Raw genomic sequence first — 57,671 nt, 5'->3', positions numbered from 1 at the left:
CCTGTCGAGCACTTCCTTGACCAGACGGCGCCCGCCGGTGAAACTCGGCGCGCTGACCCGCAGGAGCGGCATGCCGAGCACACCGGAGACGTTCAGCCGGGGGCCCGCCACCTCCATCAGCATCGGGGCGACCACCATCTCGGCGGAAGTCCCTTCGAGGTCCCAGGCGAGCCGCTGCAGGCGTTTGGGGTTCCAGTGCTGATCCGCGGTCACGGCGACCACGCGGTAGCCGCCGCGGCGGACGTGACCCGCCAGTTCGTCGAGCTTCCCGACGACCGGGACCCCCTCCACCTCGCCGCTTCCCCGCTCCGCGCCGCCACCGGAGTAGGTGCAGACGGCTTCGACCCGCCAGCCGACATGAGGATCGGCCTTGGTGCGGGCGATGAGGTCGGCGACCGTGTCGGGACTTCCGGCCGCGAGCACCGGCAGCAGGCATTCACCGAGCCGTCTGCGCCGGTGCAGCACCTGTCTCAGCGCGTACCGCTGCAGGAACATGACGACCGAGATCATCGGGACGACGATGAAGACCCAAGGCTGAACGGCGAGCGCGCCGAAGAGCAGGCCGCCCAGCGCGACGAGCACCGCGGTGGTCATCAGGCCGCGTCCCAGCGTCCGGTACTCCTCCGCGCCTTCGCCGAGCACACGCGGACTCCAGGCACGGCAAACCGACAGTCCGAACAGGAAGGCGGCGGCGGTACCGAGCGCGTGCATGTCGTGCGGATCGGAGCGATCGATCAAGAAGGCGCTCATCACGATGAGCACGAAGGCGGTGAAAACGTCACTACCGATGACCCACGCGCGATAGCGCGATTCCCAGGCCGCGTACGGCGGCCGCGCCGAAGTGTTGTCGACCTCGGCGGCACTGCCCGCACCCCGTTGCGGGGGAAGCGGGATCGACTGGAGGTCGATGTGCTGCGGCGTCCCGTTGACGGTGGACGACGACCGCACCGACTCTTCCATCAGACCTCCCGGAGTGGGAATTCCCGAACGCCGGATCAACACGCTGAGTCAATGAGAGCGATTTCGAAGAGTGATCGATTCTCAAGATCCTTCAGCGGCCGATGGGGCGACACACGCCAAGGTATCGGCCACTCTCCGGCCATCGTTACAAGGATTTCCAGCCACATCCTGTGCGGGCTTCCGGCAAATGAATGCCGTGATGATAACAAGGTGATGACAATGCGTAATAGACCGTATCCGCCGAACAACTACGCAAAGTAGTCACGAATTCCCGGCTCACGCGACCACTTGGAGCACCGCGCGCCCGAACGGCCGAACAGCCCGGAAAACTCCATAGTGGACGGTTCGAGGGAATCGATCATCGACCGGTCCACTGTGGATCTCGCGGCCGCCGAGGATCGCCGCCCCCACGGCGTACCCACGGGATGACGACCTACCTTGTCAATCGGTCACCGGAGTGGGGTTTCGTCACATCACGTCAACATCACGGGGACGACGGCACTGGAGCCGTGCGGGTGAGTCGCTCCTCCGTGCCCCGCATCACTTCCACGGTGGTCTGAACCTGTCGGAGGGGTCCACAGTGCCGAGGATCACAATATCGTCTCGGCGACGAACTCATGTCACCCATTCACCGCGCAACGCAAGCCTCATGTCAAATGTCCACACCGGCCGGACCGGACCCGCGGCCGATCTTCGAACGCGACGGTCTTCGGCCATCGCCGCCGCGCCAGGTGAATCCGTCCGTGCTACCGGACCGCCCCGCCACGGCAGAAGTACCGTCCCCGGATAACCCGCGTCCGACCTGGGGATCGAATGCGTCCGGACGGCTCTGCGCCGACACTGTCCGAGAATGAACAAGGCCCCGGACCGAGTGGTCCAGGGCCTTCATCCGGTGGGCGATACTGGGATCGAACCAGTGACCTCTTCGGTGTGAACGAAGCGCTCTCCCGCTGAGCTAATCGCCCGCTCGCGGTGTCCGGCAGACTCTACCCCACAACTTTAGGGGGCCTGCAAACGGGTGGTTCGCCCCGACCACACTCCGCTCACCAGCAAATACGGAGCGAACAACCGCGAGCTAGCCGGGGTTGTAGGGACAGGGGGTCGCCCGCGACGCGTTTCGACATTCGTGCGACGGTGCTATCGCGTGACGACTAAACCGCGCAGTATGTACATGTGGACTGCCTGCAGGGCGCATGTAGGGCTGCGCGTCGCGCGGGTGATGATGGGGTGACGGAGCATGGACCCGGGGTCCGATGACCCCGTCCGGGTGATCTGCGGCAAAACCGCGTTCCGATCAGTCGGCCGATGCGTCACATCATCGCCACTCGGTTCGACCGAGCCGGGAAGGAGACGAAGGGTAGGACGATGCGCAACGATCACGTGACGCTCCGCTCGACGGCGGTGTTCGACCTCCTGGCGCCGCGGACCCCCGCGGTCCCGGTGAAGGTGGAGCTGCGATACGACACACGCGACCCCTATGCGGTAGTCGCCGCCTTCCGCACCGGCCGGGCCGGTTGGGTCGAGTGGGTCTACGCGCGGGATCTCCTCGCGGACGGCCTCCTGGCCGACGCGGGCGACGGCGACGTACGCATCCGCCCCTCCGTCGAAGACCCCGAGTCCGTCCTCATCGAACTGAACTCGCCGTCCGGGCACGCCATGTTCGAGGCGTCCGCTCAGGAGCTGGCCGACTTCCTCGACCGGACCTACGACGTCGTACTGCCCGGCAACGAGCACCTGTGGGTCGACGTCGACGACGCCCTCACTCACCTCATCCCCAACGATATGGCCTGATGACGGGCTTGCGAACAGCAAGTGCCACCCCGGTTGCAGGGCCGTTTTCGGGGTCGGATAGTGTTTACACACACCACGGCGACGGGGTGAGGAGCAGAACCGCGAGGATCTGACCTCCCAGCCCGACCGAGGATGTGAGGATGTGCGGATGTAGCGCAGCTGGTAGCGCATCACCTTGCCAAGGTGAGGGTCGCGGGTTCGAATCCCGTCATCCGCTCGGAAGGCCCTCTCGGGCCTGACACGGTGGAGTGGCCGAGAGGCGAGGCAACGGCCTGCAAAGCCGTGTACACGGGTTCGAATCCCGTCTCCACCTCGCGCGATTAGCTCAGCGGGAGAGCGCTTCCCTGACACGGAAGAGGTCACTGGTTCAATCCCAGTATCGCGCACCATCTTTTTTTCGCAGGACTGAAGCCCTGCTCCTCTTCGGAGGAGCAGGGCTTCAGTCGTTCAATGCGATGAAATGGCGATGGCCCTCGGAGCGGTCTCCAAGTGCCCGTCACGGAAAGTGGCGTGCAGGTGCGGGAACCACTCCCCCAGCTTCGGCCAAACTCGAGGTGTCGACCGACCAACTCGCCCCAGCGTGAACCGGTGTAGACGTCGAGCAGCCGGAGCACGAACCCTGTGGGCCCGAGCCCGCTCTCATACAGCCGCATCGGCGCGCTCAGTGCCTGCACCGGTGTCGCGACAAGGTTCTCGACCTCGAACTTACCTGAGGTGACACGGATCCCGGCGCCACTGTGGACCAATCGGGCCGCGGTTGCAAAACCGCGGTCGGACGGAACCCCGCCGCGCGCAGACTCGCGCCGCTCTCACCGTCCTTCGTGTAGGTGATCAGACGCTGGAACCCGAGCGTCCGAGCGACGCGCCACGAGACTCCGTACAGCTTGGAATTGGCGTTACGGGTCCGGTCGTAGAGGTACGCGTTACCCCGGGGAACGATCGTCAAGCTCAAACTCGACACCGCCAGACAGCCCACAGTGGAGACAGCCGCCGGTCCGTCAGACCTGCCTCCGGTCTCGGTCCGAGTCCGGGCTCGGACCATAATGCCGACGGCTCGCTGGTTCACATCGCCACCCCGCCGACGTCAGCGAGCGCACCGATCTCGGCATCCCGACCCGGCACGACCCGACAGGATCGCCGAGCCGGCCGATCCCGAAGCGGCAGTGTGGACGGAGGCGAGATCAGCTGGGTCGAGGTTGAACCGGCGCCGTCGGGATCGGCCGGGAAGACGAGGACCGTATGGTGCGCTTGCAGAGCAACGGAATGCTCGAGAGCACGCTCAGCCCGGATCGCAGTGCGTCGTTGCGCCAGAGTCGCGTGGGTATAGGTACGACCACGTTTCATCGTCGCAGTAAGGGCGAGACAGCGCCCGACTGGCGCCAGGCCTGCGGTACCGCCGATCGCGGTGATCTGGCTGGGAACGTCGAGCAGGTCGTGCCGGACGGAGCGCGGGTAACGATCACGTGGCTGCCGGCAAGGCCGTCCTGGGGTGCGCGATGGCGTTGAGGCTTGTCGATGCCAGTCAGTACTGAATGTGACCGAACGCGAAGCAACCCCGGGACAGCTGCCGCGTTGTCCCGGGCTTGCTTCGTTCCGTCGATTCAGGCCATCGCAGGGTGGAATCACATCAGTTCCAGGCAGCCTCAGGGCTCTAATACCTTACGACCGCATACAGGATCGGCTAATCGGTCGGGGTGCCGCGTGGTAACGGTGTAACGGGTGAGTACTTCACTCCGCCCGTCCACTGGAGCCAACTGTTGTCGTCCTTCGGGTTGATCATCATGACTGCGAGGCCGCTGTCGACCGCATACTTGACTGCGTCGATGAGCGGCGTGTAGTCGCAGCAGGCCTGCGGGCCTTCGCCCAGAGTTTTTTCGAACATGATGAGGTCGAATCCCTTGCCGATTTCCCGGCCTAGCCAGTTGTTGTACAGGTCCATCGTCTGACGCTTATTAGCGTTACCCTCGAACGCCTCATGGGCGTCAGTTAGCTCCTGCGCCGTCTCCGCATCGAAGTACACCGTCAGCAAAGCGCTTAAGTATATGTGCTGAAAGGCGTTGCCAACGTCCCCATCCTCTGTCGCGTCCTCCCCGCTTCCTCCACCACCGCCGAAAAGCTTACGCGTGGTACTGAGGGTTTCGCTCCTGATTTGGTCTATCAGTAGCAATTTGCCGGGGTTCGCCTTGAAAAAGGTTTTTTCCTTTTCGGTCACTACCTGCCTGAGGAAGGTTGTATGCGCAGGCCCTGTCTGCAACTGGAAGTTGCTCTCGATCCTCGCCATGGTGGCGTCGTCGAGCGGCCCCACTCCTCGAGTGTGCTCGGTAGGGCTTTTACCGGTGGGGTCGGTGAGTTTGACGGGGTTGTTGTGGGCATAGGTGTGAGTGGCAAGGTTGCGGGGATTGGTGATACCACCTGCGGCCTTGGAGCCGGACATGAAGTCGGATAGGGCAGGGTCCGCGCTCGCCCAGAGTTGTGTTCTCGGGTTGTAGTAGCGGGCACCGTGATAGTAGAGGCCGGTCTCTTCGTCGAGTTCCTTGCCCGTGAACTTGTACGGCGTAGCGCTTTGGCCGGCCTGTTCCTCCACCCAGGTTTCTCCGAACGGCATGTATTCGAGGTGTTCGGCGACGTTGCCTTGCCTGTCGGTGACGTAACCGGATGAGCCGAGGTGGTCAGCGTGGAAGTAGGACTGGTCGTTTTCGAGGTCGCCGGCAGCGACGGTCTTCGTGGTGAGGCGGCTGTCGCCGACGAAGATGTGCTTGAAGCCGGTGCCGTTACGTTCGCTGTAGCCACGATTGGGGTAGAGCGACAAGCCGTCACCTCGTTTGATGACGCGCTCACCGGCCACGTCGTAGGTGTAGCCGACGGTGGCGTCCTGACAACCCGCCGGGGTTTGAGGGACTGTCGCCGTGGTGGTGTCTTGGTTGCAGGCGAGCCTGTTCTCCTCGTCCCACACGTACTGCCGCCGTTTGGTCTCGCCCGCCGCGGTGTTCACGGTGTCGGTGAGGTTGCCGCTTGCGTCGTAGGTCTGGGTGATCGGGCCGACCTTGCTCGGCGCGTGGGGTTTTCCGCTGCCGTAGTCGTACTTGTAGTCGTAGCTCCCGGCTGCCTCGATCGGCCCGGTGTACAACGGGCCCAGCGACGCCGGGCTCCCTCCGCCGCCCTGGACCGGTGACGCGGTGCTCGGCCCGCCGCGGTTCAGCGACACCGCTTGGGTGGAGTTGCCGGTGATCTCGTGGTGCTGGGTTTTGGTGGTGGTGTTGTGGATGGAGTCGTAACCCAGCGCCAAGGTGTATTTGTCCTGCTGGTTGCTCTTGTTCGTGTACTGGCCACTGGCGGACGTGAGCTGATAGAGGTCGTCGTAGCCGAAGGTCTGGCTGCTCGGACCACCGATCGTCGGGTTCTGTGCCGTGGTGTTGGTCAGGGCGGCGATGTTGCCGACATTGTCGTAGGCGTAGCCGAGGTTCTGGAACTCGGCGCCGCCCGGTGTTTTCGATTTCAGGGTGGCGAGCCTGCGGTCGGCCTGGTCGTAGGTGTAGGTCGTGCGCACCCCGTTACCGGCCTGCTGCAGCACCTTCTGGCCGAACTTGTCGTAGTCCAGGCGACCGAGGTAGAGGTAGTCGGCTCCGTTCTTGGTCCCGGTGGCGCGGGTGACCTGGCCACCGGTGTCGTAGTCGTAGCGGAGGACCTCGCCGTCCGGGTACGTCATCTGCAGGACACGGTTGAACGCGTCGAAGCGCCACCCGGTGGTGTAGCTGCGATCCGCCTGCCCGGCGATCTTGATGGTGCGGGTTTCCCGGGTGGTCTCGCCCAACGGGCCGTAACCACGGGTGAGGGTCCCGGCAGCGTCGCGGATCTCGGTGATCCGCCCGGCGGCATTGTCCGGCGCACCGGGCCCACCATGAATGTACGTGACGTTGTTGGCCGGAAAGGCCGGATAACGAACCGCGGTGAGACGACTGTGGTCGTAGTCGTACTCGACCTGCTTACCGCCCGCGATGATCTTCGTCGTCGGGTTACCCGCCAGGTCGAAGTGGGTCTCGGTGTGCCCCGCGTCGGGACTGTCGAGCACCGTGCGGCGACCGAGGGCGTCGTACTCGGAGCGGGTGGTGTTGTTCTTGTCGTCCACGACGGTGGTGAACTGCCCGAGCGCGTCGTAGGCGTAGCTGGTCCAGATCACCGGCTGTCCACCGGCCGGGTTGAACTCCTTGACCGCGGTGGTCTTCTCCCGCAAGTCGGCGTAGCCGCGCTTCTGCTTGCCGTTGCCGTCGGTCGCGACGGTTTCGAACCGGGTGACACCGGCGCGGTCCGGTCCGAATCCATAGGCCATGGCGGTCGTGACGTCGTCCGGTGCGATCGTCTTGACCGGCCGGTCGAGCACGTCGAACGAGGTCCGGGTTGGCGCCACGGTGTCGAAGGCGGCATTGAACGTGGTGTTGCCGTCATCCTTGGGCTCGGTCACGGGGTGATACTGCTCCACCGCCCGGCCGACGAAATCGAACTTGGTCCGGCCGGAGACGGTCATGACCTGGTCGGGAGTGTCACCGGGATTGTTCGCGACCGTGGCATCCTTTTTCGTCTGCAGGACTCGCTTCAGACCGTCGGTGAACGTGACGGTGTCGATGGTGTCTTCGCGGACCCCGGTGGCGTCGCGGTCGAGGTGCCGGGTGGTGGCGTACGGGACGGTGGCTTCGGGGTGATAGTCGAAGTCGATCGTGACCTTGCCCGACCCGATCTCGTACGGCCCGGTGACGGTGTCCAATCGGCCCACGCTGTCGTAGCCGCGTAGCACCTGTCGGCCGTTCTGGTCGGTGGTGCGGTCGGGTTGTCCGTACTTGAGGTTGTGCGTCGCACCGGAGCGCAGTCCGAAGCTGTCCACAATAGACTCGATGTGGACGCCGACAACGGTGTCGTAGCCGTAGTCCAGCCGATACCGCTGACCGGTCCGGTTGGCCGGTTCGGTGACCGACTTCAGGTTCCCGTCAGGGAAGTATTCCAGGTCGGTGTCGGCCGAGGTGGTGTCGGTGAGGTATTGACGGACCTGCCGTACCGCACCGGTCACGCAGTCCACTGTGGATTCGCTATGCCTCGACACCGCGCTGCCGGTGGTGCCGCGCTGCTTGAGCAGGTTGGCGGTACCGACCAGGTTGCGCGCCCGGCAAGCCGGGTCGGACGCGGTGTAACCGTAGGTGGTCTCGAGGTCGTCGGCGGTGCCCTCGTCGGCGGCGTCGAACGAGCGGATCAGGTTGCCGAAGTCGTCATACGACATTTCGGTGTAGGTGGATTTTCCGGGCTCCTCGGCGCCTTCGTAGAAGTGTTTGTCCACTCGGGACAGTCCAACGAACACGCTGCCCGGCGCGACGTCGCGTGTCTGATAGGTGTTGACGGATTCGGTGAAGGGCCGTCCCGCACCGTCGGCGGAGAGGGCGCGGGCGACCAAACCGGTCGTGTACGGGCTGTCGGTGCGGTACTCGTCGGTGGTCGAGCGGTAGAGCGCGTCGGCCGCGCCGGGGTCGCGCTGTTCGGTGACGACCTTGCCGAAGCCGCGGAACTCGCGTTCGAGCCGGTCGTATTTGCCCTGTTCGTAGCGGTAGGTGCTGAGCTGGGTGTCGGCGCCGTCGCCGGGGTGGCCGTCGGAGACGGTGGTACGGGACAGGACCCAGCGGGACTCGGGCATCGCCTGGGAGTTGCCGGTACGGGCATAGTCCAGCTCGACCCGTCCGCCCATCGGCCGCGTCACCGTACGGAGCAGATTGGTACGGCCGGTCTGGTTGGCCGCGACCGTCAACTCGTTGTCCCGGGTGGATTTCACGTGATCGGCCAGCCCGTCACCGTTGACGTCGCGCAGGCCGATCTCGGCACGGCCGATACCGGTGGAGGCGTTGACGCCGGGGTTGAACACGAACGTGCCGATGGGGGTGGGGACAGGGAACGTGAAGTAGACGCCCGCGCCGAGGGTGGCGTTCTTGTCGACGGCGATGTCGGTGAAGCTGCCGCGGAAGGGAGTGTGCGCGGTGAAGCCGGTGCCGGTGTTGATGGCGACCTTGATCGGGTTGGCGCCGTCGGTGAAGACGCGGTCGGTGAGGCCGTCGCCGTTGATGTCGACCATGCTCGCGTTGGTGAACGAGGTGCCGAGTTCGGCGGAGAGACCACCGGCGAAGCCGTAGTTGTCGACGTTGAAACCGAGGTTGACGCCGAGGTTGCGAGTGGAGGCGTCGTTGATCGGGCCCGCCGGCCAGGGTTCCTTGGCAGCGAAGCTGTAGCCGAGGTTGAGTTGGACGTCGCCGTTGGCGAAGACCTTGTCCGGTAGACCGTCGCCGTTGATGTCGACGAGATCGACCCGGGTGTCGGACTCACCGCCGCCGAGACTGCCACCGATCCCGAGTGCCGGTTGGACCGGGCCGGAAGTGGCGGTGTTGTTGCTGCTCCCGGCTTCGGGCGCGGCCAGGCCCAGAGCGCTGGCCAGTGTCGCGGCCTCGCTGCCCGCGGAGTACGACACGTTGCCGGACAAGTTGTCGGTTTCGCGGACGTTGCCGCCGAGCGTCCCCCGTCGGGAGCCGAGCGCGCCGTTCATGTCCGTGAACTGGATCTCCTTGGCGCCGACCACATCCGGGAACCGGTCACCGTTGAGGTCGACGTAGTCCACCGACCCGGCGGTGATGCCACCGACGACGGTGCCCCCGAACGGACCGGCGGACAGGGTGCCGGACACCTGGCCGGTGACCCCACGGCGCATCACCGTGCGGTCGCCTGCGACGTCGGCGTCGGTGACGATGTCGATGGTGTCCGCGCCGAGGCGGGAACTGGTCGCCATGGTGCCGGTGAACCAGGAGGATTCGTCTTGCGCGGCCCAGCCGCCTTTGGCGGGGTTGGCGGCGAAGATCGCGAGCCGGGGCATGGCGATCCGGGGGTTCGCGGTGAACCCGGGGATGTCGGCTTCCTTGGGTTCCTTGGGAAGGGCGTCCTTGAAGCTTTGGTCGATCGCGAGTTCGGCCTGCTTGATCGGTTGGGTGGCGCGGTCGCGGTTGGCCTGGTAGCCGATCACACCCCAGCCGCGGTAGGGCTGCGGGAAAGCACCCTGCTGAGCGGAGCCGTGCATCGCGCTCGGCGCCGGGCTGAACGTCGGCCATGGGGAAGTGAGGTCGTAGGTGACCTTCGCGGACTGTTCGGCGACCAAACCGAACAGGTTGGGATCCGTTGTGGAGTGGTCGAGATACAGCTCGTCGCCTTCGGTGACCGGGACGACCACGTCCAGATCCTGGCCGGGCGAGCCGTACTGTCCGTTGACGATGTCGACGACCCGCTTGCCCAGTAGCTGCCCGCCGCGTTTCTTGACCGTGAACGCGATCTTGGTCGGCCCGGGAAAGCCGAAGTTGAGCTTCACGCCCGGCCGGATCCGCAGCTTCCCGGTCTTGGTCACCTTGTAGGTCTGCTGCGGCGCCGCGAGGGTGTCGGCGGGGTACATGTCGACGTCGAACGGCGGGCTGATCACCAGCGTCGGCTGCCCCTTGTCGTCGACCAGGGACTCCACCCCCAGCGCCTCCGTGTAGTGCGCCTTCGGCACCCACGACACCGCGGAAACGTCGATCGGGGAGTCGGTCTTGATGTGCCATGACATCTTCTCGAACTGGCTGACCGGGAGACTCATGTCGATCGTGGTGGTCCCGGTCGATCCGGCGGGCAGGACCTTGCGGAGCACCTCCGCCGGAGCGTGCACCCCGTTGCCCTTCGTGATCACCACGGTCACGTCATCCGAGGTCACCTTGCTCTTGACCACGTCGCCGGTCAGCCGCAGCGTGCCGGTCACCGGCACCATCACCTGCGACGAACGGCCGCCGAGCGTGAAGTCCGCCGACGCGCGGAACACCGTGTTCGCCAGTCCGTTCACGTCCGTGCCTGCCGCCAGGTCGGTGTAGCTGATCGTCGGATCCCACGCCACCGTGTCGTACTTTCCGTCCAGAATGGACTGTGTACGGAAGTAGAGCGCGTCGCCCTTCTTCACCGCGATCGCCGACACGTTGGCCGGGGTGAACTCGGTGTGGTCGTCCGGGCCGATTCGCTGCGCCCAGAGTTCGGCGTCCTTGGCCTGGATGGTGACCCGCACACCGTCGGCTTTGGTGTACGCGGCGCGCGCGGGCGACGGGTCCACGGTCAGTTGCACCCGGCCGTCGACGCGCACGGTGCCGTCGAACGGCGCGACCCACCGGCGCACCGAGTCCAGCAGCGGCGAGTTGTCGACCTGCTGATTGAACTGCGCGGTCTGGTCACCGACGATCTCGCCGGTCACCGCGCCACCCCCGACCGGCACCGGGGTGCGGGTGGAATCCGCGCTGTAGGCGGGCTGCCCGTTGGCGTCCAGGTAGCCGAACAACACGCCGCCGTTGTTGACCAGATCGGTGATGCCGTCACCGTTGACGTCGCTGAAGAACCGATCCGACGTGGTCGTGGTCCCCACGAAGTCCAGCTGCGCGGCGACAGCGAGGACGAACGCCTCGACACCGATCGTGCCCGACAACGTCCGCTCGGTCGAAATACCCGGCAGGTCACGCAACTTCAGCGGTGTGTCACCGAACTTCGGCTCACCCCCCGGAGTGCTCAGATTGGGGCGGTAATACACGTCGTTGTTCTTGCGGAAAACCTTGTCCGGCAGGTTGTCACCGTTCACGTCCACCAGCGCCGACAGGCCATCGGACTGGCCGGCGTTGAACCCGACCTTCAGCCCGACGCCCCCCTGCTTGACCGGCCACCCCTGCACGTTGTAACCGGCGAACAAGTGCGCACCGAACCCGACGGAGGTGCTCGCCGAGATCGCACTCGCTTCACCTTCACGGATGTTCACGCCCAGGTCGTCATCCGGGACCGACCAACCTGCCGCCTTCGCGAATCCGGTGTAGTTGCCGTCCTTGTCCCGGACATCGTCGAAGTAATCGAACGAATGGGTGTTGAACAGCTTGTTGTCCTCACCGAATTGAGACACCGACGCCAGCAGCGTTTTCGCGAACGCGCCGGTCCGGTAGTTCAGCTCGTAAGCGCGCACCAGCTGGTCGTCCAGCTTGACCTCGACCCGGCGCAGCAGATCGGCGGTCACCTTCTTGAACCCGCCCCGGGCATCGATCTGCACATCACCGCGGCGAGGCTCACCCCGGTCCCGGTCACGCAGGAACGTCACCGAGTACTTGCCCTCGACGTCACCGTGGCCGGTATAGGTGATCCGCCGCGGATACAAATTGCTGCCCGGCACCGTCGACTTCTCGGTACCGCCGTCGTCCACCCTCGCATACCGGTAACGCATGACATTGTCGTTGGTGTCACGGACCTCGCGGACCGCCCAGGTGGCGATGCTGCCCGCCTTGTCGGCGAGCGTCGTATCGGGTGCCCCGCCGAACACCATGCGGGTGCCCGCCTTGTCGGTGACCTCCCACCAGTAGTTCGCCGGTCCGTCCCCGTGGCGGACGATCCGGTCGAACCGGCTCTCCGCCCGGGCGTGGAACACCTTCTCCGCCGTCCGCGCCTGCAACGCACCCCGATGGGCCACCGGCGTCAGCTGCTCACCGTTCAGCAGATAGGTCTCGGTCTCCAACCCCGCGTCATACCGCGGTACTCCCCAACGGGTGTCGACCGTGATCGTCGGCATGGTGACGTCCCACCCGACACCCAGCCAGCCGTTCGCTCCCCCGGAGCTGTACGCCACCGCCAGCTTCGGGTCCAGACCCGCCCGCCCCTTGGGCACCTCGAGCGGATACGACATCCGCGCGTCGCCGGAGTTGTTCGCCGACGGTGGCGCGATCAGGTTCACCCCGGCACCCGGATCGGCCGCTTTGATGTCCTTGATCAGATTCGGATCGAACGAGGTCCCCTCCGGATGCTCCGGAGCGGCCACCGCCCCCTCCGCACCCGATGCCTGCCCTGCCCCGCGCACCGAGGCGGGCGGAGCCGCGCCCGGGAGCACCATCGCCACCAACGCCAAGATCAACGCCACCATCACTGCCTTGTGGTGCTGACGAACCGGACGAGCCCACGCGAAGGCAGACATGCCCCCGACCCCCTCTGGATCAATGAATGTGGCTATCAGGCCCGGCAAAGAGCGACATTCCCTGTCGCGCGCGGGATCGAGCGGTGACGTGTGTGACGAAGACATTCGATCGAATAGCCGAAACGAATTAGTGCGTTCGGTCGAGCCTCCTGCCGGGATCAGCGCATAATCCCTGCAACAGACGAGACTTCGATCTCCGGTGACGCTATCGGCGGCTCATTAAATTTCGATGAAACGCCCGTTCTCGGCACAAGAATGACCTGACACCCAACGAGACGACCACGCTCGTCCGAGCGACCTGCGGCAAGCCGCCTCGACTCGTCAAACCGGTCAGGACCGGTCAAGACCCGTTCCGCAGCGGGCCCGACCGGCCCAGCATCCTTCAGGTTCTGCGTAGCCACTCACCGAGGGCGGTGTAGTCGGCGTCGGTGAGGCCCTGCCGGGCGTCGACGCGGTGCAGCAGGGCGGGTGCGTTCGATTGCCCAGCTGACGAGGGCTCGGGTCTTCCAGTGCAGTCCGTCGTGCTCGTCCTGCTCATCAAGGTCGGCTGGCTCCGGCCAGTCCATCACCGACAATTGTGGAAGGCCAAGTCGCGGCGAGAGGCACTCGTTGGCGTCGGAGGTCCATGTCGTGGCCCAGACCAGCTCGCAGGGCAACGCGGCCAATCGGGACCCGTGACCAGGATCGACCCTGGCCAGGAGCGGGTTCGAGGTGGCTGCGGGTGAGTCGACGTCGAGCCGGTAGGTCGGGTACTGCTCAGGCGGGGCGCCGAACGGGATGAGCGGCCCGTCGACGTCGAGGAAAAGCAGAGGCCGTTCTCCAGTGCCTGTCACAACCGCACGATAGCTGCCGATCAGCCCGCGTGAGACTCGTTGGGGTGGCTACGAATTCGACTCGTCACCGCGATCAAGAGATTCGGTGGTTCCGCTTCGCGGATCCCCGAAGCGGCTTCGCAACCCGGTATCTCTCACATCCTGGTCAAGGGGTGTGGGCGTGCGCCTCGGGGCTCCGCCTCCGACGCTCCACAGCTAGTTCTTCTTGTTGTACGCCTCGACGACCTCGGACGGTCATCTACACGGGCCCATGATCGACGAGTCGCTCCTGCAACCGGGCGTGCCGGAACTGGTACACCGCACCTACCTGCCGCAGCACGCCGCGACGGTGCGCGTCGTCGAGGAAAGTCATGAATCCCCATGGAATATGGCCTTGAGCGGCCAGCCACAACCGTGTGCAGCCGAACGCACCCCAGGCCCGGGACAGGCAGACGCTGAGCCCGACGGCCAGACCGAACAGGCCGCCGGCCGCTATCGCTTGGGCCACACCGGCCATCTCATGGATCACCTGGCCGCTGATCAGCGCCCCGGCGACGCCGTACGCGACGGTGCCCGGCTTCGGCGCGAAGTACCGGCCGAGCAGGGCGGCGGCGATGCCGCCGGCCACGCTCAGCACCACGTCGAAGCTGCCCTCCAAGATCTGGACGGTCGGCTCATCCTGGGTGAGGCGCAGCGCGAGGCTGTAGAACAGGCCCATCGACACGATGAACGCCAACGTGAACGACAAGGCGGCGGCGCGGTCCTGACGCAACACGGTGCCGGGGCTGGACACCCGGGTGGCGTCCAGCGGAGTGCCGAGCCAGACGTGCACGCCGACGGCCAGACCGAACACCACCGCGACGAGGACGGTCACCCCGATCGGCAGTGACCAGCCGAAGCCGAGACAGGCCCCGGTCGCCGCGCCCACCGCGAACCGGCGCGCGAATCGGCAGGCGATTCCGGTGAAAGTCGCCTCGACCCGCTGCGGGCCTGGCCGGCGGCCGATGCTGTGCGTGACGATGCCGGCGGCGGCGCCGGAGGCCCCGTAGATCGCCGCAGTGACGGGGTCCGCGGCGAGCAAACCGGTGAGTGCGAACAGCAACGCGGGTGGCAGGCCGAGGTAGAGGCCGACGACGAAACGCGGCACCGCCTGATCCAGCCGCCACCAGGCGAGGTCGCGGGTGCGTTCGCGGTCGAGCCGCCGGGCGAGGAAGGACAACCAGCGCTCGACGTGTTTCGGGTCGTAGTCGCGCGGAAGGCCGAGGCGGGCGGGCGGGGATGGGCGGCGCGCGTACACGGATGGCAGGTACGCATCGAGCAGGTGCAGTTCGATCGCCGCACGATCCGGAAATCGTGCGGTGTCACAGAGTTCGCTGGGGTCGGTGGCCGGGTTGGCGTAGACGCTCCGGGCCAGGTCGACCATCAACGGCGTGCGCAGCGCCTGGGCCGGTACGCCGGTCGGCTCCCGTCTCAGCCGTTCGACCAACGGCTGCCACCGCGTCTCGCCGGGCCGTCGACGCGCGGTCAGGAACTCCACGGCGTCCTCGATCTCCACCGGCTCGATCTCCACCACGGCGGCCCTGGCCAGGAACGAGCCCGCCGCCCGCACCGCGAGTTCGTACTCGGTCCCGCGACAGGTCACCACCAGCGGCCGGCCCGCGCCGACGGCTTGGTCGAGGGCGTCGATCGCGGCCGTGTGCAGACCCGGCGGAGTCTCGTCGAGCCCGTCCAGCACCGGGATGACCCGGCCTTCGAGCACCAGGCGCAGCCCAGCGTCCGGACCGTAAACGGCGGTGTTGGCCAGCCCCGGATACTCCTCGACCAGCCGCCGGGCCAGCCAGGCATCCAAGTGCTCGTGACGCGGATTCCACGACGCGAGCGTCAGCAACACCGGCACCGGCTCGCCCGGCGGTGGGTCTGTGAGTAAGCCGAGAGTGAGAAGGATGGCCAGCACAGACTTGCCGGCGCCGGGCTCGCCCAGCACCACCAGTTGCCGTGACGGGACCTGCCGGAACTTGGCCACCACGTCGGTCAGGTCACCGCTGAGCACCAGCCGCTCCAGGCCGTCACCGGCACGGTCACCGAGTACCGCCGACGCCACGGCCGCCACGTCACGTTCGGTGCTGGACCAGCGCAGCGGCACCGGCTTCGGTCGATGCAGCGACCGCGTTTCGGCCTCGGCCGTCCACTGCCGGGCGATCGCCGCCGCGAGCTCCTCGGCCGCGCGGTCCAGACCATCGGCAGAGGCCGGTTTCGCGCGCTGCGGCCGGTTCTCGCCGCGGAGGATACGTTCGTGCAGTTCACGAACATCCGGGCCGGGGTCGATGCCCAGCTCCTCGGCCAGTCCGACGCGCAGCTGCCGGAACACCTTGAGCGCGTCGGCCTGCCGTCCGGCGCGGTCGAGGGCGAGCATGAGCTGGGCGTGCGGCCGTTCTCGCAACGGGTTCTCGGCTACGACCTCGGCCAGTTCGTCGATGACCTCGCGATGCTTTCCCAAGGCGAGCTGCCAGTCCACGCACAACTCGAACGCATCCAGACGCTGCTCTTCCAGCCGCGCCGCGCGCCCGGCCAGCACACCGGTGCCGAGCCCGTCGAGCGCCGGGCCGCGCCATAACTTCAGCGCTGCCCGGATCTCGCGCACTCCGTCACGCAGCGCGCCCTTCTCGGCCTGCCGTCGCGCCTCGGTGACGTGGTTCGCGAACCGCAGCAGGTCGAGTTGCTCGTCGGTGACGACGAGCCGGTAGCCCGGGCCGTCGGTGACGATCAGCCGCTGCTCGGTGTCGCCCAGCCGGTCTCGCAACGCCGACACGCAGTTCTGCACCTGTTTGGTCGCGGTCGCCGGTGGCTCGTCGTCCCACGTCGACTCGATCAACCGCGCCATCGGCACGACCACGCCCGGAGTCAACAGCAGCGTTGCCAGCACTCGTTGTTGCCGGGTGCCCGGCAGCGCCAACCGCCCCTGCGCCGTCCAGATCTCCAATGGCCCCAGCACGTGAAAGTCCATCGGCTCCCTTCCCCAGAATCACGATCTTAGCTCGTTGACCTGCGGGGAGGACAGCGTGAGGACGAGGAGAGGACGGCTCTCCGTAGCGTGGTGCTCGTTCGGTCACCCGCCCCGGCCGGTGATCAAATCGAGAGGGAACTTCACGTGTCCAAGACCCACTCCGGGGTCGCTCTCGCGGCCACCGTCGCCGGGCCGCTCGCCCATGAGACGACAAAAATCCTGGGACCACGAAGATCATCAAGTCGCGAAATTCGGGCCTGGCTCAACCTGCGTGATCTCCGCGCGGGACATACGGCAGGGGCAGTGATCCCCCGGGGTCGTCCGGCACTGCGTCCGGACCTCCTTTCACACCGAAGATGTGCGCCGATCGGCGCGCGACCGTCCTCTGAGAAAGGGAATACCCGTCATGCTCAAACTCCGCACCCGCCCGAACACGGGGCACCGTGCCAAGGTCGCCGCGGCAGTCGCCGCCGCGGCGATCGCCACGGTCGTCTCCGCGGCACCGCCCGCGCTCGCGGCGGATCCCAGCACCAAATTCGGTCCCCTCACCTACGGCGCGAGCTACGCACTTGGCCACATCCGCTGGCACCAGCGGTCCGTCGACATCGACTATTCGATCAAAGCCTACGGCTGCCGCGTGCTCTGGGCGTTCGGCTACGACAACAGCGGCACCTTGCGAGATGCGAACTACAGGACAGTGTGCAGCACCACCGCCACCGACACCATGCGCGTGCTGGTGGACGTCCCAGGCGGCGCGGCCCGCGTCTGGCTGCATTTCGACGACGAAAACGGGATCACTCGCGACCAGGAGACCCACAGGCGCCCGTGATCACCGCATCGCACCCGCCTTACGGCCAGCACCTCTGACGGAACCGGCCCAGCCCGCCGGGAACTCGAGCTGAATGCCGGACCGACACGACAAGAGCCTGTATCAGCCGCGGCGTCCGCGGCTGATACAGGCCACAACGCGACCAAAACTTCGCAGTATTCCGTGTGCACGAAGGTCGAATGCCAGGCGAGCCGTTGCCGATCGGGTCGGTGAAGGCCAACCTCGGACACCTCGAACCGGCCTCGGGCATGGCGGGCCTGTGCAAGGCGATCCTGGTGTTGCGGCACCGGATGATCCCGCCGACACCGAACGCGAGCCCGCGCAACCCCGAGATCGACTTCGACCGGCTGGCGCTGACCCCTGTGCCGCAAGCGCGACCGGCAGGCGAAGGCAGCATGGTCGGCGTCAACTCCTTCGGGTTCGGCGGCACGAACGTGCACGTCGTGCTCGGCACGCCACCCACCGTGCCGCGGATTCCCCAGCAGGACACCAGGATGGTGTCGCTCGTGGTGTCCGGTCACACCGAGGCCGCACTGGCCGACGCACTGCCCCTTATGGACGAACGGCTCCGTGACCGCGCGGATTTTCCCGACCTCGCCTATACGGCCTGGCGTCGGCGTGGCAGGCACGCCTACCGGCGCGTGGTCCTCGTCGGCACAGCGGACCAAGCACGGCGCCGGTTGTCCCAGCCGGGCACCGCGCAGCGCGCGACCGAGCGGGGCAAGGTGGCGTTCGCCTTCTCCGGGCACGGCGCGACCTGGCCGGGCATGGCCGTCGACCTGCTCGACGCCGACCCCGTGTTCGCCAGGACCGTCGCCGAAGCAGATGGGAGTGGTGCTCCATTCTGGTGGTGACGATCTCATCGTCGGCGGCGCCCCTGAGCGGTGGTTCTGCCCACGCCAGGGTGTTGGCGACGAGATTGAGAGCCTCGGTGGCGTTGCGAGTGAAGACGAGAACTTACAACTGCGTTTAGTCCTCTGAACGCGTTCCCCGCTACCGCGGACCGACGCGGCGCCGCATGTGTACGGTCACAGGCGTTTCTCCAGGCGGTCGCGCAGGTCGGAGTAATCATGACTGGGGAAGAGTTCCGGGAAAACGTCCACCATGGTCCGCAGGTCGTCCGCGACACGCTTGAGGCCGCTCTCCCTCAGATCGACGTCCGCGTCCAGGTACTGGGCATAGTCGACGTCCAGCCGCACGGCCCCATCGGAACTGTCGTAGTACCAGACCTCGGGTGAGATGGTCTCGGACGCCACGGACGGGATCCGCGGTGCGGCGAGGGTGCCCCCTCCGGTCCTCGGCTGCTCGTCGAACACCCGGAACTCCTCGTAGAGGGCGGGCAGGTCGTCGTGAACGAGTGTCTCGCCGGTGGCGAAGAGGGCCGCGGGAAGGTGACGCAACGAGAACTCACCGCTGAGGCCCGATGTTCCCTTCGTGAGCGTCCAGTGGGCGGAGACCCCGTCGAACCGCAGGAACGCGCGCTGGAGTTCGGGGGCGAGGCGCACACCTTGCCATTCTTCGATGAGCGCGAAGGCCTCCGGTGCCTCCCCCGTGACTTCCTCGATTTCTCCCCTCTCTTCGTAACGGACGTCCACTCCGTCGGTCTTCTGCAGTTCGTCCAGGAGCCGGAGAACTCAGTGTCCGCGGGCGATCCATTCGGCCAGGTGCGGAGCTTCGGTGCCGATGGTGGTGGGGTCGCCGTGGCCGGTGTGGACCTTGGTGTCCTCGGGCAACGCGAAGAGCCGTTGCCTGATCGAGGAAATGATCGTCGGGAAGTCGGAAAACGAGCGTCCCGTCGCGCCGGGACCGCCTGAAAAGAGCGTGTCGCCGGAAAAGAGCGCCTTGGCCTCGGGCAGGTGCAGGCAGATCGAGCCTGGCGAGTGGCCCGGGGTGTGGATGACCTCGAGCTCCGTGCCCGCGACGGCGATCCGCTCCTTGTCCTCGATATGCCGGAACCGGTGGCCGGGGTGGGTCATCTCCCACAGCTCCTGGTCACCGGGATGCAGAGCGACCGGGGCGTGCAGGTGTTCGCTGAGCCGGGGTGCGACGGTGACGTGGTCGTTGTGCCCGTGGGTGCAGACGATGGCGACCACGTCACGGCCGCCTACGGCCTCGATGATGGTCTTCTCGTCGTGTGCGGCGTCGACGATCACGACCTCGTCGTCGTTCCCGACGAGCCAGACGTTGTTGTCGACGTCCCAGCTCCCGCCGTCGAGTTCGAAGACCCCGGCGGTGACGACGCGCTCGATCCGCGGTTCCCCGCTCACAGGATCACCACCGAACGCAAAACCTCACCGGCGTGCATGGCGTGGAAGGCCTTCTCGACATCGTCCAAAGAGATCCGCTCGGTCACGAACCGCTCCAACGGCAACCGGCCCTGCAGATAGAGGTCGATCAGCATCGGGAAGTCCCGCTCCGGCAGGCAATCCCCGTACCAGGACGACTTCAGCGCGCCACCGCGGGAGAAGAAGTCGATCAGCGGCATCTCCAGGCGCATGTCCGGGGTCGGAACGCCGACCAGGACCACCGTGCCCGCCAGGTCACGCGCGTAGAAGGCCGCCTTCCACGTCTCCGGGCGGCCAACCGCGTCGATGACGACGTCCGCGCCGAAACCGCCGGTCAGTTCCTGGATCGCGGCGACCGTATCGGTGTCCGAGGCGTTGACGGTGTGGGTCGCGCCGAGCTCACGCGCCCATACCAGTTTCCGCTCGTCCCGGTCGACCGCGATGATCGTGCCCGCACCCGCCAGCCGGGCCCCGGCGATGGCGGCGTCGCCCACTCCCCCGCAGCCGATCACCGCGACCGAATCCCCGCGGCCGACAGCGCCGGTGTTGACCGCCGCGCCGAGGCCGGCCATCACGCCACAGCCGAGCAGGCCCGCGACAGCAGGGTCCGCAGCGCTGTCGACCTTCGTGCACTGTCCGGCGTGGACGAGCGTCTTGTCCGCGAACGCCCCGATGCCCAAGGCCGGAGTCAGCTCGGTGCCGTCGGTCAACGTCATCTTCTGTGTCGCGTTGAAGGTGTCGAAGCAGTACTGCGGACGACCCCGTTTACAGGCCCGGCATCGCCCGCACACCGCACGCCAGTTGAGGACGACGAAATCGCCTGGCCGCACCGAATCCACACCGTCTCCGACGCTTTCCACCGTCCCCGCGGCCTCGTGGCCGAGCAGGAACGGGAACTCGTCGTTGATACCGCCGTCGCGATAGGTCAGATCGGTGTGGCAGACCCCGCAGGCCGCGATCGACACGACGACCTCACCGGGACCCGGATCCGGGATCACGATGTCCACCAGCTCCACCGGAGCGTTCCGGGACCGGGCGATCACTCCGCGCACCTGCTGTGGCATGCCCTGCTTCCTCCACCACTCGACAACAAAGGCATGCGCATCAACGCATGCTTCACGTGAGGCTAGGCCGGGAAGCCGCGACAGCGACCTGGTCATCAGTCCAGTGGATCCTGTCCTTTCGACCAGGTGAGGCGACGGCTAGGCTCACCCGATGCCCGACTCCGCCGACCTGACCGCACTGCGCGAAGTCATCGAGGGCCCGCTGCGTGAAATCGCCGACCGGTTCTCGCGCTTCCTCGCCGACGGCCGACCACACCAGGCCCTGGTCATCTTCACCCGGGAGTGCACCGGGCGGCCGCGCAAGGTCACCGGAACCCGGGAGATCACCGACAAGATCACCATCGCCGAACTCGAAACGCTCAAAGCGAGCGTGCCACCCGGCCATCAGCTGACCACGACGGCGACTCTCGGTGGCACAACCCGGACGGTCTGGGCCGTGCAGGACCCGATCGGCACCCTGCTCGTACTCGTCCCCCGCTCGAGCCGAGCCCGATTCCCGCGCCCAGCCGCGCTGGCCGAAGTCTTCGGCATCGTCGCGACCTCGATCCGCCAACAGGTGACCCAGGCCAGCCCCGACTACCTGGCCGAATCCCGCGCGGCCTCCAGCGAACGCGCCCGGACGATCGCCGAAATGGCCGCGGCACACGAAACCGCCCTCGTCACGATCCTGACCACACTGCGGTCCACCCGCCTGGACGACCACCGCGCCCGCCTCGCCGCGACCGACTCCGCCTCGGCCGCGCTCGTGGCCCTTCGGTCGGCCCAGAAGACCGACCTCGCTCAATCCGAAGAACCCGTCCACACCGCGTTCGGCAGGCTGCGCCGGGAAATCCGGCAAATGCTGCGTCACCACAACGCGGAGCTCGAATTCGTCGCCCCGCCGAAGAACGGCCGGGCGATACCGGGCGAAATAGCCCACGCCGCCCGAGCGATGACCTGCACGGCTGTGCTGACCTTCACCAGCCAGCCCGACCTGACCCGGCTCCGGATCGCCTGGTCCAGCGACAGCACCGCGCTGTACCTCGACGTCCGCGATCAGGAATCGGGCGCCCTCGACGTCACCGGTCTGCGCCTGCAACTCGACGGGCGCGCGAAAACCCTCGGCGCCGCCGTCGAGATCGACGCCGTCCCCGGCTGGGGCAGCCACGTGACGATCAGCCTCCCCTTCCGCCCGTCGACAGGCCGGACCGACGAGGCACTGCCGTCGAATCTCAACCGCCGCGAGCTCGAAGTGCTGCGCCTGGTCGCTCAAGGGCAACGCAACAAGACCATCGCCGACGCGCTCGGCATCAGCGAAAGCACGGTGAAGTTCCATGTCACCGGCCTCCTGAAGAAGCTGGACGTCTCCTCACGCGGTGAAGCCGCGGCCTTGGCTCTGAGCGCCGGAATCACCGACTTCTGAGTCGCGAGAACATGAACGTCAGCGCTCGTGGCGTTGACCCCAGGGTCCCGGCAAAATCGGGATCGTGCAGGTCGGGGACCTCTTGATCATGGCGCAGGCCGACGTCTATGAAGGAATTGGGACGTTGAGTGCCCCAATTCCTTCATGGACACGGGGCCGCACCCGGTTGCGAAGTTTGATCAACAGAGGTTTAAGGGCATGCCCGTAAACCTGGTGTACCTCGAGTGTGGAGGATTTGGGACGTTCACCGTCCCGAATCCTCCACACTCGGACCCCGCAGGCATCAGCGATGCCACATCCGGACCACCAAGAACAGCGCCAACCAGCAACTCTGCGACTTTGCCGGAACCCTGGCGTTGACCCCAGGGCCCGGCAAAGTCGCATAACTGCTGGTCGGCTCCGCCGCTAGAGCGGGACAGGGCGAACGTGTCATGGTGGCCCCGGCGGGAGCGGGCTCACACAAAAGGCCTCACCCGGCTTCTGACCGTCCATAAGGGACACTTCTCGAGTCAAACGTGCCCGATTTGGGAGACTTGCACGCTTTCACGAGGAGGTCGTGAGTGATGCGGGTCGTTCTATAAATAACCCTCGTTATCACTCACGACCCCGCGTCGAAACGTGCATAGCGGCATCAATCGGACATCTAATCGTCCGATGGTGTCCCTTGTGGACAGTGAAACCTCTCCGGCGTCCAGAATCAGGCCTGCCTACCTCGGCTCACCCTTGATCAACCTCCACCACCGATGCGTGCGGCCCCGCGACAGTGCAGGAATAGTCGACCGACCTGCAAGATTTCGACTTTGCCGGGACCCTGGCGTTGACCCTCAGCGGCGAACATGCCCTCGCCCGACTTTCGGGCCTACACGCCGGCGCACCGGGACACCTACCGTGATTTGGTCTAGACCTCTCATGGGAGGAAGTCCGCGATGAAATTTTCCCGCTCCACCGTCAAAGTCGCGATACTGACCGCCGCGTTCGGCACGGTTTCGGTGTTCACCGCCGTCCCCGCCCTCGCGCACGGTTCGATGGGCGACCCGATCAGCCGGATCATGCAATGTTTCCAGGAGGATCCGGAGAATCCGCAGTCCGCCGCGTGCAAGGCCGCCATCGCGGTGGGCGACAGCTGGCCGATCTACGACTGGGACGAGGTCAACATCGGCGATGCCGGCGGCCGAAGCCGCGAGATCATCCCGGACGGCAAGCTGTGCAGCGCCGGCCGGGACAAGTACAAGGGCCTCGACCTGGCCCGCGACGACTGGCCGGCGACCAGACTGCCGGCCAGCGGCCCGTACACGTTCCAGTATCAGCTGACCGCCGCGCACGAGGGCACCTTCGAGCTGTACGTCACCAAGCCGGGTTACGACCCGGCGAAACCGCTCAAGTGGTCCGACCTGGAAGACATCCCGTTCTACAAGCAGGACAACCCGCCGATCGCAGGCAACGCGTACCAGCTCCACGCGAACCTGCCCGGTGGACGCACCGGCAGGCACCTGATCTACTCGATCTGGCAACGCCACTGGCCCGACTCCGGCGAGGCCTTCTACTCCTGCTCGGACGTGATCTTCAACTGACTCCATGGACCGGCCGGGCACCGCTTGGGCCATCGTGCCTTGGCGCTCGGCCGGGTCGTCAGCGGTGGGTTTCGATCTTCAGGTCACCTGCGGTCACCGCGCGGCTGTGGTCACTTGCGAGCAGGTCGTGCGGGTAGCCAAGGTCGATCGCACTGACCTTGTCGAGCCGGGCAAGCTGATCGCCGGTGAAGTCGACCTCGAGGGCGCCCAGATTGTCCTCCAGCTGCTCGGGGGTGCGAGCGCCGATGACGGGTGCCGTCACACCTGGCGTCCGCAGGGTCCAGGCCAGTGCGATCTGGGCTGGCGTGTGTCCCATTTCCGCGGCGATCTCCCGCACGACGTCGGCGATGGCGATGGTGCGTTCGGTGACCATACCCAAGGCGGCGTTGAAGCTCTTGCGGTTGCTTCCACGGGAGTCAGTGCTCGTCACGGTCAGGTCGGCGCGGTCGTACTTGCCGGAAAGGACGCCGCCACCCAGCGGTGAGTACGGGGTCACTCCCAGCCCCATCGCCCGTGCCATCGGGATCAGGTCACGTTCTCCGGCCCGGTTGATGAGGCTGTATTCGATCTGCAGCGCGACCAGCGGCGACCAGCCACGCAGGTCGGCGATCGCCTGCATGCGCGAGATCTCCCAGGCCGGGACGTTGGACATCGCCACGTACAGGACCTTGCCGTGGCGGACCAGATCGTCCATGCCGCGCAGGATCTCCTCGACCGGCGTCGTGAAGTCCCACACGTGCAGGAAGAGCAGATCGAGGTAGTCCGTGTTCAGCTGCCGCAGGCTGGCTTCCACCGACGCGAACAGGCTCTTGCGGTGCGCGCCCCCGGAGTTCGGGTCGCCGGGCCGGCGCAACGTCGTGTACTTCGTCGCCAGCACCAGGCTCTCCCGGTTGTCGCGGGTGAATTCGCCCAAGAGACGCTCGGAACTGCCATTGGTGTAGGTGGCGGCGGTGTCGATGAAGTTGCCGCCGCGCTCGACGTAGGTATCGAACAGCTTGCGCGCCTCGTCCCGCTCTGCGCCCCAGCCCCACTCGGTCCCGAAGGTCGCCGTGCCCAACGCCAGCGGTGAGACCCGCAGCCCGGAGCGGCCCAGCAGCCGGTAGGTGTCCAGGGTGAGCGACATGGTGTCCTCCTGCGCTTGTGATCCGTTGTCGAGAACAAGCCTGCGACCACCGCGAGCCGGGGGTAAGGGAACGAAGTTCCTGGGAACACCAGTCCTACCCTGACTGTTAAACCGGGCATGACGACCCGCACCGCGGACACGACCCAGGAGCTGGCCGCGTTCCTGCGGACCCGGCGCGAACGCCTCGACCCGCAAGATTTCGGCCTGCCGACGCGTCGGCAGGCGCGGCGAACCCCGGGATTGCGCCGCGAAGAGGTCGCCGAACTGGCCGGGATCAGCGTCGACTACATAGTGCGGCTGGAACAGGCCCGAGGGCTGCGGCCCTCATCGGACGTGGTGGAGGCACTGTCCCGGGCATTGCGCCTGACCCCGGACGAACGCGCCTATTTCTTCGACCTGGCCCAGCAGCGCCCCCGCAACGCCGCCAAGCCCGCCACCACTGCGGCACAGCCACTGACCCGGCTGATCGCCGACCTGTCGCCGCTGCCGGCCATGCTGATGAACCACCGCTACGACATCCTGGCGTGGAACGGCGAAATGGCGAGACTACTCCTGGATTTCGACACCTTGCCGCCATCGCGGCGCAATGCGATCTGGCTGTGCCTGCTGTATCCGGAGATGCGTGAGTTCTACGTCGACCGCGAACGGGTCGTGCGGGAGGGGGTCGTTCACCTGCGCGCCGCATGGGCCGCATATCCGGAGGACCAGGCGTTGACCGACCTCATCGCCGAATGCATCACCAGTGACGAGGAATTCGCGCGATTGTGGGCCGAGCGAGACGTCAAGGTCAACGGCCGCGGCCGCAAGGTGATGCGGCACCCGGAAGCCGGTGAGATCGCAGTGCATTTCGAAACGCTTACGCCACTTCAAGATCCGGACCAGCTGGTGGTGATCTACCGCGCCGCCGACGAGGAGAGCAAGTCGGCGTTGGACCGGTTGTCCGCCCGATGATGTCGCCTCGTCCAGCTGCTGCTTCTCGCCACGATCGTCGGCACCCGGCAGACCGCGATGCTCATCGAGGCAACCGGGGCGAGCCGGGAATAAACCCGCGGTGACCCCAGGTTGAGACGGCCGTTGGACGTTCCTACCCTGGAAGAGGCAAGTTCATGATGTCCTCGCCGAGCACCATGCGCGCCGTCCGGCTCTCCGCCCCCGGCCCCGTGGACAACCTGCGGCTGACCACTCTCCCGCTCCCGCCCGAGCGGGACGGCTGGGTGCGCATCCGCGTCGAGGCGTTCGGTGTCAACCGCTCGGAGCTGAAGCTCCGGCTGGGGCTGGGCGAGGGCGTCAGCTTTCCCAGGGTGCCGGGTATCGAGGCCGCCGGTACCGTCGACGCGGCCTTCGACGGCAGCGGGCTGGCTCTCGGCCAGCGGGTCGTGGCGATGATGGGGAACATGGGGCGCACCTACGACGGCGGCTATGCCGAGTACACCTCGGTGCCGCTGTCGCAGGTCATTCCCGTCGACACCGATCTGCCATGGGAGATACTGGGCGCCCTGCCGGAGATGGTCCAGACCGCCTACGGCTCGCTCACCGTCGGTCTGGACCTCAAGCCCGGTCAGACCGTCCTCATCCGCGGCGGAACCTCCTCGGTAGGCCTGGCCGCCGCCGCGCTCGCCGCATGGCGCGGCGCTACGGTGCTGTCCACCACCCGGCGGCCCGAACGTCTCGCACTGCTGAAGGAGCACGGCGTCCACCACCCCCTGCTCGACGCAGGAGAGGTCGCGCCGGCCGTGCGCGAGCTGTACCCAGAGGGCGTCGACGCCGCCCTTGATCTCGTCGGCACGCCGACCCTGCCCGACACTCTGCGCGCGGTGCGTGTGCACGGCACGGGTTGCTTCGGCGGCAGCCTGTCCAACCAGTGGACGGTGCGGGAGTTCTCCCCGAACGAGTACCTGCCGAAGGGTGTGCGCCTGGCGGGCTACTTCGGCGACGCCACCGACCTGCCTCGAGAGGCCTTCCAGGAGATCCTCGACGCGATCGCGGCCGGTGACCTGGCGTTCCCCGTGGACCGCGTCTACGACGGCCTCGAGCAAGTGTCGCAAGCCCACGACGACATGGAGCACGACCGCGCCACCGGCAAGCTCGTCGTCCGCGTCCGGCACTGAGGCAACCGCCCTTCAGCCCACGAACCTCACCACTCGGGCCGTAGTCGAATGTCGGCCAAGGTGACGAACCACCACCGGAGCACTAGGCCAGTTCGTTGACCGTTTTGCCGTCCCCGTCCAGGATCTTGATGGTCGGCCGGTCGTTCTCGTCGACCTGGAGCACGATTCGCGGCCGCCCTTGGGAATCGCACAACGCCAGCTGCGCGCCGAAGTTGGTGTGGCAGCCGAAGGCCGCGCGCGGCGTGGCACGGACGCCAGGCCCCGCATCGGGATCCGGAATGCCGTTGATGGTCAGGCCCGCGCCACCCACGCCGTCCCTCGCGGCGAGGCTGAGACTGATCCCGTCCACCGCGTGCGGATAGTCGAAGGCGATGTGGCCGCCGTTGGGATGGACGAGCAGACCGCCCTTTTCGTCACCGGTCTCGTCGTTGAAGATCAGGTAGGAGCCGTTCTCCGGTCCGGAGCGCCGCTCGGGCGGGTAGGTCTGGCCGTCGATGATCAGCGGCGGCTTACGACTGTCGAGCAGGAACCGCTGCCGTCCTCGTTTGTCCACCACGGTGAACGACGGGCTCACCTGATGCTTGGCGTCCACCGCGGAGTCCACAGTGGACTCCGTCGCGGCCGCGGTGCCGCCTGCCAGTAACGCGCCGCCGGCGGTCGCGGCCAGCCCGAAGGCCGCCCGTCGCCCGAGATCCCCTGTCATCGCCCAGTCCCCTCTAGTCGGTTCCCGGACGCTAGCAAAGATCATCGCGCGATGTGACAGATAGCCAACATCTGTCACTCGCATGGCCTAGCCTGGGTCGCACGATGCCGGAGGCAGGCTCGCTCGGCCGCGGCGGATCTGTCCGGTCCACCGCGGCCGAGAGTGGACACGGCCTAGTCGGGCCTGCCGACCTGGGTGTTCGACAGGTCGAGACCGATTGCGAAGTCCGCCGTGTAGCCGTTCCCGGCCTGCAGCGGACGCAGCAGCATTTGGGAGCCGCCGTTGCGATAGATCGAGTCCCGGTTGTTGGTCGTGTCGGCCGGACCTTTCCTCCGGTACGGTTCGGTCCGCAGATAGGCCGCGCCGAACTCGGGCGTGAAGTAAAGCTGCGAGGTGAACTCGTACGGCCTGCCGTTCGTTCCGACGGTGCGTATCTTGACGTGGATATGCAGCGTGCGTCCCGAATACCAGCCCGGCAGAATGGTGGTGAACCGGGCTGCCCCGGATTGGTCGGTGTTCTGGTAACCGCGCAGGAAACGGCGGCCGGAACTTCCCTGAGACGGAATGTCGGAGTACAGCCCGAACGCGTCGCACTGCCAGAGGTCGATCATCGCTCCCGGCAGTGGCGTGCACTGCTGCTGCCGGATTTGCTGAACAGTGAAATTGATGCCCAGCGCGGTACCGGGAACCAGTTGCCCGGTGGCGGGCTCACTGCGGATATCGGAGCGGTTGAGCCGCTCGTCGACGAAGTACGGGCCCTCCATTTGCTCTGGCTTGACCACACAATCCAGCGCGCACACCTCGGGCGCGCCTGCGGTGGAGGGGGTCGCGCTCGCCGTGGCGGAGCCGGCGACGGCGAGTGTCGCACCGGCGGCGCCGAGCAGAATCAACGCCTGCCGCCTGCCGAGCACCCGGCCTACCGGCTCATCATCGTCATGCATGGGTTTCCTTTTCGCCAATTGACGGGAACAGGGAACTGAGCGCAACAAGGGCTTTTCCCACAGGTGCCGCGCGCATCCGATCGTCCGCCACGACTCGTCCCGCTGTCGAGACGGTTCACTCTCGCGCATCATACTTCGAAGTGAGCACCATCCATTGATGGACCAAATTCTCGAACCCCGTTACGGCATTTCGCCTACGACTACCGGGCGTACCCAGCCCAGACAGGTAGCCGCTGTGGACCTCGGGGCACCCCAGTTGCGGCCTGAAAGTTTCACGGGATCGCGCTCTTCTTTCACCACAAGCCATAGACATGTTTGACACCACGAGTCGGCCCTGCTTATCGTCCGTTCGAACCGGTTCGACAGGATTGCTTACCGACCGATGTCCTGCTCCGCGGGCATGGAGCCGGCAGATGAGTCCATAGTGGATTTCTCCACCATGGCGTCCCCAGCAGGTGTATCCCCGTAGACGCGACACCCGCGAAAGGGGTTTCTTGATGCGTCAGAACAGCCCTCGCACGCTATCCCAGCGCTTCGCCCGTTTGGCGCTGGCCGTCGCCACACTCCTCGCGATCATCGACACGGTACAACCCGCCGCCGCAGGACAGCCGGCCGTCGCAACACAGCCGGCACCCGCGGCCGCAGCTGCCGGCGCCGCCGCGATCGCCTCGGTCGACCTGGCCGGGACGTGGAGTTTCACACCGACGGGGCGGGCGCCGACCTCGATCACCGTGCCCGGCGGCGGCTGGTACAAGCAGGGCTTCACCGACGTGAACGAGGCGGTGTACTCGCGCACCATCACCGTGCCCGACTCGGGTCAGCCGCAGTCGGCGTGGATCGAGTTCGGGGCGGTCAATCACCAGGCGACGCTGTCGGTCGACGGCCGGGTGGTGGCGACGCAGACCACGGCGTTCACGCCGTCGAATTTCGACATCACCGCCTACGCGGCCCCCGGTAGCACCCACACGATCAGCGTCAATGTGAAGGGCCGCGGCGCGTTGAAGGCATCCAACGGCCGGTACCTGGTGCCCGACGCCGCCGACTGGTCCGAGGCGGTCCCCCAGGGGATCTTCCGGTCCGCGTTCCTGCGGACGTACCCGGCGGTGTACGTCAGCGACACATTCGTGCGTACGTCGGTGGCGAACAAGACGTTGAGCTACGACGTGTCGGTGCGTAACACGTCGGGTAGTTCCCGGTCGGTGACGTTGACCGGGTCTCTGTCGTCCAACAACGGAACGGCTTTCAGCTACCCGGAACTGCCCAGCCGTACGGTCACCGTGGCGGCCCACTCGACCGTGACCGTGACCGTCGGGCCGGTCGCGTGGAACCTCGACAGCACCTCGTACTGGTGGCCCAACGTGCCGTACCGGTCGGGGTACCGGGCACAGCTGCACCGGCTGGCGGTGCGTGCCGTCGCCGATGACGGGCACACCAGCGACGCCACGTACCGGTTCGGGTTCCGGGAGGCCACCCAGAACGGTGACTACTACTACCTCAACGGCGTGCGCGTGAACTTCCGCGGCGACAACCTCCAGGGTGCCGACTACGACCGGATCAACAACGGCGGCAAGGGCGACGCTTATGACACCCTGCCCGGCTTCCTGCCCCCGTCGCCCGGCAACGGCGGCTGGCCGCAGGCGGTCGACAACTACCAGCGGCTCAACTACAACGTGGTCCGCATCCACCAGGAGCCCGCGAGCCCGTACATGTTGGATGTCGCCGACGAGATGGGCCTGATGATCATCGGCGAGACCGCGATTCGCGGCTCCTCCGGCAAGCAGGACTGGATCGCCGGGCACGACAACATGGTCGGCCACGCCCGTGCGCTGGTCCTGCGCGACCGCAACCACCCCGCGGTCATCCGCTGGAGTCAGGTCAACGAGCCGAACCAGAGCGGCCAGGATTCCGAACAGTTCGAGAAGGACCTGTACGCGGCGATCAACGGCAACGATGGCACCCGGCCGGTCATCGCCGAGGTGGGCGTCGACGGGAATCTCAACGGGTATCCCGGGATGACGTACGCCAACTTCGCGGTGATCCCGCACTACGTCGACGGCTTCGGCAGGTACGGGGATGGCCTGAAAACCGTGAATGGGCGGCCCGACGGCGAGGGCGAGTACATCTGGCCGGCATGCAACAACAAGCAGGGCTTCGAGTGGTTCGCCACGGCGACCCTGGCCAAGCGCGGCAAGAACGCCACCGACCTGCGTCCGTACACGCTGCTGTCCGCCTGGGCCAGCGTCGTGCCCGGAGTGCGCACCGGCGACTTCACCCCGGAGGAGGGCGGTCGCCCTGTCTACGGCGCGGACAATCTCCCGGACCCCTGGAGCAACCCGCAGATCCAGCGCGTGCAGGCGGCGTTCAACCCGGTGGCCGCGGTCGACCTCCCCTATTGGTCGGCCTCCGGCGTCTCGGACGCGAACGGCACCTTCCCGCTGCCGCAGGCCGTGCCCACCTACGCCCGGAACGCCACGGTCACCCGCAACATCACCGTCTTCAACGACGACTTCGCCGACACTTCGGTGGGCTTCACCTGGACGGCGCGGCTCGACGCGCCGGACGGCGCGGTCGTCGCGTCCGGAAGCACGACCCTGACCGTCCCGCTCGGCTCGCGGGTCACCCAGCCGGTGTCCTTCACCACCCCGGCCACCGGCAACCGCGTGTACCTGCAACTGTCGACCACGAAGTCCGGTAGCCCCGTCTTCACCGACGCGGTGGAGTACTTCAACCTCGCCGGAAGCGGCGGAGACGGACCCGCGCCGGGCAACTACCGCATCGTCAACCGCAACAGCGGCAAGCCGCTCGCCGTCGCGGGCAACTCCACCGCGGACGGTGCCAAGGTGGTCCAGCAGAGCGGCACCGCCACCTGGACCATCGCCACGACCTCCGACGGCTCCTACACCCTCCGGTACGTCGCGAGCGGAAAGGTGCTCGACGTCAACGCCAACAGCAGCACGGCCGGGCTGCAACTGCAGCAATGGACGGCCAACGGCGGCACCAACCAGATGTGGTACCTGCGGCCCACCGGCAACGGCTACTACACCATCGTCGGCCACGACAGCGGATTAGTGGCGGACGTCAGCGGTGCGGCGACGAGCGACGGGGCGCAGGTCGTGCAGTGGGCCGCCAATGGCGGGGCCAACCAGCAGTGGCAACTGAACCGGGTCTGACCGAGCACTTTGTCTCCGCTCCCATCGGTACGGGCCGTCAGACCACCGCGGTGCCCGGCTCGTCACCGGTTGGCCGGTATCCGGGCGGCGGTCTTTGCTGACAGGCTGGGATCACTGCCATCCCCGCCGAAAGGATGACCTCCGGTGACGCGTCCGCTGGTGCTGGACCCGAACGGCCACGACATCCACGCAGAGAACGAACGGCTGCGCGAGCGCGGCCCGCTCACCCAGGCGGAACTGCCAGGCGGTGTCGTGGCCTGGTCGGTGACGAGCTACGAAGTGCTGCGCGGTCTGCTCAACGATCCGCGGGTGTCGAAGGACGCCCGGCGACATTGGCCGGCGTTCGCCGACATCAGCGCGGATTGGCCGTTACTGGTATGGGTTTCCGTGCGGAACATGTTCACCGCTTACGGCGCCGACCACCGACGGCTGCGCTCGCTGGTCGCGCAGGCGTTCACCGCGCGCCGGATCGCGATGCTGCGGCCCTGGATCACCGCGATCGTCTCCGACCTGCTGGAGAAGCTCGCGGCCGAACCCGCGGGGAAACCCGTCGACCTGCGGGAAAGTTTCGCCTATCCGGTGCCCATCGAGGTGATCTGCCAGCTGTTCGGCGTTCCGGACTCGGCCCGCGGCAGGCTGCGCGAGTCCGTCGACGTCTTCTTCCAGACCTCGGCGAGCCAGGCGGCGATGCTGGCCGCGTACCAGGACATCCACTCGATCTTCACCGACCTCGTCGCCGCCAAGCGCGCGAACCCCGGCGAAGACCTCACCACCGCGCTCATCGCCGCGCAGACCCAGGACGACGGCGCCCGGCTGGACGAGACCGAACTGATCGACACCCTGATCCTGTTCATCTCGGCCGGTCACGAAACCACCGTGAACCTTCTCGACCAGGCCATCACCGCACTGCTCACCCATCCGGAGCAACTCGCCGAGCTCCGCGCCGGCCGGGCGTCCTGGCCGGACGCGATCGAGGAGACGCTGCGCTGGCAGGCACCGGTGGCGCACCTGCCGCTGCGCTACGCCGTCGACGACATCCACGTCGCCGATGTGGTCATCCGGAAAGGTGAGGCGATCCTGGCGGGCTACGCCGCCGCAGGCCGGGACCCGGCGCTGCACGGGAAGGACGCCGACGCGTTCGACATCACTCGCGGCGACAAATCGCATGTCGCGTTCGGCCACGGAGTACACCACTGTCTCGGCGCCCCGCTGGCGCGGATGGAGGCGGCGATCGCGCTGCCTGCCCTGTTCGAACGCTTCCCGGACCTGACACTCGCGACCTCCCCCGCGGAACTGCGGCATCTGGAGTCCTTTATTTCCAACGGACACCGGGTGCTGCCGGTCTTGCTGCACGGCCGGCGCGAAGACACCTCCCCGAAGCCCTGATTCTCCGGAGACAGACCGGCCGTCAGCTCCCCGTGTAGAACCCCTGAGGGCGGAATCGGTTCGGTCGCTCGCGGTACTCCTCCAGCGCGTGCGCCAGCCACCCCGCGGTCCGCCCGATCGCGCCGATCGTCTCGCCCGCACCCGGCACCATGTCGTAGGCCTCGGCGAGCACCGCGAGCGCGAGGTCGACGTTCGGCCGCATGCCCGGCCGCGCGACCATCAGGTCCTCCACTATGGACCGGATCGGGCCTGGGACGTGGACCAGTTCGAGCAGCTTCGCCGCGCGCGGGTCACCCTCGGGATAGCGAGGTTCCCCGAACCCCGGCACGCGCCCTGTGTCGTGGACGCGGTCGGCGACGGCGACCATCGGATCGGCCAAGTCGGCCGCCGAACGCAGAAAGCGGCGCACCGCTTCCGCGGCCGCGCCGTGCGCCGGGCCATCCATGGCACCCAGCCCGGTGGCGACCACCGCATAGGGATGCGCCCGGGTGGACGCGGCCGTGCGGACAGCCATCGTCGATGCCGCGAGATCGTGGTCGGCCAGCAGGACCAGAGCGGCGCCGAGCGCACGGATCCCGTCCTCGTCCGGCTCTTTCGTGGTCAGCGCCGACCACAGGCGCACTCCGAGCGGGTCGGTCGGGCCGGCGTTCCCGGACGAGGGCAGGGCGTCCACCATCACCGCGAGCAGGGCACGTCCGGTGGCCACCACGATCGCCGGATCCACGTCGTAGCGCAGCGGATCCGCCGTGGCGGCCGCTCCGACGATCACCGGCAGCAGGTCCACCGGTCGCGCTCGCCCCACGAGAGGCCGGATCACCGCGCACGCGAGTTCGCGCACGGACGCGGACGCCACGAATGCCGCTTCTTCGTCCAGCACGCCTGTCCACAGCAGATTCGCGACGGCCTCGAACGTGTTCGTACCCGCGAGTTCCGTGGCATTCCAACCCCGGTAGTACAGCGCGCCGTCGCGGATGGCGGTGAGCGACGTCTCGATCCGAGCGGATTCCGGTGTCCCCCGGCGGTTCCTCGCCGCCAGGCGCCGGACTTCCTCGGCGTCGAACCGGCTCGTCCGCCCGTCGGCGGCCCGTGTCCTGCTCAGCAGCCCGCGGCTCACGTAGGCGTACACCGTGTTCGCCTTCACCCCGAGCAGACGGGCGGCCTGGGCCGTGGTGAACGTCCGATCGGTCATGTCGCCAGCATCTCACATTGATTCAATCAAGATTGACGATCTTGATCGTAGCGGCGATGCTCGGCGGGCCGAACCGAGTCGACTGGGGGCGTGGTGTCCGAGAGCCGTATCGCCTGGCGCGGGCTGCCGCCGCTGGCCGTGCCCGCATACCGGAAGCTGTGGATCATCTCGGCGATGTCCAACTTCGGCACGTGGATGCACAACACCGCGGCGGCCGCGCAGCTCGCGCTCCTTTCACCGTCGCCGCTGGTCAACGCGCTCCTCCTGGCGGCGGCCACCCTCCCGGCCGTGATCCTTCGTTCCCGGCGGGTGTGCTGGCCGACCGGATCGGCCGCGGCACGGTCCTGTTCTGGGCCAACGTGACCAGTGCCCTCGTGGCGGCCCTCTTCGCCGCGCTCGGGTTGTGCGGCGGCCTCACTCCGATCGTGATCCTCGTGTTGACCTTCGCGCTCAACGCGGGCTGGGCGGCCGCCTACCCGGCGTGGAACGCGGAAGTCTCCTCGGTACTACCGGCGGATCTGGTGAAGGACGGCTCGGCGCTGAACAGCCTGTCGTTCAACCTCGCCCGGACGCTCGGCCCGGCGGCGGGCGGGTTCGCCTTCGGCGCGGTCGGCGGATTCCCGGTCTACCTCGCCAACGCGCTGTCCTTCGCCGGTTTCGTACTGTGCTTCCGGAAGACCCGGACGATCGCGGCGTCGAACGTCACGGGCTCATGGCGGGATTCACTGCGGGAAACCACGGCATTCCTCCGGACCACGCCGCGATACCGCGAACTGCTTGTCCGCGCGGCGGCATTCTTCTCGCTGGCTCAAGCGATGTCGGCGCTCGTCCCCGTGTACGTCCTGACAGTCCGGCACCTTTCCGTCGCCGACCTCGGGTTCGTGTTGGCCGCGTTCGGGATCGGCGCGGTCTGCTCGGCCGTGGCCTACCCGAACCTGCGCCCTTACGTCCCCGAGCAGATGCTGCGGTCCGCATGCGCACTGTTCGCCGCGCTCGCGCTCGCCGCACTCCCCTTGCTCGGCTCGGTGACGGCGTTGTTCGCGACCGGCCTGGTGTTCGGCGCGGCGCAGGCGTCGATGGTCACGGTCAACAACGGCTTCCTGCAGGCGACGGTGGCCCTTTCCCTGCGGTCGCGGGCAGTGGCGCTGTACATCGTCGTGCTCTATGGCTCCCAGACGATCGGTGCGGTCACCGCGGGCGCTCTTTCCACGTGGTGGGGCGTCGGGCCGACCGCATGGACGATCGCGGCGCTGCTCGCCGCTTGCGCACTGCCGAGCGGGTCGAACGGTGGATCTCGGCGCAAGTGGAGGAAAACGCTCAATGAGGAGGGTAGCTGCCATGGAGAGTGAACTTCGGGTCAGTGTCGAGAATGTCGAGCCAGAGCTGGGCGGGGTGGTCGTATGCGTTGTCCGATGCCTGGGCGGGCCGGTGTCCGTGGGGGATGTTTTCGAGCTGGCGACCATGGAACATGACGCGGAAGCGTCGGTCGATCTTCGAGTCACGAGCATCCGGCGCTACGACCGCGCGGTCGACTCGCTTGAGCCCCCGCACACCGCGAAACTCGAGTTGAAGGGCCAAGGGGTGTTTCTGCTTGCCCGGGCTCTGGAGCTTCGTGGAGCGGTGAAGGGCTATTATAGAACCCGCCCTGGTGATCCACCGCAAAGGCGACCCGGCTGACCGTGCCGGCGGCCACCTCAGGCGCGGCTCCAGCGCTGCTGGGTGCTGCCGTCACAGCCCCAGAGGATCACTATGGTGCCATTGGCCGTCCCGCCGCCGGAGGCGGCCACGCACAGTCCTGAGTGGACATTGACGATCGTTCCGTCCGCGCCGAGCGTCCACTGCTGGGAATCCGCGCCGGTGCAGTCACCGATGACGGCTTTCGTACCGGGCATGGTCCCTCCGGCCTCGGCGCCGAGGCATTTGGTCCCGTACACCCGCAGTTGTTTGCCGGAAGTGACCGTCCACTGCTGGTTGGCCCCGCCATTGCAGTCCCACAACGCCACCTGCGTGCCGTTCGCCTGTGAGAGGTTCGGCACGTCCAGGCATCGGCCGGCGGCCACCGCGCGCACGGGGCCGGTCGTCTCACCGCCACCCGCGCCGTCGAGGCCGAGGAAGGAGATCGCGTACGCGAGCATTCCGGCCTGTGGCAACGTGTGACCGGTGCCCGCGATGCTGACTCCCTCGACCGTCGCACGGGTACCGGTGTCGCCGTAGCGGGTCCGTGTCCAAGTCTGTTGTGGATGGTCGGTGAACGACGGGGTCTGGCTCAGCCCGCGAAGAGCCGTCCACTGTTTGATCTCTTCGCCGTAATTGGGATACGCCAGGGTGGTGTCCTGGTTCCCGTGCCACAGCTGCATTCTCGGGTAGCTGCCGGTGTAGCCGGGGTACATGGCACGCGCCAGATCACCCCACTGCTGCGCGGTCTTGATGACGTTCCCGCCGGCGCACTGGCTGTTCCACAGCGAACCGTTGGTCGTCGCGAAGCAGCCGGCGGGCACGCCGGAGAACGCCGCTCCGGCGGAGAACACGTCCGGGTATTCGGCGGCCAGCACGTTCGTCATCATGGCACCGGACGAGAAGCCGCTGACCACGATGCGGCCGGGGTCGACCGGATAGCGCTGCCGCGCCCAGGCCACCATCGACATGATGCCCGTGGAGTCACTGCCGCCGTTGCGGGTGAGCCCCGCTTTCGTGGAGACGTCGAAGCAGTGCCCGTCGCGGGTGGCCTCCGGCACGACCACGACGAAGCCGTACCGGTCGGCCGCGGTCGCGTAGTCGTGGCCGTTACCGTTGAAGATCGCCCCCGCCGAACCACCGCAGTAGTGGACCAGCACCAGCAACGCCGGCCGGGGGGCCATCGTGGCCGGCGCGTACAGGTACATGTTCAGGTTGGTGGGGTTGGCGCCGAAGGCACCGATCTTCGTCAACCCCGCGGCGACGGCCGGACGGGCCGTCAGCAGCGCCGTGCCCGCGACGAGTGGCAGCAGCATCACCAGCGCCAGCAGGAGCTTTACCAATGAGCAGGACTTGATCAACCGGGACAGTCTCATACATCACCTCGAAATCCGACGGTAAGCACGGCCGATCCCCGGTCAGCTCCGGGTCCATTTCTGTCGGTTCGCGCCGGTACAGGCCGCGAGTACCACCTGCGTTCCGTTCTCGGTGCCGCCCGCGTCGAGACACAGTTTCGAGCGGACCCCGGTGATCGTGCCGTCCGCGTTGACGGTCCACTGCTGGCCGTCCCCGCCGCCGCAGTCCCAGATCTGCACACGGGTGCCGGGGGCGGTGCCGCCCCCTTCCGTGTCGAGACATTTGGTGCCGTACACCTGCAACTGCTTGCCGGCGGTGAGCGTCCACCACTGGTTCGCTCCCCCGTTGCAGTCCCACACCACCGTGCGGGTGCCGTTCGCCTGCGACTGGCCGAAGACGTCCAGGCAGCGGCCGGAGCCGGTGTTGCGCAACGCCGACGACTGACCGCCCGAGGCCGAGGCGACACTGAAGTTGTCGAACTGCGCGGTCTCGCCCTGACTGGTCCCGAGCCCAGCCTGACCGGCCGTCCACGTCGTGTCGTTCACCGTGCCGACGACGGTGCCGTCGATGCTCGCGGTGATGGTGCCGCCGGAGAAGCCGAGCGCGAGGGTATGCCAGCGGTTGGTGCCCAGCGCGGTGGTCGTGCCGCTGCGCAACGTCGTGACCTGGCGGTTGGTGTTGTTCCGCAGGATCGACCACGCGCCGTTGTCACCTGCTCTGAAGTAGTAGGCGGCCAGCGCGCCCTGGTCGGTCGTCTTCTGCCCACCGGCGCGGCCGATCAGTTCGGCGTGCCCCGGTTTTTCCAGCAGTACGTCGGCCGAAACGGTGTAGTTGTTCCAGTTCACGTTGCCCAGCAACGCGTACGGAGCCGTCTCGGTCTTCCAGGGGATGGCCTTCTGCGGCGAGGCCTGGCGGACGCACCGGCCCGTGCGGCCGGCACCGCAGTCGACGACCTCGAACGCGCCTTCCATGTCCATCAGGTACTTGGCCTCTTTGCCGAGCGCGTAGCCGTCGAAGTCGTCGCTGTAGGGCAGGCCGAGCGAGCCGGGTGGCGGGCTGACGGCGGTGCCCTTTCCCTGGCCGGTCGTGGTCGTGAGGGTGTACAGGTGTCCCGGCTGGACGGTGAGCGAGTACCGGCCGCCCGACGGGGTGAGGTCCGCGCTGTGCACGAAGTGGTCGGCGGTGTTGTTGGAGTTCAGGTTGGTCGACCACACCCGCACCGGACCGGTGGACAGGCCGCCCGCGACGGTGAAGTCCAGCGTCTGGGCCGAGGTGGCGTCCATCGTCTCGATGATGGTGCTGTAGTCGGTGTTGTTCGGCGACTTCATCGAGACGAAGCTGCCGTTGGCCCGGTTCCCGCCGAGATAGCCGCTGGAGGTGTCGAGGTACTTCCAGCCGGGTGCGGTGAACTGCGCCGTATGCGCCAGCGCCCAGGTGTCCTTGCCGACCGAGTAGTTGCCGGACCACGGCTGGTTGGCCAGGATCAGGCCGACCGTCGGCCAGGGAATGTTCGGCGTGGTCGCGGCGATCAGGTCCCAGTTGAGGTAGGCGGTCATCTTCCCGTCGATGTAGACCCGGTTGATGCCGCGGGCCAGCGGTTTGGCGCCGTCGTTGTAGTCCTGCGAGCCGTTCTCGCTCGACCAGAGCACCTTGCCGGAGTTCGCGGCGTTCGCCGGTACCGGGCAGGAGGTCTGGGCGCTGAGGTAGCCGCACGTGTAGTGGGCGCTCAGCACGTCGGTCGTGTCGCGGTAGGCGGGGTTCGTCGCGAGCGGGCCAGCCGGTCCCCAGTCACCGGGCCACGAGTCGCCCACGATCACCTTGACACCGCTGTAGCCGTTGGCGTTCAACCCGTTGCGCAGGTCGACAGTCCACTGAGGACTCCACTGGTGCTCGTTCTGAGCCGCGGTGAGGTAGTCGATGGTCAGGTTGTGTTTCTTCGCGCAGCCCAGCCAGGTCAGCAGGTAGTCGATCATGTCCTTGGAGAGGAAGGTCCCGTTGCCGATCCAGCCTGGCGCTCCCCAGGGCAGGCCGACCAGCTTGATGCCGGGGTTGCGGGCCTTCGCCTGCTCGGCGATCCACCATTCGTAGCCGCGGTCGCAGTCGAGATCGCCGCGGAAGTGGGCGTGGCTCGGTTCGGCTCCGCTGGTGGAGTTGGTGTCGCCACCGATCTCCACCTTGAGGATCTGCAAAGCCGCGCCGTAGGAGGGTTTGAACAGGTAGTCCAGGATCTGACCGCGTTGCGGCTCGGGATAGTCGACCAGCAGGCGGCTGTTCCCACCGCCGCCGCTGACCGCCCCGACGCCGTCGAACGTGCGGCCACCCGACGCTCCGTTGATCGTGATCGAGGTGGCGGCCAGCGCCGGCGACGGGGCCGGGCTCATGACGCTCCCCGCGCACAGGGCCACGACGACGGCGGCCACCGCCGAGCCACGCCACCGGCGCGATCTCCTGATCCGGAACATGGTGATCTCCTTCGGCGGAAACCCGGCTACGGTGTGGTCAGATCGAAGCGCTGCAGGGTGACGGCGCCCCCGAGCGACTGGGTGGCGTGGTTGAACACCGCGAACCGGTAACCCATGAAGAACGGCCAGTCGCTGTTGAGCGTGAAGCCGGGCCCGAACGAGGTGAAGTTGACGCCGTCGGCGCTGTAGGAGAACCGGGCCTGCCGCCCGGCACCCGGCCGGATGTCGGCGTTGGCGCGCAACCAGATCCGGCTGCCGGTGAAGCCGGCTCCGGCGACCTCCGTCCCGGTCGTCTTGGTGTTCCAGTTGCCGTCCATGGTGAGGTTGTTCACCATCACCACCCGGTTGCGGCCGCCGTCCCGTTTGACCCCGATCCAGGCGGACGAATCACGCAGCATGGCCAGTCCCGTCCGGTCACCGTCCCTCATCGCGCTCAGCTCGAGCGAGATCGTCGCGGTGGACGTCGGCCCCGGTATCCGGTGGGTCAAGGTGTTCTTCGCGGCGTAGAGATCGCCGGTGACGGACGCTGTCTGCAGGCGCAGACCATTGCCGACCGAGAACTTGGTGGTGTCCGGGTTGTGGTTCCACTCCCACTCCGGCCCGAGCGCGGTGCCGGTGAACGTGTCGGTGCCGAGCATCGGCTTGACCGGCCGTGGCGGCGGTGGCAGGTTCGGCGCCGGATAGTTCGTACCCCAGCGGTTGTCGACGGTCTGCAGCCGTGGCCAGCCGTCGGCGGTCCAGGTGACCGGCGCGAGCACCGGGATCCGGCCGCCGGGATAGGCGTCGACGAACGCCATGTAGTACCAGTCGCCGTTCTGCGTCTGCACCATGCCGCCCTGATGCGGCACCCCGCCACCGGCCACCGGCCCCGGCAGGTTCAGCAATACCTGCTGCACGGTGTAGGGCCCGAACGGACCCGAGGTCGATTTCAGGATGTACTGGCCGTTGGCGGGGCGTGTCACGAAGATGTAGTAGCTGCCGTTGCGCTTGTAGAACCGCGAACCCTCGAGCGTGCCGATGTTCGACGGTGTCTGGAACACCTGCTGCGAGCGCACCTCGGTTTTGCCGTCCTTCGACAGCTGGGCCACGCTGAGGGTGGTGTTGCCGTACGCGACGTACATCGTGTCATCGTCATCGACCAGCATCCCCGCGTCGTAGTAGCACTTGTCGATCGTCGTGTGCTTGTTCCACTGCCCGTCGACGGAAGTCGCCGTGTAGATGTGGGTCTTGGCGAAATCGACGCATCCGCCCCAGTAGAAGGTGTTGTTGCTCTTGCGGTGGTTCAAGAACGACGCCCAGATCCCCCGGACGTACCCGCGTCCGCCGTTCAGGTCGTACTTGGCCCCGAAGTCGAGCCGTGGCACGGAATGTCCGGCGAACTCCCAGTTCACCAGGTCGTACGACCGCAGGATCGGCGCACCGGGCGAGTAATGCATGGTCGAGGCCGAGTAGTAGTAGGCGTCGCCGACCCTGATGATGTCGACGTCCGCGAAGTCCTGCCAGAGGATCGGATTCGTGATCGCCGCGCCGCGCGGAGCCTGCTGCGCGGCGGCATCCGGGCGTGGGCTCGCGGTGAGCCCGCCGAACAGCAGACCGACGGCGGCGGCCAACGCCAGTACCGCTTTCCCTAGTCGATGACGTGCCATCACGGTCCTTTCGCCTCCCGGCGATCTCTTCGCCGAATGGGAAATGCCTTTCGCGGACACCCCGGTTCACCACTTCTGTCCACTGAGGACAGTTGAACGATTTCGTTCCAGCAGGGGCTTTCGAGCTATGGAACCAGTACGCGACACCGGAGTCAACGTTTCGAAACAAAAGAACGCTTTTGAACTTCTCCCACTTCAGTCGCGCTTCGATGTAACTTTCACCGAAAATGCTCCATTCAGGGCACCGCAGTCGGCGCAATTCCCATAACGCTCTTGTGAGCGTGAACATCGCGATGCGACACTGCGAAAAACTCCCAGCGCGCGAGCCCGGAGTTCCCGGACATCCCCCTTCCAGAAGGTGTCACCATATGAAGCTGACAACGAAGTCGGTGTCACGAGCCGCACTCGTGGCCACCTTGTTCACGACGACCGCGCTCCTGGCGGCCACCCCGGCGGGCGCCGCCTCGACGCTCGGCGCGTCCGCCGCGCAGAGTGGCCGCTACTTCGGCACCGCCGTCGCCGCGGGCAGGCTCGGCGACGGGACCTATGTCGGGATTCTCAACCGGGAATTCTCCATGGTCACCGCCGAGAACGAGATGAAGATGGACGCCACCGAGCCGAATCCGAACCAGTTCACCTTCGGCAACGGTGACCGGATTCTGAACCAGGCACGAAGCCAGGGCAAACGCGTACGGGGACACACCCTCGCCTGGCATGGCCAGCAACCCGGCTGGATGCAGCGGATGGAGGGCCCCTCGCTGCGGTCCGCACTCGTCAACCACATCACCAAGGTCGCCGCCCACTACCGGGGCCAGCTCTACGCCTGGGACGTGGTGAACGAGGCGTTCGCCGACGGCGGCTCGGGTGGCCGCCGTGACTCGAACCTCCAGCGCACCGGCAACGACTGGATCGAGGTCGCCTTCCGCACCGCGCGTGCCGCCGACCCCGGCGCCAAGCTCTGCTACAACGACTACAACATCGACAGCTGGTCCGCCGCGAAGACGCAAGGCGTGTACCGGATGGTGAAGGACTTCAAGGCGCGCGGCGTCCCGATCGACTGCGTCGGGCTCCAGTCGCATTTCGGCACCGGCATTCCCGGCGACTACCAGACCACCATCCAGCGCTTCGGTGAACTCGGTGTCGACGTCCAGATCACCGAGCTCGACATCGCCGGATCGGGCGCGCAGCAGGCCGAGAACTACCGCCGGGTCACGCAGGCCTGCCTCAGCGTCGCGCGCTGCGGCGGCATCACCGTATGGGGCATCCGCGACACGGATTCCTGGCGCGCACGGGAAACCCCGCTGCTGTTCGACGGCGCCGGCAACAAGAAGGCGGCGTACAACACCGTGTTGAACGCGCTCAACGGTGGCTCGGTCGTCCCGCATCCGACAGCCGCGACGCGCTGACCGCGGAGGTAGCGATGCGATCGTCTCCACCGACCCGGTTCAGGCGCGGACTCGCCTGGCTGGTCACGACGCTCTGCGCCGTCACGTTGTTTCCGGCGACGGCGGCGGCCGACAACCCGATCGTCCAGCACATCCACACGGCAGATCCCGCCCCGCTGGTGCACAACGGCCGGGTCTACCTGTACACCGGGCACGACGAGGACAACTCCACCTGGTTCACCATGAAGGAATGGCGGGTGTGGTCGTCCGCGGACATGGTGAACTGGACCGACCACGGTTCCCCGATGAACCTGGGCACCTTCAAGTGGGCGAGCGCCGACGCGTGGGCGGGCCAGGCCATCGAGCGCAACGGCAAGTTCTACTGGTACGTCCCGGTGACCAGCAGGGCCACCGGACGCTACGCCATCGGGGTCGCGGTCTCCGACAGTCCCACCGGCCCGTTCAGGGACGCGCTCGGCCACCCGCTGGCGGAGAACGGCGAGATCGACCCGACCGTCTTCATCGACGACAACGGCCAAGCGTATCTCTACTGGGGCAACCCTAACCTGTGGTACGTCAAGCTGAACCCCGACATGATCTCCTTCAGCGGCAGCCCGGCCCAGATCCCGCTCACCACCGCGGGGTTCGGCACCCGGCCCAACGGCGGGAACCGGCCGACCCTGTTCGAGGAGGCCCCCTGGGTCTACAAGCGAAACGGTTTGTACTACAACGTTTTCGCGGCCAAGTGCTGCTCGGAGTTCATCGGATACTCGACGGCACCCGGCCCGACCGGCCCATGGACCTATCGCGGAACGGTCATGCCGACGCAGGGCAGCAGTTTCACGAATCATCCCGGAATCATCGATTTCAAGGGTAATTCGTACTTCTTTTACCATAACGGCGCATTGCCCGGCGGCGGCGGCTTCACGCGTTCGGTCGCCGTCGAGAAGTTCGACTACCGGCCCGACGGCACGATCCCGACGATCATGATGACCGGCATGGGAGCCCCACAGGCCGGCACCTTGGATCCGTACACCCGCCAAGAGGCCGAGACCATCGCGTGGGGTTCCGGTATCGAGACCGAGGTCGCCGTCGAAGGCGGCATGAACGTGTCGCATATCGAAAACGGCGACTGGATCAAGGTCAAGGGTGCCGCGTTCGGCGCCGGCGCGGCCACCTTCACCACCCGGGTGGCGTCGGCGACCGGGGGCGGTGACGTCGAACTCCGTCTCGACAGCCCCACCGGCACGCTGGTGGGCAAGTGCGGCGTGCGAGGTACCGGCGGCTGGCAGAACTGGACCACGGTCTCGTGCCCGGTGAACGGCGCGTCCGGCACCCACGATCTGTACCTCCGGTTCACCGGAGGAGGCGGATACCTGTTCAACCTGAACTGGTGGCAGTTCGGCTCACGCTGAGCCGTCCTGCGCTGAGCCGCGGCGCCCGCCCCGTTCCCGGGGTCGGGCGCCGCGGTGCGTCAGCCCGTTCAGCGATCAGGATGAGTAGTACTCATCCACGCGGCGTTGGCACGGTGGTCTGAATGGATGAAAATCGCGATATCGGCCCGCTTCCGGGGAAAGTATCTTGAATCCAGCGTCTACGGGCTCTTGACTGCGGTGTAACAAGACGGTGTCATGTGATGACGATCGACGCCGACAACCCCGTCCCCCGTGCCGAAGGTGTCCGATACCGCGAATGAGTCTCATACATCGCGGACGCGACATCGCGCGAAGACCGGCCCACAACGCAGTGGAGCACCCATGACCACGCACGTCCGCCCGTCCGCCCAGTCGCCACCGACCAGGGCCCCCGAGTATCGACGTCCTTGTGCATGAAGATCTTCATTCCCCTCAATGGCACGGTGAATGCTCCCGAATTGCCGTAGCCCCGCGCGAACAAAAGCATGCCCCTTTTCCGCGCAAAGAGAATGGTCGGCATCTTGCTGGGCGACAGGATGCCATCCGACCGGTTTCGGGCAAACGCCGCCCGCCGGACAGGGTGGTCTTGGGAAGGTGGAAAGTGTCCTCAGTCGAGCTGCCCGATACTCGCCCCACGCTGGCTGATGTGGCCAGGGTCGCCGGCGTGTCGACGGCGACAGCGTCCCGCGTGCTCAACGGTTTCGCCAAGGTCCGGCCGGAGACGCGCGACCAGGTCAAATCCGCGATGATCGCGCTCGGCTACGCCCGCCGTCGCGCGGCGAGCCTGAAAGACCTGCCGCGGACCGGATCGATCGCACTGGTGGTCTGCGAGAAGATGCTCCAGGTGTTCGCGGACCCCTACGTCGCGCGGATAGCGGCTGGCATGACCAAGGAACTGACCACGTCGGGTGCACAGCTCGTGCTGATACCCATGTCGTCGGTGGAGGACTACCCGGCTTCGATCGTGCACTATCTCGCCGACGGGCATGTCGACGGCGCGCTGGTGGTCGGCATGCACGGCCGGTACCCGCTCGACCTCGCGTGGCTCGGTATCCCGGTGGTGTTCGGCGGACGCCCGGTATGCGACGAGGATTCCGGGCATTACTCCTATGTGGACGCGGACAACCTGGGCGGCGCGGAACAGGCCGTCCGGCATCTGTTCGCGTCCGGGCGGCGCACCATCGCGACGATCGCGGGTCCGCAGGACATGGTGGCGGGCATCGATCGGTTGCTCGGCTACCGGAAGGCCATGGGCAAGGCCGGCATCGACGACAGCCTGGTGGTGTTCGGCGACTTCGGGCTGGCCTCCGGCGACCACGCCACGGCACGGTTGCTCGAGCGGAGGCCCGACGTGGACGCCATCTTCGCCGCCTCCGACCTGATGGCGGCGGGTGCGCTCCGCGCGCTGCACCGGGCCGGGCGGCGCGTACCCGAGGACGTCGCCGTGATCGGCTTCGACGATCTGCCGCTCGGCCGCCGCACCGAGCCGCCACTCACCACGGTGCGCCAGCCGATCGAGGAGATGGGCGCCCGGATGGCGCGCGAGCTGCTCGCGATGATCAACGGGCCCGCCACTCCGGCCGGCCTGGTGTTCGACACCGAGCTGATCGTGCGCGAGTCGGCCTGAGTTTCGCCTACCGCATGGCGCGCTGACCGCGGGCGGGTGGCGTCGGAAATCCGCCAGCCCCTCTCGCCCCTGCTCGCCTAGGGTCGCGGCATGTCACAGCAGAGCCGCGAGATCGTCCAGAACGCTTGGAAAGCCTTCGCCAGCCATGACCCCGGCCAGATCTCCGCGGTCTTCACCGAGGACGCCGAGTGGAAGGCGCCTCCGGCAAACGCCACCGCCGTCGCACTGGAGGGCCCGGCCCATTTGGTGGGCAGGAAGGCGATCGTGCGTTTCCTCGCCGAAGACTTTCCGCGTTTCTTCGTGAGTGACGTCGAGGTGACCTTCCACGGGTTCCATGCCGACGGCGAGCGCGTGATCGTGGAAGAGACCATGACGGCGACGTTGGCCAACGGCAACCACTACGCCAACGACTACTGCTTCGTCTTCGAACTCCGGGATGGACTCGTCCACCGGGTCCGCGAGTACATGGACACCGCTCGCGGGAACCGCATGGTCTTCGGAGAGGGACCGTAGGGAACGGAGCCCGATAGTCCGCCCGAGCGGACATTTCTGCCGCTCGAGCGTCGTGCTGTAGTCGGACGATGACGTGGTCTACCAGGCTCTTGCCCCTGCTCACCGGTTTGCTCGTCGGTGCCGGCATGGTCACCGCGCCCGCCCACACAGCGTCAGGCCACACGGCGGAATCCGCCCTCGGCCGATCCGCGGACGATATCGCGACCCATGTGGACTACTCCTGGATTCCGACGCCGCGGAACATCGTCGAGATGCGGGCGACCCGTGAACGGCTCAAGGTTCCGTCCCTTTTGGACATGGCCTGCAAGCCGATCGGCGCGGGTTTCGGCGAGGACTACATGACGCGGCAACTGGCCCGCGTCGAGCTGTTGCGCATGCTGGAAAGCGAGGCGGGCACCGCGGCACTGCACACCGCGCTCAACGTACGCGGCACGGTGGCCCTCGTCACCAGCCCGAAGAACGCCCGCGACTGCGTGGCGGAACTGGCGCCGGACTGGGCGAAACCGCTCGCCGAGCGCCGTGAGGTGAAGGAGCCTGGCTGGCAGACCGTCCTGGACGCTTTGCTCGCCGTACCGTTCTGGTATGGCGTTCCGGGGACCGAGGACGAGAAATATTGCGGAAAGGGCGGCGACGCGGACATTTCCATGGCGCTGGCCCTCCGGGTCTGGCTGCGGGCCCGGGACCACTATCCGAACGCCGCCGACCTGGCACACACGATCAGCAGGAAATTCTGGCTCCAGGGCGGACCCAACGGCATCGACGAGGTCGTCTGCGAAATCCTCGGCGCGAACGTCCCGGAAACCGAGAACCACCGGCTGCTCATCTGGACCACCCGATTCCTGCACAACGAACACCTCCCGCCCATCACCCGGGGTGAGGTCCTCGGCAACGGCAACCGCTGGGTCAAGGAATACAACCAGGAAAGCTTCGACTACGACAACCGCACCAACGGGCTGTTCACCAAGCTCCACGAGGTCTTCGAACGCCGGGAGTTCCTGGACCCGCGCCTGCGCGGAGTGCTCAACGAGGACTTTCTCGAGTACAACTCCCGCGCCTACAGCCGGTATCAGATGGTCGCTCTGCTCAACCTCTACGACCTCGCCCGCGATCAGGGCCTGCGGTCCAAGGTCCGGGCCACACTGGACTTCCTGATGGCCAAGAACGCCACCGAGGCCATGGGCGAGCTGCGCGACCCGCCCTTCCGCCGCCGCCAGAGCAACCAGGGACCCAACCTGTTCAACAGCGACCCGATCTCGCCGATGTCCCAGGTATGGGTGGGCGACCTGGCGCCGTATCTGACTCCGGACAACCTCTTCGCCGGCGAGGGCGTCATTGCCGCGTCCACGAGCTACCGGCCGCCGGACGTCTTGGCCGACCTCATGCTCAATCCCCGCAATCATCGCTTCCAGCAGGCGTTCAACGGCCGTGGCCAGCACGAACGGGCGTTCGGCCAGCCGGACTACACGATCTCCGGCGGGGGTCAGCAGACCGACTGCCCGTACCCGAATCCCGCGCTCATCCCGATCGGCGGCCGGTGCCCCGGTAGCGGCAACGACTCCGGGACCGTCGAGCCCATCGTGCTGATGCCCCGCCGGACCGCCTTCCAGCGCACCGGTTCGCTCGAGACCCCGGTACCCAAGATCCAAGAAATGCTCCACAGCACCAACCCGTGGAACTCGGTCATCGAGGGCAACACCTGCATCGGGTACGGCGTCGCGTGCGGACCCGGCTTCAACGAGGGTGACCGCTGGACCAAGGACGACCCGGCGTGCCGGGTGTATGTCGAGCAGCCGAACCAGGATCGCATCCTGTCGCAACGCTTCGACCAGTCCTGCACCCGCACGCCACACCTGCCCGCGAACACTTGCTTCTTCACGCACATACGCGAGGTGAAGGCGGCCATCGTGCCGTTCATGTACCTGGTCACGCACGACTGCGATGCCACGAAGCGTCAGGACAACCCGGGTTTGTTCCGCCAGTTCACCGACTATCTGACCATCGGTCCGGGTGCTCCGGGGCCAGTGGAGAGCCGCGGTGACTCCGCCTACGGCGTGCTCAAGCGCTTCTCCATCCGGCCACCCGAGACCATCGACGGTCCGCTCAGGCCGGGAACCAGGCAAGTCACCTTCAACGCCCTCTTCCAGTCCAACGGCAACAAGATCCGTCACTGGGTGGCCGATCCGGCCTTCCCTGACCTCGGCAGCGGTGTGGTGGCCCAGGGCGACGTGGCGGGCTTCGAATCGGCGGGTATCGATTGGCGGCGGTTGCGACTGCGCAACCAGGGAGCCGGTGAGGAGGTGATCGACAACATCCTGGAAAACGGCGTGACCCGCCGGGAAGCCCATATCCACCGCTTCCGGGCGCACGGCTCGGTCACGCCGTCCAGCGGCGCCGACGTCATCACCGTCACGCCGGATATCGCGACCTACCCCGGCAAACTGCACTCGACGACGGTGACCGTACGAGACGCCTCCGGCCAGGTCATCGCCACCAGTACACGCGATCACGCGTACGGCGAACTCAACGACGGCGCCAAACCCGTCGAAATCACCGTGGAACGATCGACCCCGGACCACAGGTACCGCGTCGAGGCGTGCGTCGCGTGGTGGAGGTTCTTCACCGCCGAGGAGTACGCGCCCGATCCACAGGGCCCCTCTCAGGTCGCCGGCACCGGCCGGTGCAGCCGCTTCGACGTCCAGGCGTCCGGCTGACCACCCGGCCGGGCCGGGTGATCAGCCGAGCATCTCGGGTAGGTGGCTCCCGCCTATGTCTCCCGGGCCCCGGAGTCCGGCAGGCCGGCGTAGTCGGGCAGGTCGACGCCGTTGAGCGCGCGCTCGATCAGCGGCATGAGCGCCTCCATGTCGGGCTCCGGGCCCGGCTCGGCGTCCGACCGTGACGGGTTGAGGACTTGCGCGTGAACCCGGCCGATCTCCTGGTTGGCTTCGACGAACGAGCGCATCCGCGACTCGTAGGCGTCGAACCCGGCCTTGGGATCCCACTCCGCGGCGGCGAGTTCTCCCGCCAGCAGGTAGGCGCCGACCAGGGCCAGCCCGGTGCCCTGTCCGGACATCGGCGACGAGCTGAACGCCGCGTCGCCGATCAACCCCACCCGTCCGTCCGACCAGCGGTCCATCACCACCTGGGCGACCTGATCGAGGTAGAAGTCCGGGGTGTCGTCCAGCTGCGCGAGGATGCGCTGGGTCTGCCAGCCCAGGCCGTCCATCCGCTCACGCAGCAGGCGCTTCTGGCCCTCGATGTCGCGGTAGTCGACGTCGAAATCCGCCGCGGGGAAGGAGAACATGGCCATCGCCCGGGTGGCGTCCTGGATGGGCCGCAGCAAGGCGGAACGTCCGGACTCCTTGTCCTGGTACTCGATCAGCCAGCGATCCAGCCCGAACTCGTTGGGCACGCTGTAGAACGCCAGCACCAGCCCGAGGTGGCGGATGAACCGCTCGCGCGGCCCGAAGACCATCCCACGCAGCGCCGAATGCAGCCCGTCGGCCCCGATCACCAGATCGAAGCGCCGCCGTCCGCCGCTCGCGAGGGTCACGTCGACCCCGTCCGCGTCCTGGGTGAGCTCCGCGATCCGGTCGTCGAAAAGGTATTCGACGCCATCGCGGGTGTCGTCGTAGAGCACCTGGGACAAGTCTCCGCGCAAGATCTCGATGTCCGCGATGTATCCGTCGCCGCCGTGGTCCTCGGCGCTGTGGGTCTCCAGCACGTTCCCGTCGACGTCCACGGTGTACGCACCCGCTGTGTCGGTGCAGGCCGCGCGCACCGCCGCGTCCAGCCCCATCCGGCGGATGACCTCCTTGGTCACCCCGCGCGCGTCCACCGCCTGGCCGCCGGGACGCAGCCCGGGGGCCCGCTCCACCACGGTCACCTCGGCTCCCCGCCGACGCAACCAATGGGCCAGCGCGGGCCCCGCGATGCTCGCCCCGACCACCAACACCTTGCTACCGCTCACCGCGGCCCCCAATCACCGTCCGGACAACGCGCTGGAGTGTACGGCGAACTTCGCCGCTCGCGGATGACCTCGCGGCTTCCGGCACCGGAGAGTCGCAATTAGTCCTCTAATGGCGTTTCGGGCGCACGCTCACCCCGTGGTGGCCGCGTCTTCTCCCGACGTCGCCGTCATCCCGCGTTCCCGACCACCACCCCACGCCCGTTCGTGCCGAGATAGACCCGGCCGTACACCCGCGGGTCACCGGTGATCGCGTCGCCGATGTTGCCGTACTGGTGCTTGTCGTCGTTGATCCGGACCCAGCTGTTCCCGGCATCGTCCGAACGGAACACACCGTGGACGCCCGCGATCCTGGCGATCGTGTAGAGAGCCGGGTAGTTCTTGCCCGGTGCGGCCTTGCCCATGCCGATGTTGTCCGCCTCCGCCACGCCTGCCGCCTTGGTGAACGACGCGCCGGAGTCGGTCGAGTGCCAGATCCCCGCTCCCCCGGCGAGCCAGATGTCGCCCTCGCGACCGGCCACCGCCTTGAAATGCGCGGAAGCGGGAAGCCCGGTGGCGGCGCTCGCCGAGAAGGTCGCCCCGCCGTCGGTGCTCACGTAGAACCGTCCGGCCGCGAAACCGTAGAACTTCCTGGGGTTGACCCGGTCGGACTCGACGACGGCACCGGCGGGTATCCCGCTCGACGCGGTCCACGAGCTGCCGTACCAGGACGCGTAATGCACACCCGTCCCCTTGGGGCTCCAGACGAACCGGCTGGCGTCGGCACCGGCGGCGACCGTACCGCCGCCGGTGACACCCGCCGGTTCCGCGCCCTGCCACCAGTTCGACCCGCCGTCGGTGGAGAACGCGACCCTGTTTTCGTTGGGGCGCGCGGCTTTGTCGAAATCACCCACCCGCACGATCGAGGACGGCGCCAGTTCGGCGTAGTCGAGACTGGTGGTAGTCGTGAAGCCCGGCGAGAGGAAGACCTTCGACGGCACCTTGTCGAGCCGGTCGTGGCGGAATCCGCCGATGTCGCCGAGCGCGCTGAGCAAGGGCGCCCCGGCCGGTGGACTGATCAGGTCCAGCACTGCGGTTTCCTCCAGCCCGGCGACCATGGGCTTGATCGTGATCTTCCCGCCACTGTCCCAAGTGGTCAGATTCGTGGTCCCGTAGATCGTCGCACCGGTCCCGTACATCATCCGGTTCGAGTCGAACGGGTCGATCTCCATCGTTTCGGTCATCCATCCCAGCTTCGGTGACACCTCAGGCGGCGCCGGATTCGCGCCGAGGTTCAACCACGGAACGGCCGAGATGTCCTGTGTGTACCGGAACGCGCGGTTGGGATAGCTCGTCCAGTCCCAGATCCGTGTCCACGACGCGCCACCATCGGTACTGCGGAAGAAGATGACGTCGGGCCACCAGGAAACCTGGGTGGCGACCATGATCGTGCCCGGCCGCTTTCTGTCGAGGGTCAGGCCGCTGTATCCGAAGTAGTCGTCGGAACTGGTCGACGGGATCGGGCTGATTCGCGTCCACACCCCGGACGCCGTGCTGAACTTCCACACGTCGCCCTTGGCGCCGTCGTACGGCCCGCCGGTGTCGCTCGTAGCGAGGTACAGAGCACCGTTGACCGGGTCGAGAACCCCCTTGTGCGGCACGTAACCGGTCGGCTGCCCGGCCACCCGTTCCCAGCTCGTCCCGCCGTTCGTGCTGCGGTAGAGGATGTTCTCCTTGTCCGCCACCCCGACGTAGATAGTCTGGGTGGTGTTCCCGCGGGATCCGGTGCGCGGATCGAAGGTCACGAAGGCGATGCCCTGGTTGTCGCTGAGATAACCGTTGGGATCGCTGGGATCCTGCGCGTAATTGCCGGGATTGGGAAAGGACGTCACCTTGTTCCAGGTCACCCCGTGGTCGGTGCTGCGCCAGAGCCCGTTGCCGCTCGGGGCGCCGAGATAGAGGACGCTGTTGCGGTTCGGATCGATGACCAGGCGCTCGCCCATCCCCCGGCCCGGCATGTTCCCGCCGAGCTTGAACGGCAAGGCCGACTTCTGCCAGGTGGTCCCCCGGTCCGCCGACCGCAGGATGGCCCCGTTCCCGGGATCCCAGCTGTTGGTGTACATCCCGGCGGCGACGTAGACCCGGTTCGGTTCCACCGGATCGGTGGCCAGCGCGGCCACCCCGTTGTGCCCCCAGTCGCTCCGCCCGACGTGGTCCAGCAAGGGGATCCACCGGCCGGTCGCCTGGTTCCATCGATAGGCGCCGCCGATATCGGTGCGCGCGTAGATCAAGTCCCGTTCGGTCTGATTGAACACGATGCCCGGAACGAAGCCGCCGCCCGCGATCTCGGCGTTACTCCAGGCGGCTGGATCCGCCGCGGGTTGCGCGACGGCCGAGGTCCGCACCACGGCCATCAAGCTCGCCGTCATCGTCACCGCGAGTATCCCGGCTAGAGCCCTCTTCATCGAGAGTCCTCCGATCGACAGGGTTCACAGAGATATGGGAGCGCTCCCACTCTTACCGTAGGCCTTCGTCCGCGCGGGCACATCCGCCGTTCAGGCTCGTTTTCGGAAAGCGGTTTCCATTGTCAGGCGTGGACCGGGAAGGTGAAGCCCTTGACGAACAGCCAGATCGGCAGGACGACCTCGAAGACGCCACCCGGAACCAGCGCGACGAGCCCGACGCCTTGTGTCACGTCGACCACGCCGAACAGGTCGAGGACGCATCCGGCGAGCAACGTCGGATAGCTGACGATGCCGAGAACCGCGAGCCAGCGCGGGACGAGCCTCGATCGGTGGAGCAGGATGGACATGCACAGACCCGCCGCGGTGACGACCAGATAGATCAACAAGGTGGCGACCCCCTGTTGCGCTTTCAGCGAAGCGCCGAGACTCGCCGATGTCGAGGCGTCGATCGTGCCGTCTCGCAGGCCGGCTCCGAGTTCGATCACCATCAGCGGGACGGCCAGGTAGAACAGACTCGCGGCGAGTTCGGTGACCCTGAAGCCGATGTGTGCCAGCGCCAGTGCTTCGCCGTGGCGTTTCACCAAGGGGAAGAGGAGAACCGCGATGCCCACCACCCCGAACTGTCCGGCGAGCAGAAGGGCACCGGTGGCCAGCGCGCCGGTTCGGGTGGACGCGCCTGCCGGGAAGTCCGGGCTGTTCAGTACTCCGGTGGTGAGTGAGTCGGCGAAGATGAACGCGACCGTGGCGGCGAGGAACAGGAGTCCGATGAGGACCGCGGTCTTGCGGGTGGACGCCGTCGTCGGCCCGCTCGGCCGATCGAGCGGGCCGGTGTCCGGAGGGATGATCGATCTTTCTGGTGCAGCCATGGGAATTCACTCTCTATTCAGTTGGAGGAACCGGTCGAGGTGACCCGTCGGCCCCGGATCACGAGCCATAGCGCGAGGAGGAACTCGCCGAGGAACGTGTAGGTGGAGACATCGGTCCAGCCACCCGGGGAAAGCATCACGCCGAAGCTGTCGATCACGTAGCCGAGGCCCGCGATGGCCAGCAGGACGCCCAGCGTTCTCGGCACATACCCTGATCGATAGGCCAGGTAGCCCAGGACGAGCAAGTGCAGGCCGAACAAGCCGAGCGACATCATCCACAGGTCGGCGAAGGCGGCGATTTCCAGCAATGCTTGGGCATTCAGCTGATCCACGCTGAACACCCCGAGGTAGGCGTCGCCGGCGAACAGGCGAAGCGGCCCGAAGAGTTGACCGATCGCGACGAGGAAGACCCCCGAATACACGAGTCTGAACGCCGCCGCGACCATCGAAAGATTCCGGTTCACCGGGCTGAACACGCGGTACAGGCCCCATGCCACGACGACATCGAGCGCGATCACCAGGAAGAGACTGGCGATACCGAGCCGGTAAAGCCCTGCGGATTCGGTGATGTCCTTCGCCGTCCGTGCCGCGTCTCCTGGGGTCACCAGCCCGTCCACCGCGACGAACTTGCCGAAACCGGCCAGCAGGGACATGAGCAGCAGCCCGGCGCCGGCCGTGATGCTCGCGGCACGGATCGGCCGCACGGTCTTCATTTCGAGCGAAGCGGATGACATATCCGCGGCCCCCTCGGGCGTCGGCGAAACAGTGCCAGCGCCGCCGAAGTCCGGAGCGGATGTCCGGTGCGCCCGTCGAGTCATCAGACCGGACGATGCCTGCCGGCAAACCGTCGTGGCCGAAGAAGGGCGCGTCATCAGCGTAGACCTCAGCGATGGGGCTGAACAGGGCCGGACGGGACCGTCATCGGCCTGATGCCTGGCTTGTCGCCAGAGTGGCTTTCAGGACGTCGATGCCGACGGGGGTCCGGTGGGTGTCCAGGTCCGTGATCCGCCACGGGCGGGCGAGCAGGGCCTTGAGGGCGATGCGGACCTCCATGCGGGCGAGGTGGGCGCCCATGCAGAAGTGGATGCCGTGGCCGAAGGACAGGTGGGGATTCGGCGTCCGGTCCGGGTCGAAAGTGTGCGGTTCGGTGAAGACCTCCGGATCACGGTTGGCCGCCGTGAGCATCGCGACGACCCGTTGGCCTGGGCGGAGTTCCTGACCGCCGAGCGTGGTGGGCCGGGTGACGAACCGGTCCGTTCCGCCGGTGGGCGGCAGGAAGCGCAGAACCTCCTCGACGGCCAGTCGCACGTCGGACGGCTTCGGTCTGGAGGCAAGGCAAAGGACGGCGTTCACGAGCAGGGTCTTGGTGGTTTCGTGGCCGTTGATCAGCAGCAACGTGCAGAAGTCGAGCAGCTCGTCCTCGGACAGGCCCGACGCCTTCAGGGTCGCGATGATGCCGGTCGGGTGCTCGAACTCCTCGCGGAAGTAGGCGCCCATTTCCGTCAGAGCCTGGCGGAAAGCGTTCTGGCGGCCCTCGTCGGCGGTGAACGTGCCGAAAAACGACGTGATGGCCTCGGTCCACCGGACGAAATCCGGCCACCGCGACGGCTGCACGCCGAGCAGATCCGCGATCGTGTGCACCGACAACGGGTAGGCCACCTCCCCGATCAGGTCGAAACTCGCCCCGGCCGAGGCGAGTAGATCGCGGACCCTCGCCGTGATCAACGGCTCCAGCGACGACACGGCCCGGGGAGTGAACACCTGGCTGACGACCCGGCGCAACGCGTGGTGCTTGGGCGGATCGGTCGCCTGCAGGCTCCGCAACAACGGGTTCGCGCTGTGCGGGATCGGCTGGGTGCTGTAACGCAGTTCGTCGGAGGAGAACACCGCATGATCGGTGAGCACTCTGTCCACATCGGAATACCGGGTGACCACCCAGCCGCCGAACGGCTCGGCGAACCGCACCGGGCCCACCTCTTGCGTGTGAAAAGCGAAGATCTCCTCAATGGACATACCCACAGGGTGCTACTCGCCCGCGGACACCGCTTGGAAGAAACGGACACACGACGACCCGACCGAGCGCCGGAACTCCGCGATCATATGCGGCTGGTCGTAGAACCCGCTGCGGACAGCGATTTCCGCCCAGTCCGGCATCGGAGACGACCGCGCCAGCGCCAGCGCCCGGTGCAACCGCACCACCCGTGCGTACGCCTTCGGGCTCAACCCGACCGCCACCAGGAACCGCCGCCGCAACTGACGTTCGGACAACCCGACCGCGGCCGCGTGGTGGGAGACCGGCGTCCCGGGAGCCGTTCGCATGGCCTGGAGCACCTGCCCGATCGCCCGATCGGCTGGACGGGCCGGTGCCCGCAACGCCCGTAGCCCGGCGTCGAGCCCCGAACCAGGGAACGGCGTTCCCGCCAAGGGCACCTCGTCCGCGGCGATCCCCAACACCGACGCGCACGTTCCCGGCCGCAGCCGCACCCCCGTCAACGGCTCGGTCAGGATACCCGTCCTGGCCTCGGTCTCCGGCCCGGCCAACCACAACGAACCGTCCGCGAACACCAGCAGGTCCACGGACGGTTGCGGCAACGCGGGCGGCAGGCTCCCGCTGCGCCGCCACACCCGGCTGACCCGGTCGGCCAGGTCGACGGGCGGAGCGAAGTCACTGGTCACGCCCCTGATTGGACCCCGAAACGACCGGTTTCCGCCACCGAAATACACCCGGCCCCATGCCTGCCGCGACGTCGGATCGCCTGGCTTCGGCTACGGTCCGTTCATGGACATTGTGCGCCGCATCGACCGCGCCGCGAGTGAGTTCCTGCTGTTCGCTCTGACACCACCTCGCCTGGCCACCGCTCGCGAACGCGTTCAAGAGATCGCCGACGCCACCATGGCTCGCTTGCGCCCGTTGAAGCTCGACGGCCTGATCCTCTACGACATCGATGACGAAGTAGCTCGGAACCCGACGCGGCGCCCGTTCCCGTTCTCGCCGACCCTCGACCCCGCGAACTATCTCGCGGACAACCTCACGAGTTGGCAGACTCCGGTCATCGTCTACCGAGCGGTCGGCAAGTACGCGCCATCGGAGCTGCGGTCATGGCTGGCGGCCCAGGACCCGGCGCGCGTGATGACAGTTCTCGTTGGCGCCGCGTCCAGCAAGGTCGAGGCCATGACATCACTCGCGGATGCTCAAGCACTGCGGCGTGACGCCAACCCCAGCTTGTCGCTCGGCGGCGTCGCGATTCCAGAACGTCACAGCCGCCGGGACGATGAACATCTGCGACTGCTGGCGAAGCAGGACGCCGGATGCCGATTCTTCGTGACCCAGGTGGTTTACGACGTCAACGCAGCGAAGAACCTTGTCTCCGATTACCACTACGAATGCGTCGCACGCGGACGAGCACCCGTTCCGATCGTCTTCACCTTCTCGGTCTGCGGATCGTTGAAAACACTCGACTTTCTGCGGTGGCTAGGCGTCGACGTGCCACGGTGGATAGCGAACGACCTCAGGCACGCGGCCGACACCCTCGAAGCGTCGTATCAGGTGGCCGCCGCGGCGGCTACCGAACTGATGACCTACTGCCGCAGCCTGGGCGTTCCGTTCGGCATCAACGTCGAAAGCGTATCGATCAGGCGGGAAGAGATCGAGGCGTCCGTGCGACTTGCCGAACGACTTCGGACGGAGATCAAGGGCTGAAGCCGCAAGTTTCCCGGCCATTGAGCAGGTAGCTCAAAGGTGACGTGTCTGTGAAGGCCTCCTTCCCTACGCTCAAAGTAGGGAAGAAGGCCTTCACGGACTTTCCTGCCTTGAGGCTGCGGGTGAGAGGTGGGCTGGGTTGGTCGTGAGTGGCGATTCGGGTTATTGAGGGGTAAGTCAAACGTGTCGTGTCGCGGGCTGTGGTCGCTGCTGCCTACGCGTTTCCCTGGTGGTGAAGGCTTCCTTGCCTA

The 57,671-nt window shown here is 66.9% G+C and carries 35 protein-coding genes, 4 tRNA genes and 2 pseudogenes (1 of these 41 running past the window's edge); 20 read left to right on the top strand and 21 right to left on the bottom strand.

Annotation, left to right across the window (positions count from 1 at the left end; genetic code table 11):
- On the bottom strand, positions 1 to 960 hold the 5' portion of the coding sequence (locus ACZ7KI_RS18445; RefSeq protein WP_470274327.1) for a sugar transferase. Its footprint begins 567 nt before the window's first position; the window shows 960 of its 1,527 coding nt (coding positions 1–960); the start codon lies at positions 958 to 960; its stop codon lies beyond the left edge, outside the window.
- A gap of 893 nt (positions 961 to 1,853) precedes the next feature.
- Positions 1,854 to 1,925 (bottom strand) — tRNA-Val (locus ACZ7KI_RS18440).
- A 400-nt stretch (positions 1,926 to 2,325) separates the two neighbouring features.
- Between ACZ7KI_RS18440 and ACZ7KI_RS18435 the strand changes: the two genes are divergently transcribed.
- The 4 genes from ACZ7KI_RS18435 to ACZ7KI_RS18420 all read left to right on the top strand — a co-directional run bounded on the left by ACZ7KI_RS18435 (position 2,326) and on the right by ACZ7KI_RS18420 (position 3,140).
- Positions 2,326 to 2,751 carry an SsgA family sporulation/cell division regulator gene (locus ACZ7KI_RS18435; RefSeq protein WP_037307077.1) on the top strand — a complete coding sequence of 142 codons (426 nt, stop codon included), beginning with the start codon at positions 2,326 to 2,328 and terminating at the stop codon, positions 2,749 to 2,751.
- A 144-nt stretch (positions 2,752 to 2,895) separates the two neighbouring features.
- A tRNA-Gly gene (locus tag ACZ7KI_RS18430) sits at positions 2,896 to 2,968 on the top strand.
- Positions 2,969 to 2,993: 25 nt separating this feature from the next.
- Positions 2,994 to 3,064 (top strand) — tRNA-Cys (locus tag ACZ7KI_RS18425).
- Between the two features lies 1 nt (position 3,065).
- A tRNA-Val gene (locus tag ACZ7KI_RS18420) sits at positions 3,066 to 3,140 on the top strand.
- A gap of 272 nt (positions 3,141 to 3,412) precedes the next feature.
- On the opposite strand, the gene ACZ7KI_RS18415 is transcribed toward ACZ7KI_RS18420, so the two are convergent.
- The 3 genes from ACZ7KI_RS18415 to ACZ7KI_RS18405 all read right to left on the bottom strand — a co-directional run bounded on the left by ACZ7KI_RS18415 (position 3,413) and on the right by ACZ7KI_RS18405 (position 16,597).
- The gene (locus ACZ7KI_RS18415; RefSeq protein ID WP_470274466.1) at positions 3,413 to 3,793 is read right to left on the bottom strand and encodes an XF1762 family protein; all 381 of its coding nucleotides are present in this window, start codon (positions 3,791 to 3,793) and stop codon (positions 3,413 to 3,415) included.
- A 639-nt stretch (positions 3,794 to 4,432) separates the two neighbouring features.
- Positions 4,433 to 12,781, bottom strand: a complete 8,349-nt coding sequence (locus tag ACZ7KI_RS18410; RefSeq protein WP_470274326.1) for a SpvB/TcaC N-terminal domain-containing protein — start codon at positions 12,779 to 12,781, stop codon at positions 4,433 to 4,435.
- Positions 12,782 to 13,852: 1,071 nt separating this feature from the next.
- On the bottom strand, positions 13,853 to 16,597 hold the full coding sequence (locus ACZ7KI_RS18405; RefSeq protein WP_470274325.1) for a BTAD domain-containing putative transcriptional regulator: 2,745 nt from the start codon (positions 16,595 to 16,597) through the stop codon (positions 13,853 to 13,855).
- Positions 16,598 to 17,003: 406 nt separating this feature from the next.
- On the opposite strand from ACZ7KI_RS18405, the gene ACZ7KI_RS18400 reads away from it, so the two are divergent.
- Together ACZ7KI_RS18400 and ACZ7KI_RS18395 are read left to right on the top strand one after the other, a co-directional pair.
- On the top strand, positions 17,004 to 17,426 hold the full coding sequence (locus ACZ7KI_RS18400; protein ID WP_470274324.1) for a hypothetical protein: 423 nt from the start codon (positions 17,004 to 17,006) through the stop codon (positions 17,424 to 17,426).
- 179 nt (positions 17,427 to 17,605) lie between these two features.
- Positions 17,606 to 18,280: a ketoacyl-synthetase C-terminal extension domain-containing protein gene (locus tag ACZ7KI_RS18395; RefSeq protein WP_470274323.1), complete on the top strand. Its 675-nt coding sequence runs from the start codon at positions 17,606 to 17,608 to the stop codon at positions 18,278 to 18,280.
- A gap of 174 nt (positions 18,281 to 18,454) precedes the next feature.
- On the opposite strand, the gene ACZ7KI_RS18390 is transcribed toward ACZ7KI_RS18395, so the two are convergent.
- Genes ACZ7KI_RS18390 through ACZ7KI_RS18380 form a run of 3 tightly spaced genes read right to left on the bottom strand, consistent with a single transcriptional unit; the run spans position 18,455 to position 20,775 of the window.
- Positions 18,455 to 19,021, bottom strand: a complete 567-nt coding sequence (locus ACZ7KI_RS18390) for a hypothetical protein (protein WP_470274322.1) — start codon at positions 19,019 to 19,021, stop codon at positions 18,455 to 18,457.
- 39 nt (positions 19,022 to 19,060) lie between these two features.
- Positions 19,061 to 19,693 (bottom strand): MBL fold metallo-hydrolase, encoded by a 633-nt coding sequence (locus ACZ7KI_RS18385; protein ID WP_470274321.1) that lies wholly within the window; start codon positions 19,691 to 19,693, stop codon positions 19,061 to 19,063.
- Positions 19,690 to 20,775, bottom strand: a complete 1,086-nt coding sequence (locus ACZ7KI_RS18380; protein ID WP_470274320.1) for an S-(hydroxymethyl)mycothiol dehydrogenase — start codon at positions 20,773 to 20,775, stop codon at positions 19,690 to 19,692. Before ACZ7KI_RS18380 ends, ACZ7KI_RS18385 begins: the two co-directional genes overlap by 4 nt.
- 151 nt (positions 20,776 to 20,926) lie before the next feature.
- Between ACZ7KI_RS18380 and ACZ7KI_RS18375 the strand changes: the two genes are divergently transcribed.
- Together ACZ7KI_RS18375 and ACZ7KI_RS18370 are read left to right on the top strand one after the other, a co-directional pair.
- Positions 20,927 to 22,177, top strand: coding sequence for a helix-turn-helix transcriptional regulator (locus tag ACZ7KI_RS18375; protein WP_470274319.1), 1,251 nt, complete (start codon positions 20,927 to 20,929; stop codon positions 22,175 to 22,177).
- 926 nt (positions 22,178 to 23,103) lie between these two features.
- A complete protein-coding gene (locus tag ACZ7KI_RS18370; protein ID WP_470274318.1) occupies positions 23,104 to 23,748 on the top strand; it encodes a lytic polysaccharide monooxygenase auxiliary activity family 9 protein in 645 nt (214 codons plus the stop codon).
- A gap of 58 nt (positions 23,749 to 23,806) precedes the next feature.
- Here the strand turns inward: ACZ7KI_RS18370 and ACZ7KI_RS18365 are convergent, their stop codons facing one another.
- Positions 23,807 to 24,871 carry an aldo/keto reductase gene (locus tag ACZ7KI_RS18365; protein ID WP_470274317.1) on the bottom strand — a complete coding sequence of 355 codons (1,065 nt, stop codon included), beginning with the start codon at positions 24,869 to 24,871 and terminating at the stop codon, positions 23,807 to 23,809.
- A gap of 117 nt (positions 24,872 to 24,988) precedes the next feature.
- On the opposite strand from ACZ7KI_RS18365, the gene ACZ7KI_RS18360 reads away from it, so the two are divergent.
- Positions 24,989 to 25,822 carry a helix-turn-helix domain-containing protein gene (locus ACZ7KI_RS18360; RefSeq protein WP_470274316.1) on the top strand — a complete coding sequence of 278 codons (834 nt, stop codon included), beginning with the start codon at positions 24,989 to 24,991 and terminating at the stop codon, positions 25,820 to 25,822.
- Between the two features lie 155 nt (positions 25,823 to 25,977).
- Positions 25,978 to 26,979, top strand: a complete 1,002-nt coding sequence (locus ACZ7KI_RS18355; RefSeq protein WP_470274315.1) for a zinc-binding dehydrogenase — start codon at positions 25,978 to 25,980, stop codon at positions 26,977 to 26,979.
- An 82-nt stretch (positions 26,980 to 27,061) separates the two neighbouring features.
- Here ACZ7KI_RS18355 and ACZ7KI_RS18350 read toward each other — a convergent pair whose 3' ends face one another.
- Together ACZ7KI_RS18350 and ACZ7KI_RS18345 are read right to left on the bottom strand one after the other, a co-directional pair.
- Positions 27,062 to 27,682, bottom strand: coding sequence for a hypothetical protein (locus ACZ7KI_RS18350; protein ID WP_470274314.1), 621 nt, complete (start codon positions 27,680 to 27,682; stop codon positions 27,062 to 27,064).
- Between the two features lie 173 nt (positions 27,683 to 27,855).
- On the bottom strand, positions 27,856 to 28,623 hold the full coding sequence (locus ACZ7KI_RS18345) for a dioxygenase family protein (protein WP_470274313.1): 768 nt from the start codon (positions 28,621 to 28,623) through the stop codon (positions 27,856 to 27,858).
- A 497-nt stretch (positions 28,624 to 29,120) separates the two neighbouring features.
- On the opposite strand from ACZ7KI_RS18345, the gene ACZ7KI_RS18340 reads away from it, so the two are divergent.
- Together ACZ7KI_RS18340 and ACZ7KI_RS18335 are read left to right on the top strand one after the other, a co-directional pair.
- Positions 29,121 to 31,793: an RICIN domain-containing protein gene (locus ACZ7KI_RS18340; RefSeq protein ID WP_470274312.1), complete on the top strand. Its 2,673-nt coding sequence runs from the start codon at positions 29,121 to 29,123 to the stop codon at positions 31,791 to 31,793.
- 144 nt (positions 31,794 to 31,937) lie between these two features.
- Positions 31,938 to 33,179, top strand: coding sequence for a cytochrome P450 family protein (locus tag ACZ7KI_RS18335; RefSeq protein ID WP_470274311.1), 1,242 nt, complete (start codon positions 31,938 to 31,940; stop codon positions 33,177 to 33,179).
- A gap of 22 nt (positions 33,180 to 33,201) precedes the next feature.
- Here ACZ7KI_RS18335 and ACZ7KI_RS18330 read toward each other — a convergent pair whose 3' ends face one another.
- A complete protein-coding gene (locus ACZ7KI_RS18330; protein ID WP_470274310.1) occupies positions 33,202 to 34,368 on the bottom strand; it encodes a citrate synthase in 1,167 nt (388 codons plus the stop codon).
- A 174-nt stretch (positions 34,369 to 34,542) separates the two neighbouring features.
- On the opposite strand from ACZ7KI_RS18330, the pseudogene ACZ7KI_RS18325 reads away from it, so the two are divergent.
- Both ACZ7KI_RS18325 and ACZ7KI_RS18320 read left to right on the top strand, forming a co-directional pair.
- A pseudogene (locus ACZ7KI_RS18325) lies at positions 34,543 to 35,717 on the top strand (MFS transporter).
- A complete protein-coding gene (locus ACZ7KI_RS18320; protein WP_470274309.1) occupies positions 35,707 to 36,045 on the top strand; it encodes a hypothetical protein in 339 nt (112 codons plus the stop codon). Before ACZ7KI_RS18325 ends, ACZ7KI_RS18320 begins: the two are co-directional and overlap by 11 nt.
- Before the next feature lie 17 nt (positions 36,046 to 36,062).
- Here ACZ7KI_RS18320 and ACZ7KI_RS18315 read toward each other — a convergent pair whose 3' ends face one another.
- From ACZ7KI_RS18315 to ACZ7KI_RS18305, 3 genes are read right to left on the bottom strand one after another with little or no spacing between them, the layout of a single operon-like run.
- Positions 36,063 to 37,418, bottom strand: a complete 1,356-nt coding sequence (locus ACZ7KI_RS18315) for an extracellular catalytic domain type 1 short-chain-length polyhydroxyalkanoate depolymerase (RefSeq protein ID WP_470274308.1) — start codon at positions 37,416 to 37,418, stop codon at positions 36,063 to 36,065.
- Between the two features lie 42 nt (positions 37,419 to 37,460).
- Complete coding sequence (locus ACZ7KI_RS18310) at positions 37,461 to 39,860, bottom strand: ricin-type beta-trefoil lectin domain protein (RefSeq protein WP_470274307.1); 2,400 nt, start codon at positions 39,858 to 39,860, stop codon at positions 37,461 to 37,463.
- Positions 39,861 to 39,886: 26 nt separating this feature from the next.
- Positions 39,887 to 41,506, bottom strand: coding sequence for a glycoside hydrolase family 43 protein (locus ACZ7KI_RS18305; protein ID WP_470274306.1), 1,620 nt, complete (start codon positions 41,504 to 41,506; stop codon positions 39,887 to 39,889).
- 368 nt (positions 41,507 to 41,874) lie between these two features.
- Between ACZ7KI_RS18305 and ACZ7KI_RS18300 the strand changes: the two are divergent.
- The 5 genes and pseudogenes from ACZ7KI_RS18300 to ACZ7KI_RS18280 all read left to right on the top strand — a co-directional run.
- Positions 41,875 to 42,906 (top strand): annotated as a pseudogene (locus ACZ7KI_RS18300) (glycoside hydrolase family 10 protein); the annotation flags it as partial.
- 20 nt (positions 42,907 to 42,926) lie between these two features.
- The gene (locus ACZ7KI_RS18295) at positions 42,927 to 44,306 is read left to right on the top strand and encodes a glycoside hydrolase family 43 protein (RefSeq protein WP_470274305.1); all 1,380 of its coding nucleotides are present in this window, start codon (positions 42,927 to 42,929) and stop codon (positions 44,304 to 44,306) included.
- Between the two features lie 601 nt (positions 44,307 to 44,907).
- Positions 44,908 to 45,933, top strand: coding sequence for a LacI family DNA-binding transcriptional regulator (locus tag ACZ7KI_RS18290; protein ID WP_470274304.1), 1,026 nt, complete (start codon positions 44,908 to 44,910; stop codon positions 45,931 to 45,933).
- Positions 45,934 to 46,023: 90 nt separating this feature from the next.
- Entirely contained in the window at positions 46,024 to 46,446 is a 423-nt protein-coding gene (locus ACZ7KI_RS18285) for a nuclear transport factor 2 family protein (RefSeq protein WP_470274303.1), read from the top strand.
- A 68-nt stretch (positions 46,447 to 46,514) separates the two neighbouring features.
- On the top strand, positions 46,515 to 49,157 hold the full coding sequence (locus ACZ7KI_RS18280) for a hypothetical protein (protein ID WP_470274302.1): 2,643 nt from the start codon (positions 46,515 to 46,517) through the stop codon (positions 49,155 to 49,157).
- Positions 49,158 to 49,210: 53 nt separating this feature from the next.
- Here the strand turns inward: ACZ7KI_RS18280 and ACZ7KI_RS18275 are convergent, their stop codons facing one another.
- From ACZ7KI_RS18275 to ACZ7KI_RS18250, 6 genes are all read right to left on the bottom strand, one after another.
- A complete protein-coding gene (locus ACZ7KI_RS18275; RefSeq protein ID WP_470274301.1) occupies positions 49,211 to 50,413 on the bottom strand; it encodes an FAD-dependent monooxygenase in 1,203 nt (400 codons plus the stop codon).
- Between the two features lie 167 nt (positions 50,414 to 50,580).
- Complete coding sequence (locus tag ACZ7KI_RS18270) at positions 50,581 to 52,854, bottom strand: WD40/YVTN/BNR-like repeat-containing protein (protein WP_470274300.1); 2,274 nt, start codon at positions 52,852 to 52,854, stop codon at positions 50,581 to 50,583.
- A 122-nt stretch (positions 52,855 to 52,976) separates the two neighbouring features.
- Positions 52,977 to 53,720 carry a DUF4386 domain-containing protein gene (locus tag ACZ7KI_RS18265; RefSeq protein ID WP_470274299.1) on the bottom strand — a complete coding sequence of 248 codons (744 nt, stop codon included), beginning with the start codon at positions 53,718 to 53,720 and terminating at the stop codon, positions 52,977 to 52,979.
- A 17-nt stretch (positions 53,721 to 53,737) separates the two neighbouring features.
- Positions 53,738 to 54,454: a DUF4386 domain-containing protein gene (locus ACZ7KI_RS18260; RefSeq protein ID WP_470274298.1), complete on the bottom strand. Its 717-nt coding sequence runs from the start codon at positions 54,452 to 54,454 to the stop codon at positions 53,738 to 53,740.
- 184 nt (positions 54,455 to 54,638) lie between these two features.
- A complete protein-coding gene (locus ACZ7KI_RS18255) occupies positions 54,639 to 55,733 on the bottom strand; it encodes a cytochrome P450 (RefSeq protein WP_470274297.1) in 1,095 nt (364 codons plus the stop codon).
- Between the two features lie 12 nt (positions 55,734 to 55,745).
- Positions 55,746 to 56,396, bottom strand: coding sequence for a helix-turn-helix domain-containing protein (locus ACZ7KI_RS18250; RefSeq protein ID WP_470274296.1), 651 nt, complete (start codon positions 56,394 to 56,396; stop codon positions 55,746 to 55,748).
- A gap of 103 nt (positions 56,397 to 56,499) precedes the next feature.
- Between ACZ7KI_RS18250 and ACZ7KI_RS18245 the strand changes: the two genes are divergently transcribed.
- Entirely contained in the window at positions 56,500 to 57,420 is a 921-nt protein-coding gene (locus ACZ7KI_RS18245; RefSeq protein ID WP_470274295.1) for a methylenetetrahydrofolate reductase, read from the top strand.
- Positions 57,421 to 57,671 lie beyond the last annotated feature (251 nt).

The organism is Amycolatopsis sp. NPDC039088 (assembly GCF_055598845.1).
The sequence above is the reverse complement of the archived record's forward strand: the minus strand, read 5'-3'. Positions and strand labels throughout refer to the sequence as shown.

Bases quoted from the DNA above. Each gene is read 5' to 3' on its own strand.
- ACZ7KI_RS18370 (WP_470274318.1), top strand. From the start codon at position 23,104: ATGAAATTTTCCCGCTCCACCGTCAAAGTCGCGATACTGACCGCCGCG.
- ACZ7KI_RS18285 (WP_470274303.1), top strand. From the start codon at position 46,024: ATGTCACAGCAGAGCCGCGAGATCGTCCAGAACGCTTGGAAAGCCTTC.
- ACZ7KI_RS18375 (WP_470274319.1), top strand. From the start codon at position 20,927: ATGCCCGACTCCGCCGACCTGACCGCACTGCGCGAAGTCATCGAGGGC.
- ACZ7KI_RS18365 (WP_470274317.1), bottom strand. From the start codon at position 24,871: ATGTCGCTCACCCTGGACACCTACCGGCTGCTGGGCCGCTCCGGGCTG.
- ACZ7KI_RS18260 (WP_470274298.1), bottom strand. From the start codon at position 54,454: ATGTCATCCGCTTCGCTCGAAATGAAGACCGTGCGGCCGATCCGTGCC.
- ACZ7KI_RS18360 (WP_470274316.1), top strand. From the start codon at position 24,989: ATGACGACCCGCACCGCGGACACGACCCAGGAGCTGGCCGCGTTCCTG.
- ACZ7KI_RS18410 (WP_470274326.1), bottom strand. From the start codon at position 12,781: ATGTCTGCCTTCGCGTGGGCTCGTCCGGTTCGTCAGCACCACAAGGCA.
- ACZ7KI_RS18330 (WP_470274310.1), bottom strand. From the start codon at position 34,368: ATGACCGATCGGACGTTCACCACGGCCCAGGCCGCCCGTCTGCTCGGG.
- ACZ7KI_RS18245 (WP_470274295.1), top strand. From the start codon at position 56,500: ATGGACATTGTGCGCCGCATCGACCGCGCCGCGAGTGAGTTCCTGCTG.
- ACZ7KI_RS18305 (WP_470274306.1), bottom strand. From the start codon at position 41,506: ATGGCACGTCATCGACTAGGGAAAGCGGTACTGGCGTTGGCCGCCGCC.
- ACZ7KI_RS18350 (WP_470274314.1), bottom strand. From the start codon at position 27,682: ATGACAGGGGATCTCGGGCGACGGGCGGCCTTCGGGCTGGCCGCGACC.
- ACZ7KI_RS18415 (WP_470274466.1), bottom strand. From the start codon at position 3,793: ATGGTCCGAGCCCGGACTCGGACCGAGACCGGAGGCAGGTCTGACGGA.
- ACZ7KI_RS18265 (WP_470274299.1), bottom strand. From the start codon at position 53,720: ATGGCTGCACCAGAAAGATCGATCATCCCTCCGGACACCGGCCCGCTC.
- ACZ7KI_RS18345 (WP_470274313.1), bottom strand. From the start codon at position 28,623: ATGCATGACGATGATGAGCCGGTAGGCCGGGTGCTCGGCAGGCGGCAG.
- ACZ7KI_RS18435 (WP_037307077.1), top strand. From the start codon at position 2,326: ATGCGCAACGATCACGTGACGCTCCGCTCGACGGCGGTGTTCGACCTC.
- ACZ7KI_RS18355 (WP_470274315.1), top strand. From the start codon at position 25,978: ATGATGTCCTCGCCGAGCACCATGCGCGCCGTCCGGCTCTCCGCCCCC.
- ACZ7KI_RS18255 (WP_470274297.1), bottom strand. From the start codon at position 55,733: ATGTCCATTGAGGAGATCTTCGCTTTTCACACGCAAGAGGTGGGCCCG.
- ACZ7KI_RS18400 (WP_470274324.1), top strand. From the start codon at position 17,004: ATGCTCAAACTCCGCACCCGCCCGAACACGGGGCACCGTGCCAAGGTC.
- ACZ7KI_RS18310 (WP_470274307.1), bottom strand. From the start codon at position 39,860: ATGTTCCGGATCAGGAGATCGCGCCGGTGGCGTGGCTCGGCGGTGGCC.
- ACZ7KI_RS18315 (WP_470274308.1), bottom strand. From the start codon at position 37,418: ATGAGACTGTCCCGGTTGATCAAGTCCTGCTCATTGGTAAAGCTCCTG.
- ACZ7KI_RS18405 (WP_470274325.1), bottom strand. From the start codon at position 16,597: ATGGACTTTCACGTGCTGGGGCCATTGGAGATCTGGACGGCGCAGGGG.
- ACZ7KI_RS18340 (WP_470274312.1), top strand. From the start codon at position 29,121: ATGCGTCAGAACAGCCCTCGCACGCTATCCCAGCGCTTCGCCCGTTTG.
- ACZ7KI_RS18270 (WP_470274300.1), bottom strand. From the start codon at position 52,854: ATGAAGAGGGCTCTAGCCGGGATACTCGCGGTGACGATGACGGCGAGC.
- ACZ7KI_RS18320 (WP_470274309.1), top strand. From the start codon at position 35,707: ATGGAGAGTGAACTTCGGGTCAGTGTCGAGAATGTCGAGCCAGAGCTG.
- ACZ7KI_RS18395 (WP_470274323.1), top strand. From the start codon at position 17,606: ATGCCAGGCGAGCCGTTGCCGATCGGGTCGGTGAAGGCCAACCTCGGA.
- ACZ7KI_RS18280 (WP_470274302.1), top strand. From the start codon at position 46,515: ATGACGTGGTCTACCAGGCTCTTGCCCCTGCTCACCGGTTTGCTCGTC.
- ACZ7KI_RS18380 (WP_470274320.1), bottom strand. From the start codon at position 20,775: ATGCCACAGCAGGTGCGCGGAGTGATCGCCCGGTCCCGGAACGCTCCG.
- ACZ7KI_RS18295 (WP_470274305.1), top strand. From the start codon at position 42,927: ATGCGATCGTCTCCACCGACCCGGTTCAGGCGCGGACTCGCCTGGCTG.